53 protein-coding genes and 1 pseudogene (1 of these 54 running past the window's edge) are annotated in these 55,535 nt (G+C 71.8%); 26 read left to right on the top strand and 28 right to left on the bottom strand.

All coding sequences use genetic code 11. From position 1 onward, the window contains the following. The 6 genes and pseudogenes from araA to AC07F0_RS37335 form a co-directional block, all read left to right on the top strand. Positions 1-1,312: the 3' portion of an L-arabinose isomerase gene (araA, locus tag AC07F0_RS37360; protein ID WP_478984521.1), read on the top strand. 206 nt of this gene lie to the left of the window's left edge; only the last 1,312 of its 1,518 coding nucleotides appear in the window; the start codon falls outside the window, past its left edge; it ends in the stop codon at positions 1,310-1,312. 14 nt (positions 1,313-1,326) lie between these two features. Next, positions 1,327-2,052, top strand: a complete 726-nt coding sequence (gene araD / locus AC07F0_RS37355) for an L-ribulose-5-phosphate 4-epimerase AraD (protein ID WP_478984518.1) — start codon at positions 1,327-1,329, stop codon at positions 2,050-2,052. 5 nt (positions 2,053-2,057) lie between these two features. Next, positions 2,058-2,438: a VOC family protein gene (locus AC07F0_RS37350; protein ID WP_478984555.1), complete on the top strand. Its 381-nt coding sequence runs from the start codon at positions 2,058-2,060 to the stop codon at positions 2,436-2,438. 58 nt (positions 2,439-2,496) lie between these two features. Beyond that, a pseudogene (locus AC07F0_RS37345) lies at positions 2,497-2,658 on the top strand (tyrosine-type recombinase/integrase); the annotation flags it as partial. A 243-nt stretch (positions 2,659-2,901) separates the two neighbouring features. Next, positions 2,902-3,981, top strand: coding sequence for a PP2C family protein-serine/threonine phosphatase (locus AC07F0_RS37340; protein WP_478984554.1), 1,080 nt, complete (start codon positions 2,902-2,904; stop codon positions 3,979-3,981). A 312-nt stretch (positions 3,982-4,293) separates the two neighbouring features. Beyond that, complete coding sequence (locus AC07F0_RS37335) at positions 4,294-4,500, top strand: hypothetical protein (protein WP_436728826.1); 207 nt, start codon at positions 4,294-4,296, stop codon at positions 4,498-4,500. 14 nt (positions 4,501-4,514) lie between these two features. Here AC07F0_RS37335 and AC07F0_RS37330 read toward each other — a convergent pair whose 3' ends face one another. The 6 genes from AC07F0_RS37330 to AC07F0_RS37305 form a co-directional block, all read right to left on the bottom strand. Continuing rightward, on the bottom strand, positions 4,515-5,006 hold the full coding sequence (locus tag AC07F0_RS37330) for a DUF5709 domain-containing protein (protein ID WP_478984553.1): 492 nt from the start codon (positions 5,004-5,006) through the stop codon (positions 4,515-4,517). Positions 5,007-5,097: 91 nt separating this feature from the next. Next, positions 5,098-6,252: a Nickel transporter NicT gene (nicT, locus tag AC07F0_RS37325; protein WP_478984516.1), complete on the bottom strand. Its 1,155-nt coding sequence runs from the start codon at positions 6,250-6,252 to the stop codon at positions 5,098-5,100. A gap of 150 nt (positions 6,253-6,402) precedes the next feature. Next, positions 6,403-7,251, bottom strand: coding sequence for a proteasome subunit beta (gene prcB / locus AC07F0_RS37320; RefSeq protein WP_478984515.1), 849 nt, complete (start codon positions 7,249-7,251; stop codon positions 6,403-6,405). A 78-nt stretch (positions 7,252-7,329) separates the two neighbouring features. Further along, on the bottom strand, positions 7,330-8,826 hold the full coding sequence (locus AC07F0_RS37315; RefSeq protein WP_478984513.1) for a hypothetical protein: 1,497 nt from the start codon (positions 8,824-8,826) through the stop codon (positions 7,330-7,332). Positions 8,827-8,984: 158 nt separating this feature from the next. Next, a complete protein-coding gene (locus AC07F0_RS37310; protein ID WP_478984512.1) occupies positions 8,985-11,342 on the bottom strand; it encodes a glycoside hydrolase family 65 protein in 2,358 nt (785 codons plus the stop codon). Continuing rightward, positions 11,339-12,076 carry an HAD family hydrolase gene (locus tag AC07F0_RS37305; protein ID WP_478984510.1) on the bottom strand — a complete coding sequence of 246 codons (738 nt, stop codon included), beginning with the start codon at positions 12,074-12,076 and terminating at the stop codon, positions 11,339-11,341. Before AC07F0_RS37305 ends, AC07F0_RS37310 begins: the two co-directional genes overlap by 4 nt. A gap of 77 nt (positions 12,077-12,153) precedes the next feature. Here AC07F0_RS37305 and AC07F0_RS37300 point away from each other — a divergent pair, with 77 nt between their 5' ends. Both AC07F0_RS37300 and AC07F0_RS37295 read left to right on the top strand, forming a co-directional pair. Beyond that, entirely contained in the window at positions 12,154-12,807 is a 654-nt protein-coding gene (locus AC07F0_RS37300) for a nucleoside/nucleotide kinase family protein (protein WP_478984508.1), read from the top strand. Between the two features lie 112 nt (positions 12,808-12,919). After that, positions 12,920-13,429 (top strand): N-acetyltransferase family protein, encoded by a 510-nt coding sequence (locus AC07F0_RS37295; RefSeq protein WP_478984506.1) that lies wholly within the window; start codon positions 12,920-12,922, stop codon positions 13,427-13,429. A 44-nt stretch (positions 13,430-13,473) separates the two neighbouring features. On the opposite strand, the gene AC07F0_RS37290 is transcribed toward AC07F0_RS37295, so the two are convergent. From AC07F0_RS37290 to AC07F0_RS37270, 5 genes are all read right to left on the bottom strand, one after another. Next, a complete protein-coding gene (locus AC07F0_RS37290; protein WP_478984505.1) occupies positions 13,474-15,318 on the bottom strand; it encodes a hypothetical protein in 1,845 nt (614 codons plus the stop codon). Between the two features lie 7 nt (positions 15,319-15,325). Beyond that, the gene (locus AC07F0_RS37285) at positions 15,326-16,225 is read right to left on the bottom strand and encodes a carbohydrate ABC transporter permease (protein ID WP_478984503.1); all 900 of its coding nucleotides are present in this window, start codon (positions 16,223-16,225) and stop codon (positions 15,326-15,328) included. Beyond that, the gene (locus tag AC07F0_RS37280; RefSeq protein ID WP_478984501.1) at positions 16,222-17,133 is read right to left on the bottom strand and encodes a carbohydrate ABC transporter permease; all 912 of its coding nucleotides are present in this window, start codon (positions 17,131-17,133) and stop codon (positions 16,222-16,224) included. Before AC07F0_RS37280 ends, AC07F0_RS37285 begins: the two co-directional genes overlap by 4 nt. Positions 17,134-17,256: 123 nt before the next feature. After that, positions 17,257-18,579 carry an extracellular solute-binding protein gene (locus tag AC07F0_RS37275; protein ID WP_478984499.1) on the bottom strand — a complete coding sequence of 441 codons (1,323 nt, stop codon included), beginning with the start codon at positions 18,577-18,579 and terminating at the stop codon, positions 17,257-17,259. A 275-nt stretch (positions 18,580-18,854) separates the two neighbouring features. Continuing rightward, the gene (locus AC07F0_RS37270) at positions 18,855-19,970 is read right to left on the bottom strand and encodes an ROK family protein (RefSeq protein WP_478984498.1); all 1,116 of its coding nucleotides are present in this window, start codon (positions 19,968-19,970) and stop codon (positions 18,855-18,857) included. Positions 19,971-20,210: 240 nt separating this feature from the next. Here AC07F0_RS37270 and AC07F0_RS37265 point away from each other — a divergent pair, with 240 nt between their 5' ends. The 3 genes from AC07F0_RS37265 (at position 20,211) to AC07F0_RS37255 (ending at position 24,967) form a co-directional block, all read left to right on the top strand. Continuing rightward, the gene (locus tag AC07F0_RS37265) at positions 20,211-21,110 is read left to right on the top strand and encodes an N-acetylglucosamine kinase (RefSeq protein ID WP_478984497.1); all 900 of its coding nucleotides are present in this window, start codon (positions 20,211-20,213) and stop codon (positions 21,108-21,110) included. A gap of 233 nt (positions 21,111-21,343) precedes the next feature. Further along, positions 21,344-23,260, top strand: coding sequence for a phosphatase PAP2 family protein (locus AC07F0_RS37260; RefSeq protein ID WP_478984496.1), 1,917 nt, complete (start codon positions 21,344-21,346; stop codon positions 23,258-23,260). 168 nt (positions 23,261-23,428) lie between these two features. Then, complete coding sequence (locus AC07F0_RS37255) at positions 23,429-24,967, top strand: ArnT family glycosyltransferase (protein WP_478984551.1); 1,539 nt, start codon at positions 23,429-23,431, stop codon at positions 24,965-24,967. A gap of 52 nt (positions 24,968-25,019) precedes the next feature. Here the strand turns inward: AC07F0_RS37255 and AC07F0_RS37250 are convergent, their stop codons facing one another. Together AC07F0_RS37250 and AC07F0_RS37245 are read right to left on the bottom strand one after the other, a co-directional pair. Further along, complete coding sequence (locus AC07F0_RS37250) at positions 25,020-25,421, bottom strand: DUF3662 domain-containing protein (protein WP_356924884.1); 402 nt, start codon at positions 25,419-25,421, stop codon at positions 25,020-25,022. Between the two features lie 54 nt (positions 25,422-25,475). Beyond that, the gene (locus AC07F0_RS37245) at positions 25,476-25,637 is read right to left on the bottom strand and encodes a hypothetical protein (RefSeq protein WP_478984495.1); all 162 of its coding nucleotides are present in this window, start codon (positions 25,635-25,637) and stop codon (positions 25,476-25,478) included. Between the two features lie 167 nt (positions 25,638-25,804). Between AC07F0_RS37245 and AC07F0_RS37240 the strand changes: the two genes are divergently transcribed. From AC07F0_RS37240 to AC07F0_RS37225, 4 genes are all read left to right on the top strand, one after another. Further along, the gene (locus tag AC07F0_RS37240) at positions 25,805-26,725 is read left to right on the top strand and encodes a MurR/RpiR family transcriptional regulator (protein WP_478984494.1); all 921 of its coding nucleotides are present in this window, start codon (positions 25,805-25,807) and stop codon (positions 26,723-26,725) included. Between the two features lie 235 nt (positions 26,726-26,960). Beyond that, the gene (locus tag AC07F0_RS37235) at positions 26,961-27,341 is read left to right on the top strand and encodes a hypothetical protein (RefSeq protein WP_478984492.1); all 381 of its coding nucleotides are present in this window, start codon (positions 26,961-26,963) and stop codon (positions 27,339-27,341) included. Between the two features lie 74 nt (positions 27,342-27,415). Next, complete coding sequence (locus AC07F0_RS37230; protein WP_478984491.1) at positions 27,416-27,982, top strand: antibiotic biosynthesis monooxygenase; 567 nt, start codon at positions 27,416-27,418, stop codon at positions 27,980-27,982. A 102-nt stretch (positions 27,983-28,084) separates the two neighbouring features. Next, positions 28,085-30,481, top strand: coding sequence for a SpoIIE family protein phosphatase (locus tag AC07F0_RS37225; protein WP_478984489.1), 2,397 nt, complete (start codon positions 28,085-28,087; stop codon positions 30,479-30,481). Positions 30,482-30,505: 24 nt separating this feature from the next. Here AC07F0_RS37225 and AC07F0_RS37220 read toward each other — a convergent pair whose 3' ends face one another. Both AC07F0_RS37220 and AC07F0_RS37215 read right to left on the bottom strand, forming a co-directional pair. Continuing rightward, entirely contained in the window at positions 30,506-30,994 is a 489-nt protein-coding gene (locus AC07F0_RS37220; RefSeq protein WP_436728806.1) for a flavin reductase family protein, read from the bottom strand. A 107-nt stretch (positions 30,995-31,101) separates the two neighbouring features. Continuing rightward, positions 31,102-31,881, bottom strand: coding sequence for a peptidoglycan-binding domain-containing protein (locus AC07F0_RS37215; protein WP_478984487.1), 780 nt, complete (start codon positions 31,879-31,881; stop codon positions 31,102-31,104). 158 nt (positions 31,882-32,039) lie between these two features. Between AC07F0_RS37215 and AC07F0_RS37210 the strand changes: the two genes are divergently transcribed. Beyond that, positions 32,040-32,750, top strand: coding sequence for a TetR family transcriptional regulator (locus tag AC07F0_RS37210; protein ID WP_478984486.1), 711 nt, complete (start codon positions 32,040-32,042; stop codon positions 32,748-32,750). A 152-nt stretch (positions 32,751-32,902) separates the two neighbouring features. After that, entirely contained in the window at positions 32,903-33,316 is a 414-nt protein-coding gene (locus AC07F0_RS37205) for a Zn-ribbon domain-containing OB-fold protein (RefSeq protein ID WP_356924875.1), read from the top strand. A 12-nt stretch (positions 33,317-33,328) separates the two neighbouring features. Here AC07F0_RS37205 and AC07F0_RS37200 read toward each other — a convergent pair whose 3' ends face one another. The 3 genes from AC07F0_RS37200 to AC07F0_RS37190 all read right to left on the bottom strand — a co-directional run bounded on the left by AC07F0_RS37200 (position 33,329) and on the right by AC07F0_RS37190 (position 36,352). Continuing rightward, the gene (locus AC07F0_RS37200; protein ID WP_478984484.1) at positions 33,329-34,672 is read right to left on the bottom strand and encodes a Gfo/Idh/MocA family protein; all 1,344 of its coding nucleotides are present in this window, start codon (positions 34,670-34,672) and stop codon (positions 33,329-33,331) included. Positions 34,673-34,741: 69 nt separating this feature from the next. Continuing rightward, positions 34,742-35,128, bottom strand: coding sequence for a PPOX class F420-dependent oxidoreductase (locus AC07F0_RS37195; RefSeq protein WP_478984483.1), 387 nt, complete (start codon positions 35,126-35,128; stop codon positions 34,742-34,744). A gap of 45 nt (positions 35,129-35,173) precedes the next feature. Next, complete coding sequence (locus tag AC07F0_RS37190) at positions 35,174-36,352, bottom strand: MalY/PatB family protein (protein ID WP_478984482.1); 1,179 nt, start codon at positions 36,350-36,352, stop codon at positions 35,174-35,176. A 24-nt stretch (positions 36,353-36,376) separates the two neighbouring features. On the opposite strand from AC07F0_RS37190, the gene AC07F0_RS37185 reads away from it, so the two are divergent. The 3 genes from AC07F0_RS37185 (at position 36,377) to AC07F0_RS37175 (ending at position 39,880) form a co-directional block, all read left to right on the top strand. Continuing rightward, positions 36,377-37,405: a hypothetical protein gene (locus AC07F0_RS37185; RefSeq protein WP_478984480.1), complete on the top strand. Its 1,029-nt coding sequence runs from the start codon at positions 36,377-36,379 to the stop codon at positions 37,403-37,405. A gap of 116 nt (positions 37,406-37,521) precedes the next feature. Continuing rightward, positions 37,522-38,871, top strand: coding sequence for a S1 family peptidase (locus tag AC07F0_RS37180; RefSeq protein ID WP_478984479.1), 1,350 nt, complete (start codon positions 37,522-37,524; stop codon positions 38,869-38,871). Between the two features lie 28 nt (positions 38,872-38,899). Continuing rightward, positions 38,900-39,880: an ornithine cyclodeaminase family protein gene (locus AC07F0_RS37175; RefSeq protein WP_478984477.1), complete on the top strand. Its 981-nt coding sequence runs from the start codon at positions 38,900-38,902 to the stop codon at positions 39,878-39,880. A gap of 77 nt (positions 39,881-39,957) precedes the next feature. Here AC07F0_RS37175 and AC07F0_RS37170 read toward each other — a convergent pair whose 3' ends face one another. The 3 genes from AC07F0_RS37170 to AC07F0_RS37160 all read right to left on the bottom strand — a co-directional run bounded on the left by AC07F0_RS37170 (position 39,958) and on the right by AC07F0_RS37160 (position 42,280). Next, positions 39,958-40,782 carry an EamA family transporter gene (locus AC07F0_RS37170; protein WP_478984475.1) on the bottom strand — a complete coding sequence of 275 codons (825 nt, stop codon included), beginning with the start codon at positions 40,780-40,782 and terminating at the stop codon, positions 39,958-39,960. 51 nt (positions 40,783-40,833) lie between these two features. Then, positions 40,834-41,019, bottom strand: coding sequence for a hypothetical protein (locus AC07F0_RS37165; RefSeq protein ID WP_478984474.1), 186 nt, complete (start codon positions 41,017-41,019; stop codon positions 40,834-40,836). Positions 41,020-41,119: 100 nt separating this feature from the next. Then, positions 41,120-42,280, bottom strand: coding sequence for an ROK family protein (locus AC07F0_RS37160; protein ID WP_478984472.1), 1,161 nt, complete (start codon positions 42,278-42,280; stop codon positions 41,120-41,122). Between the two features lie 171 nt (positions 42,281-42,451). Between AC07F0_RS37160 and AC07F0_RS37155 the strand changes: the two genes are divergently transcribed. Genes AC07F0_RS37155 through AC07F0_RS37140 form a run of 4 tightly spaced genes read left to right on the top strand, consistent with a single transcriptional unit; the run spans position 42,452 to position 46,950 of the window. Further along, positions 42,452-43,417, top strand: coding sequence for a carbohydrate ABC transporter permease (locus tag AC07F0_RS37155; RefSeq protein ID WP_478984471.1), 966 nt, complete (start codon positions 42,452-42,454; stop codon positions 43,415-43,417). Positions 43,418-43,435: 18 nt separating this feature from the next. Beyond that, positions 43,436-44,359, top strand: coding sequence for a carbohydrate ABC transporter permease (locus tag AC07F0_RS37150; protein ID WP_436730184.1), 924 nt, complete (start codon positions 43,436-43,438; stop codon positions 44,357-44,359). 10 nt (positions 44,360-44,369) lie between these two features. Further along, positions 44,370-45,719 (top strand): ABC transporter substrate-binding protein, encoded by a 1,350-nt coding sequence (locus AC07F0_RS37145; RefSeq protein WP_478984469.1) that lies wholly within the window; start codon positions 44,370-44,372, stop codon positions 45,717-45,719. Between the two features lie 31 nt (positions 45,720-45,750). Beyond that, positions 45,751-46,950 carry a Gfo/Idh/MocA family protein gene (locus AC07F0_RS37140; protein WP_478984468.1) on the top strand — a complete coding sequence of 400 codons (1,200 nt, stop codon included), beginning with the start codon at positions 45,751-45,753 and terminating at the stop codon, positions 46,948-46,950. A 27-nt stretch (positions 46,951-46,977) separates the two neighbouring features. On the opposite strand, the gene AC07F0_RS37135 is transcribed toward AC07F0_RS37140, so the two are convergent. The 4 genes from AC07F0_RS37135 to AC07F0_RS37120 form a co-directional block, all read right to left on the bottom strand. Continuing rightward, positions 46,978-47,673 carry a L,D-transpeptidase family protein gene (locus tag AC07F0_RS37135; RefSeq protein WP_478984466.1) on the bottom strand — a complete coding sequence of 232 codons (696 nt, stop codon included), beginning with the start codon at positions 47,671-47,673 and terminating at the stop codon, positions 46,978-46,980. 173 nt (positions 47,674-47,846) lie between these two features. Continuing rightward, entirely contained in the window at positions 47,847-48,761 is a 915-nt protein-coding gene (locus tag AC07F0_RS37130) for an SDR family oxidoreductase (protein ID WP_478984465.1), read from the bottom strand. Between the two features lie 90 nt (positions 48,762-48,851). Beyond that, entirely contained in the window at positions 48,852-49,481 is a 630-nt protein-coding gene (locus tag AC07F0_RS37125; protein ID WP_478984464.1) for an MBL fold metallo-hydrolase, read from the bottom strand. Beyond that, positions 49,481-50,566: an S-(hydroxymethyl)mycothiol dehydrogenase gene (locus tag AC07F0_RS37120; protein WP_478984463.1), complete on the bottom strand. Its 1,086-nt coding sequence runs from the start codon at positions 50,564-50,566 to the stop codon at positions 49,481-49,483. Before AC07F0_RS37120 ends, AC07F0_RS37125 begins: the two co-directional genes overlap by 1 nt. 183 nt (positions 50,567-50,749) lie before the next feature. Between AC07F0_RS37120 and AC07F0_RS37115 the strand changes: the two genes are divergently transcribed. Continuing rightward, positions 50,750-52,504 carry an ABC transporter ATP-binding protein gene (locus AC07F0_RS37115; RefSeq protein ID WP_478984461.1) on the top strand — a complete coding sequence of 585 codons (1,755 nt, stop codon included), beginning with the start codon at positions 50,750-50,752 and terminating at the stop codon, positions 52,502-52,504. Here AC07F0_RS37115 and AC07F0_RS37110 read toward each other — a convergent pair. After that, complete coding sequence (locus AC07F0_RS37110) at positions 52,459-52,740, bottom strand: hypothetical protein (protein WP_478984459.1); 282 nt, start codon at positions 52,738-52,740, stop codon at positions 52,459-52,461. The two genes, AC07F0_RS37115 and AC07F0_RS37110, sit on opposite strands and share 46 nt — an antisense overlap. Positions 52,741-53,041: 301 nt before the next feature. Here AC07F0_RS37110 and AC07F0_RS37105 point away from each other — a divergent pair, with 301 nt between their 5' ends. Next, complete coding sequence (locus tag AC07F0_RS37105; RefSeq protein ID WP_478984458.1) at positions 53,042-53,404, top strand: nuclear transport factor 2 family protein; 363 nt, start codon at positions 53,042-53,044, stop codon at positions 53,402-53,404. Positions 53,405-53,543: 139 nt separating this feature from the next. On the opposite strand, the gene AC07F0_RS37100 is transcribed toward AC07F0_RS37105, so the two are convergent. Together AC07F0_RS37100 and AC07F0_RS37095 are read right to left on the bottom strand one after the other, a co-directional pair. Next, entirely contained in the window at positions 53,544-54,542 is a 999-nt protein-coding gene (locus AC07F0_RS37100) for a CU044_5270 family protein (RefSeq protein WP_478984456.1), read from the bottom strand. A 204-nt stretch (positions 54,543-54,746) separates the two neighbouring features. Further along, positions 54,747-55,307 (bottom strand): RNA polymerase sigma factor, encoded by a 561-nt coding sequence (locus tag AC07F0_RS37095; protein WP_478984455.1) that lies wholly within the window; start codon positions 55,305-55,307, stop codon positions 54,747-54,749. Positions 55,308-55,535 lie beyond the last annotated feature (228 nt).

Here is a 55,535-nt window from a genome sequence, read left to right as displayed (position 1 = left end):
GGAGGCGAGCGCCTCCGACACCTGCGTGGGCGTCATCGTGTGGATGCACACCTTCTCCCCGGCGAAGATGTGGATCGCCGGGCTCAGCGCCCTGGACCGGCCGCTGCTGCACCTGCACACCCAGTACAACCTGTCGCTGCCGTGGTCGATCATCGACATGGACTTCATGAACCTCAACCAGGCCGCCCACGGCGACCGGGAGTTCGGGCACATCGAGTCCCGCGTCGGCGTCGACCGCAAGATCGTCGCCGGTCACGCCACCGACCCCAGGGTGATCCGGCGCATCGCCGCCTGGACCCGGGCCGCCGCCGGCCGCCACACCTCCCGCACCCTGCGCCTGGCCCGCTTCGGCGACAACATGCGCGACGTCGCCGTGACCGAAGGCGACAAGGTGGAGGCACAGCTGCGGTTCGGCTTCTCCGTGAACACCTACGGCGTCAACGACCTGGTCGCCGTGGTCGACGCCATCGAGGACAAGGCGGCGGCCGAACTCGCCGACGAGTACGTGGAGTCGTACGACGTCGTCCCGGCCCTGCGCCCCGGCGGCATCCGCCACGACTCACTGCTGTACGCGGCCCGTCTCGAACTCGGCCTGCGCGCCTTCCTCGCCGACGGTGGCTTCACCGCCTTCACCACCAACTTCGAGGACCTGGGCGGGCTGCGCCAGCTGCCGGGCCTCGCGGTCCAGCGGCTGATGGCTGACGGCTACGGCTTCGGCGGCGAGGGCGACTGGAAGACCTCCGCGCTGCTGCGGGTCATGAAGGTCATGGGCGCCGGACGCCCCGGCGGCACCACCTTCATGGAGGACTACACCTACCACCTCGGCCCCGGCACCCCGCGGGTCCTGGGCGCCCACATGCTGGAGGTCTGCCCCTCGGTGGCGGCCGACCGGCCCCGCTGCGAGATCCACCCCCTGTCCATCGGCGGCCGCGAGGACCCCGTGCGCCTGGTCTTCAACGCCGCCGAGGGCCCCGCCGTCGTCGTGGGCCTCTCCGACCTCGGCGACCGCTTCCGCCTCACGGCCAACGCCGTCGACGTCGTCGCCCCCAGCGAGCCCCTGCGCCGCCTGCCGGTCGCCCGCGCCGTGTGGAAGCCGCGCCCCTCCCTCGCGGAGTCGGCGGAGAGCTGGCTGCTGGCCGGCGCCCCGCACCACACCGTGCTCAGCTCCGCCGTCGACGTCGAAACCCTCACCGACTACGCGGCCATGACCGGCGTCGAACTGCTCACCATCGACGAGAACACCACCACCGAGCAGTTCGCCAAGGAAATCCGCTGGAACGCCGCCTACCACCGCCTCGCCCAGGCCCTGTGACGAAGGAGACGACGATGACCACAGCTGTCCGGGACGGCCTGCGCCAAGAGGTACTGGACGCGAACCTCGCCATCCCCCAGGTCGGCCTGGCGACCCTGACCTGGGGCAACGTCAGCGGCGTCGACCGCGAGGCGGGCGTGTTCGTCATCAAGCCGTCCGGGGTCCCCTACGAGGCCCTGACCATCGACGACCTGGTGACGGTCCGCCTGTCCGACGGTGCGGTGGTCGAGGGCGACCTGCGCCCCTCCACCGACACCGAGACCCACCGCTGCCTGTACCTGGCGTTCCCGTCCGTCGGCGGCGTGACCCACACCCACTCCACCCACGCGGTCGCCTTCGCGCAGGCCCGCCGGGACATACCCGTCCTCGGCACCACCCACGCCGACACCTTCAACGGCCCCGTGCCGGTCACCCGCGACCTCACCCAGGAAGAGTGCGCGAAGGACTACGAGTACAACACCGGCCACGTCATCGTGGACCTCCTCGACGGCGACGACCAGCGGGCCGTCGAGGTCCCCGCCGCCCTCGTCGCGGGCCACGGCCCCTTCACCTGGGGTGCCACCGCCCGCACGTCCCTGGAACACGCGATCATCTGCGAGGCCGTAGCCGATATCGCCCTCCACACCCTGTCCCTCTCCCCGGCCGCCCCGCCCCCTCGTCACCTCCTGGAGCGCCACTACACCCGCAAGCACGGCCCCGACGCCTACTACGGCAATCCGGCCGCCCCGGCGACGCGGTGACGACGATGCACAGAAGCCGCGTATACGCCGTACTGATCGACACACCCGAAGCCGAGGCCGCCCGGGCAGCGGACTTCTGGTCGGCAGCTCTCGGTGTGACGGCCCGACCGTTTCCACCGGCAGCGCAGTTCACCACGCTCCACCAGGCCCTGCCAGGGCTGATCACCGCAGTCCAGGCGGTCGACGACGCACCTCGTATCCACCTCGACATCGAGACCGACGACGTCGAATCGGAAACCGCGCGCTTGATCGCCCTGGGCGCCGAGCAGGTTTCGCAGTGGCAGGAGTGCCGTGTGCTACGAGTACCTGGTGGTCATCTGCTGTGCGTACTACCTGTGGAGAGCGATCCCGGCACTTTCCGGGCACAGGCCAACGTTTGGCCATGACGAGTACTCGGGCGGTCTCGGCCGGCTGGCCCCATACCCCCAGGTTGGCCGAGATCGCATGGAAACGGCCGTGGACGACGAGCTGATCGCGCGCAATCCGTGCCGGATCAAGGGCGCCGATAAGGAGTATGCCGCTGAGCGGCGTATCGCCACCGTCGGCCAGGTGGACGCCCTCGCCCACGCGGTCGGCATGCGGTGGCGGCTCATGGTCTACCTCGGGTGCGTGTCCCTCAGGGACGCCCTTGTGCAGTGCAGGAACCGTCTGCGGGGGCATTGAGGTGCATGGGAGAGTGGCTCCGGCCGACGGGGCTGCGGCTGACGCTCACACCGTTCCAGCGGGACGCGGGCCGTTTCGGCGCGGGCCCGGAGTGCGGCGCCGGGTGAGGCGTAGCAGCGTGGTGGTGTGAGTGGTGCGCACTCCCGGCTGCCGCGCCGGGACAGGGTCCGAGGCCGGGACCGGGGCCTGGACCGGGACCGGCGGGGCTGGCTGCGGGGCGCGCCGCCGCCGGTCTGGGCACGGTTGCTGCCGTCCGTACTGCTGGCGGGCGTCTGCACGGCTGAGCTGATCAGTCCGGAGCCGCTCGACATCGGCTTCCTGCTGGGTGCGATCCCGCCGCTGGCCGTGCTGGCGCACGGGCCGGTCGTGACGGCGGTGCTCGGTGCGCTGGCAGTGGTCGTGCTGACGGTGCCGGTCTTCCGGCTGAACGATCCCGGCAGCACCGATCTGCTGACCGTGTGCTTCGTCGCGGTGCTGAGCGTGCTGCTGTCTTACGTGCGCAGCAGGCGTGACGCGCAGCTGGTCACCGAGCGGGCCGTCGCCGAGGCCGCGCAGCGGGCGGTGGTGCCGCCGCTGCCGGAGCGGGTCGGGCCGGTGCGGTGCGCGGGGCTGTACCGGGCCGCGCAGAGCGGGACGCTGGTCGGAGGCGACTTCTTCGACGTGCGCGCGGGCCCCTACGGCGTACGGGCGGTCATGGGCGATGTGCAGGGGCACGGGCTGTCGGCGGTGGCCACGGTCGCGTCGCTGCTGGGGGCTTTCCGGGAGGCGGTGCTGGACCAGCCGGACCCGGAGGCGGTGGCGGCCCGGCTCGACCGGAGGCTGGTGGTGGACTCCGCGACCGAGCCGCATGCCGAGCTGTTCGCGACCGTGGTGCTGCTGGACTTCTCCGCCGACGCGCGTGTGGTGCGGATCGTGGCGTGCGGGCAGTCCGGCCCGTTGCTGTTGCGGGACGGGCGGGTCGTCGAGCTGGACGTCGAACCGTGCACGCCGCTGGGACTGGGCCTGGCCGAGGCCACTGCGGCGAAGGTCGTCTCGGTGCGGCTGCGGCCCGGGGACCGGCTGTTCCTCGCGTCCGACGGTGTCACCGAGGCCAGGGACGCGGGCGGGGTCTTCTATCCCCTCGCCGAGCGGTTGCCGGGCCTCGCCGACGAGGACCCGGCAGCCCTGGCGGAGCGGGTGTGGACCGACCTCGCCCGGTACTGCCCGGATGTGCGGGACGACGTCACGATGCTCGTGCTCGCGCCCCGTCCGCGGGTCGGGCCCTGACGGCGGCCGGCGGCGGGGCCGTACGACCGGGCGGCGCCAGTCGGCTTCCTGCGGGCTTGCGGCCGGTTCGCGCGAGCTTCCTGCGAGCCGGCGGTACGCTTCCCGGCGAGGTTACGGTCGGCTCCCGGCAAGCTTCCTGCGGGCTCGCGGCAGGGCTCTCGGCGGTGCCTGCGGCCGGCTGTCCGCGGAGGTTCCGCGGTCGGGGCCCGGGCTCTCCGGATGCACTGTGGGCTCGCGCGTTGAATGGTGGTCCTGGGCCCGTTTTTCAGCACCGGGGCCGCACCAGCGAACCGGACCCTAGGAGCAGAGAACATGTCGACTTCACAGCCCGCCGCGTCCCGGCCGCCCGAGGACCGCACCACCCCGGACCGCCTGCTCCACGCCCGCACCGGCACCGACGTGACGCCGGAGGACCTCGTCCTTGCCTCAGGCAAGGACCTCACCCCGCACACCCTGGAATGGGCCAGGCGCAAGCTGGCGGCGGAGGGCCCGGCCGCGCTGGAGAAGCTGCTGCCGTAGCCCCCGGCCGGAGGTCACGCCCTGTCGTCGTCCTCCGGGAGGGCGCTGTCGTCCTCCACCACGTGGACCGCCGCCTCCTCCGCACCGGCCGCACCCCCGTCGATGCCGATGTCCGTCGCGACGGTCTCCTTCGTCGTGTCCGGGTGAGCGCCCTCGTCCGGGGCGACCAGGCGGCCCGCACGGGCGGTGCCCGCCTCGGGGTCGACCGGCTCGCCGTCGCTGTCGGGGGTGTCGCCCACGCCGTCGCCGACGGGCTCGGCGGACACGTCGGGGACCTCCTGGGAGAGCCGGTCGTCGAGGGTCTCGCCCTCGTGCTGCTCGGCGGCGGTCGTGCCGCGCTTGGTGACGCCGAGCGGCTTCTCCGGCGGGGAGTAGCCCTCGTCGAGGGTGTCGTCGTAGGTCCGTTCGTCGACGGCGTCCTGGAGGTCCAGAGGCGCGGCGTCCTCCTGCTCCTCGTTGCTCCCGGTGGGCTGGTACGCGTCGTCCGCCATCGGCTCGGGGCGCATCGGTTCCGTGCCCATCGCTTCTGCCTCCCTGTCGCGCTGCGTCGACTCGTCTGTCTCATGTGCCCGTTCCGCGTTTCCCGTTACGCGGGCTCTAACCTTCCCGCCCCGTCCGGGCCAGGCCACCCGTCCACTTCTCCTCGATGCGCCCGAGCCTCCACACCAGCAGCGCTACGACCCAGGTGGCGACGAACAGCGCCACGACGACGTACCCCAGGACGTTGAGGTCGAGGCCGGAGATCCAGTCCCAGAAAGGGCCGTGCAGGCCGAGCCGCGCCACGAGCAGACCGAGGAGTTCGACGGTCCCGATGAGCAGGGCCACGGCGACGGACAGGCCGGTGATCGTGAGGTTGTAGTAGACCTTGCGGACCGGCTTGGAGAAGGCCCAGCCGTAGGCGAAGTTCATGAACGAGCCGTCGATGGTGTCGAGGAGACACATCCCGGCGGCGAACAGGACGGGAAGGCAGAGGATCGCGTACCAGGGCAGACCGGACGCGGCACCGGAGCCGGCCAGCACGAGCAGGGCGACCTCGGTGGCGGTGTCGAAGCCGAGGCCGAAGAGGAGGCCCAGCGGGTACATCTGCCCGGGCTTGGAGACCGACTTCATGACGCGGCCCAGGAGCCGGTTCATGAAGCCGCGGTTGTTCAGCTGTTCCTCCAGGGCGGCCTCGTCGTAGTGGCCCGAGCGCATCCGGCGGAAGACCTTCCAGATGCCGGCGAGGATGACGAGGTTGACGGCCGCGATGAGGTAGAGGAACGTCCCGGAGACGGTCGTGCCGATCAGCCCGGTGACGTCGTGCAGCGAGGAGCCGCCGTCGCGGACCGGTCCGGCCAGGGTCTTCACGCCGAGGGTGAGCAGGAAGGCCAGGACGAAGACGACGCTGGAGTGGCCGAGGGAGAACCAGAAGCCGACCGACAGCGGCCGCTGCCCCTCGCCCATCAGCTTGCGGGTGGTGTTGTCGATGGCGGCGATGTGGTCGGCGTCGAAGGCGTGCCGCATGCCGAGCGTGTACGCGGTGACGCCGATGCCGACGCCGAAGGTCTGCGTGCCGATGGCGCGGTGCTCGGGAGCGACGATCGCGACGAGGGTGAACCAGCCGATCACGTGCAGGGCCACGATGACGCCGGCCATCCCCCCGGCCCTGGTCCACTCCTGCCGCGTCATGGAGGTACGGACGCGGCGCCGGACCGTGCGCTGGGCCGCAGCCGGGGCGGCAAGGGGTGGAGTGGACTCAGGGGCGGCCGTCATCGGAAGGGGGGCTTTCTGTCGGACCGACGGCTGCGGGGAACAGCCTCGCGCCATCCTCCAGTACCTGCAACACATGTGCGGTAAAGCCCGCGACAGGTCTTGTCCATGGAAGCGAAAACTCCGAAGCCGTGCGCCCCGCCGCCGGGGGTCTCACACCGCGGCGTTCGGTCCGTCCGGCCGGTCGCGGCGCTGCTCGACCATCTCGCGGCTGAGCTCCTCCGTCTCCGACTCCGGCAGCCGCTCGAAGCCGTCCTCGGTGATGACGGACACGACGGGATAGATGCGGCGGGTGAGGTCCGGGCCGCCGGTCGCGGAATCGTCGTCGGCCGCGTCATAGAGCGCCTGGAGCGCGGCCAGGGCGGCTTCGCGCCGGGTCAGGCCGGGGCGGAACAGCTTCTTCAACGCGCCCCGGGCGTACGGCGATCCGGAGCCCTCGGCGTGGAAGCCGAACTTCTCGTAGCGGCCGCCGGCGACGTCGAAGCCGAAGATGCGGCCGCGCCCGCCCTCGGGAGCCGTGGGATCGTAGCCGGCGAGCAGCGGGACGACGGCGAGGCCCTGCATGGCCTGGCCCAGATTGCCCCGGATCATCGTGGCCAGCCGGGTGGCCTTGGCGGCGAGGGTCATGGGGATGCCCTCGACCTTCTCGAAGTGCGTCAGCTCGACCTGATAGAGCTTCACCAGGTCGAGGGCGAGCCCGACGGAACCCGCGAAGGCCACCGCGGTGTGGTCGTCGGCGGGGTGCACCTTCTCCAGGTCCCGCTGGGCGATCAGGTTGCCCATCGTCGCCCGCCGGTCGCCCGCGATCAGCACGCCGTCGCCGAAGGCGAGGGCCAGCACGGTCGTGCCGTGCGGGGCGCCCTCGGCGTGGACGCCGTCCGGGAGGATCCGGCGGGTGCCCAGCAGTTCGGGGCGGTGGGCCGCCAGGAACTCGGTGAAGGACGAGGAGCCCGGTGTGAAGAACTCCTCCCCCAGCCGGCCCTCGTGGTCGATCCCCGTCATGGCGTTCCCCCCTCGTCCGTGACCGTCGTCTCCCGACTCCTACCTGGACCAGGCGGGCGGGAAACGCGAGTTGATGCCTCAGTGGCCGCTGCTCCGCGGCGCCGGCGGTGCGACGCGGACGTCCAGGTCCGAGATCCGGTGGACGGGCCAGGTGCGGGCGTAACGGGGCGGCGTGCCGCCGGCCGGTGCGATGTGGGCGACCGGCAGACGGTCCGCGGTGCGCAGGACGTCCGCCACCGTGGTGTTCTCGTTGTGGCCGGAGGTCGCGCCCGAGGAACAGCCGGTGTAGTAGCCGATCGGGATGGCCTCGTGGCCGGTGAGCAGGCAGGGCGGGCGGACGCCGAGGCGGTGCAGCGCACCGGCGGTGCGGTCCCAGTCGCGCCGGCTCTCGGTGTTGCGGGACACGGCGCCTTCCAGGACGGCGATCTGCACCGCCAGATGGCCGGCCAGGCCGAGCGCGACCAGGGTGGCCACCACCGGCCGCCACGTCCGGCCCGGGGTTCTGGCCAGGTGCCACAGGGCGTCGGCGACCGGGATCGCGAGCAGCGCGTAGGCCGGCTGGAGGAAGCGGGGCGCCGCGTAGCCGATCATGAACAGGTACGGCAGTGCGGCCGTGGCGGCGCAGGCCAGGGGGACCAGGGTCCGTCCCAGGCGCCGGGCCCGGGCCGCGACGAGCAGACCGACGCCGGCGAGGACAGGCAGGGCGAACCACCAGACGGTGACCACGGGGTGGGGCATCGACACGGTGCAGGGCCGGCACAGGGCACGCCCGCCCAGGCTGCGCAGCTGGTCGTCGACGGCGAACTGCCATCCCAGTCCGCCCTGGATGCGGGAGGCGTCGGACAGGCGCTGCCCGAGACCTCCGTGGCCGACGTAGGCCTCGATCACCCATTCGACGGCGCCGGCCGCGAGGCCTGCCACGAGCACGAGGAGGAGCCGCCAGTGGCGGCGCACCAGGGCGAGGACGAGCAGCGGCGCGGTCACCCAGACCGCGTCGGTGGGCCGCATCCACGCCATGAGGGCGGCGCCCGCCGCGATGCCCCACAGTGCCGCCCGGGCGGAAGGTTGCGCCCGGGCCCGCAGGAAGCAGCCCACGGTGATCAGGGCGCCGATCGCGACCCAGTAGTTGGGCATGGCCTGCGGACCGTAGAAGAGGGTCACCCACAGGGAGGCGAAGAGGGCGCCGCCGGCGGCCAGGACCCGGGTCGGGAACAGGCCGCGCCAGGCGCGCAGGGCCAGGTAGAGGGCGAGGCCGGACAGCAGGGCGAGGTAGACGCGCAGCAGCGGCGTGGACGACGACCAGGACGCGATCGGCGCCACGAGCAGGGAGACGCCCCGGGAGCGCGGGGCGCTGAAGAAGGCCGCCGGGGTGTGGGAGGTGACTTGACTGACGTAGACGATCTCGTCCCAGCCGAGGCCGAGGACCGGCCGGACGAGGACGAGTTGCGCGACGGTGAAGACGGCGGCCACCGCGGCGAGCGGTCCGTCGACGCGGCTCTTGCGGCTGGTGCCCGACGCGGCCGTCTGTGTACGTCTTCGTCTGCGAACGAGAAGGGCGCTCGCTCCGTCGGACATCGTCCACCCCTTACCCCTACGCGCGTAGGCCGGCTGCGACCTCCACGGCCCGCGGGCCGAAGGCGGAGGTTCGATGATCGGAAAACATGGCCAAGCTAACCCGCGGGGTGGGGACGTGCAGACCGGAATTCGGCCAAGTGCCTGACTCGATCCGGAGGTCAGCGGGTGTTCGGGGCACGGTGCGGCGGCTGGCTCGGGGCCGGACGCCGGGGCGCCGGCGGGACCGGGCGGGTGACGGGGGCGTCCTCACGCACCGTCACCTCGGTGCCGTGATGGCGGATCGTCAGGGGCGGACCCGAGCGCAGGGTGTACGTGGCCTGACCGGCGGTCAGTTCCACCCGCAGGCACCGGCCGAGGAACCCCACCGAGAAGGCCAGCCGGCTGTACCTCTCGGGCAGGCGCGGCGCGAACCGCAGGCCGCCATCGGTGCACCGCATACCGCCGAACCCGGCGACCAGCGCCATCCAGGTGCCGGCCAGCGACGCGATGTGCAGTCCGTCGCGGGTGTTGTGCTCCAGGTCCCCGAGGTCCATCAGCGCGGCCTCGGCCGTGTAGGCGCAGGCCAGGTCCAGGTGGCCGGTCCGGGCGGCCATGACGGCCTGGACGCAGGCCGACAGGGAGGAGTCCCGTACGGTCAGCGGCTCGTAGTAGGCGAAGTTGCGGGCGATCTGCTCCTCGTCGAAGTACTCCTCGAAGAAGCTGCCGCAGGTGTACATCGCCAGCACCAGGTCCGCCTGCTTGATCACCTGCTTGCGGTACAGGTCGAAGTACGGGAAGTGCAGCATCAGCGGGTACTGGTCGGGGCCGGTGCGGTCGAAGTCCCAGCGCTGGTAGCGGGTGAAGCCGGCGTGCTGTTCGTGCACGCCGAGCTCCTCGTCGTAGGGGACGTGCACGGCCTCGGCGGCGTCCCGCCATGCGGCCCGCTCCTCCTCGTCGGCGCCGAGCCGGGCCGCCTCGTCGGGGTGGCGTTTGCAGGCGTCGGCGGCGGCCAGCAGGTTCGCCCGGGCCATGAGATTGGTGTACGTGTTGTCGTCGGCGATCGCGCTGTACTCGTCCGGCCCGGTGACGCCGTCGATGTGGAAGACGCCCCGGTCGTCGTGGTGGCCGAGGGAGCGCCACAGGCGGGCGGTCTCCACCAGCAGCTCCACACCCACCTCGCGCTCGAACTCCTCGTCGCCGGTGGCCGCCACGTACCTCACGACGGCGTCCGCTATGTCGGCGCCGACGTGGAAGGCGGCGGTGCCGGCCGGCCAGTACGCGGAGCCTTCCGAGCCCTCGATGGTGCGCCAGGGGAACGCGGCGCCGCGCAGACCTAGCTGGGCCGCCCGCTCCCGGGCGGCGGGCAGGGTGTCCAGGCGCCAGCGCAGTGCCTCGGCGGCCGCGGCCGGCGCGGTGCAGGTCAGCAGCGGCAGCACGAACGCCTCGGTGTCCCAGAAGGCGTGGCCGTCGTAGCCGGAGCCGGTGAGGCCCTTGGCGGGGATGGCGCGCTGTTCGGCGCGGGCGCCGGCCTGCAGGACGTGGAAGAGGGCGAAGCGGACGGCCTGCTGGATCTCCTCGTCGCCGTCGACCTCGACGTCGGCGCGCGCCCAGAAGTCGTCGAGGTAGGCCCGCTGGTCCTTCAGGAGCCCCCACCAGCCGCTGTGCGCGGCCGCCGCGAGGGCCGCCTCGACCTGGTCGCTCATCGCGGGCCGGGAGCGCGCGCTGGACCAGCCGTGCGCGACGAGCTTCTCCACGCGCAGCCGCTCCCCCGGTTCCAGGACGGAGGTGACGGTCAGCCGGGCCACGTCCACGTTGCTCTCGCTGCTGGTGGTGGTCGTCCGTTCCGGGCCGGTGACCAGATGGTCGGCGGCCACGGCGACCCGCAGGCCGCTGCGCCGTGTGCGATGGACCAGGCGCAGCCTGCTGCCCGAGGCGAGATCCTCCTCCGGTTCCAGCGGGGACTTCAGCGCCCGTGCGGCGCGCGGGTCGCCGTCCGGCTCGGGCAGGCTCTCGTTGGCGACGAGCTCCGACTGGACGACCACTCGGGTACGGCTGTCGACGGGCTCCACCTCGTACGCCACGGCGGCGATCGCCCGCTGGGTCAGGGAGACCAGCCGCGTGGAGCGCACCCGGACCGTCGAGCCGGCCGGGGAGGTCCACTCGCAGATCCGTTCCAGCACGCCGCGCCGCAGGTCCAGGGTCCGCTCGTGGGTGACGAGCCGCCCGTAGCGCAGGTCGAACGGCTCGTCGTCGACCAGGAGGCGCAGCACCTTGCCGTTGGTGACGTTGATGGACGTCTGGCCGGACTCCGGGTAGCCGTATCCGGCCTCGGCGTACGGCAGCGGGTGCAGTTCGTGGACGCCGTTGAGGTAGGAGCCAGGCAGGCCGTGAGGTTCGCCCTCGTCGAGATTGCCGCGCCAGCCGACGTGGCCGTTGGACAGGGCGAACACCGACTCGCTCTGTGCCAGCAGGTCGAGGTTGAGCTCCGTCTCCCGCACCGTCCAGGGTTCGACGGTGTACGCCCGCTGTGTGATCACTGCGTGTCCCCCAGTTCGGCGAGGTCCTGCACCACGACGTCGGCGCCGTGTGCGTACAGCGCGTCGGTCTGTCCCACGCGGTCGACGCCGACGACGTATCCGAACCGGCCCGCCCGGCCCGCGTCCATGCCGGCCAGGGCGTCCTCGAAGACGGCGGCCTCGGCCGGTTCGATGCCGAGGTCCTCGGCGGCGGCCAGGAACGTGTCGGGGTGCGGTTTGCCGGGCAGGTTGCGCTCGGCGGCCACCACGCCGTCGATGCGGACGTCGAAGAAGTGCTCGGCGCCGATCGAGCGCAGCACGTCACGGCAGTTGGCGCTGGAGGAGACGATCGCGGTGCTCAGCCCATGGGCGCGGACCGCCTCCAGGTAGCGCAGGGTGCCGTCGTAGGCCTCGACGCCTTCGGTGCGGATCTTCTCCAGGACCAGCTCGTTCTTGCGGTTGCCGAGCCCGTGCACGGTCTGCGCGCCGGGTGGGTCGTCCGGGTCGCCGTCGGGCAGGTCGATGCCGCGGGACGCGAGGAAGGTGCGCACGCCGTCGGCACGTGGCCGGCCGTCGACGTACTCGTCGTAGTCGGACGCGTCGAACGGCCGGAAGTCCGCGCCGTCGCGCTCGCGCAGGAACGCGTCGAACATCTCCTTCCAGGCGGCCGCGTGCACGACTGCCGTCTTGGTGACGACACCGTCGAGGTCGAAGAGGCAGGCGTGGATGTCTTCGGGGAGACCGAGCTGCGTCATACAGGACCGGTTCCCCGGCCCGGCGATGTCCAGTGAGTGGCGCACGCCACACTCCGAGGGGTGACACACTCTGCTGTGTGCCGCTCACCTTCGACGACCTCGTCCGCCGCGCCCGGGCCCTGCCCCGGGAAGGCCGGCGCGCGATCCTCGGCATCGCCGGCAGTCCCGGCGCGGGCAAGTCGACGCTCGCCGAACGACTGGTGCGGGAACTGAACGGATCCGGCGATCCGTGGGTGGCGCACGTCCCCATGGACGGTTTCCATCTCGCCGACGCCGAACTGGAACGGCTCGGCCGCCGCGACCGCAAGGGCGCGCCCGACACGTTCGACGCGGCCGGGTACGCGGCGCTGTTGCGGCGGCTGCGGGTGGAGACGGACGACGTGGTGTACGCGCCCGGCTTCGAGCGCGTCCTGGAGCAGCCGGTCGCGGGGGCGATCCCGGTGCCGCCGACGGCCCGGCTCGTCGTGACCGAGGGCAACTACCTCCTGCTGGAGACCGGCGCCTGGGCCCGGGTCCGCCCCGAGCTCGACGACGTGTGGTTCTGCGAACTTCCCGAGCCGGAGCGGCTGCGGCGGCTGATCGCCCGGCACGAGGAGTTCGGCAAGGGCCATGAGGAGGCCGTGGCGTGGGTGCTGCGCTCGGACCAGCGCAACGCCGAACTGGTCGCGACGACCCGGGCGCGGGCCGACCTGGTGGTGCCGGAGTCGGCACTGCCGCGCGTGCGGGCGTGAACCCTGGCCATGACCTCCCCGGCGGCGTCCGAGAGGGCGAGCAGCGTCCCGGAGTTCACCTGTGCCCGGAATCCGATTCCCGGCCGCATCGCGATGAGGCATGATCGGTCGCATGATCAGGTCCGCCACCCTGAACGACGTCCCCGAGATCCGGGGCATGATCCGCGAACTCGCCGCGTACGAACGGGCCGCCGAGCAGGCCCGGGCCACCGAGGAGCAGTTGCGTGAGGCGCTGTTCGGTGAGCACCCGGCCGCCCACGCGCTGATCGCAGAGGACGACGGCACGGGTGAGGCCGTGGGCTACGCCCTGTGGTTCCCGCGCTTCTCGACCTGGACGGGCACGCGCGGCATGCACCTGGAAGACCTCTACGTACGGCCGCGGGCGCGCGGCGCGGGACACGGGAAGGCCCTCCTCGCCGCCCTCGCCGCGACCTGCCGGCGCAACGGCTACGACCGCTTCGAGTGGTGGGTCCTGGCCTGGAACACACCGACGATCGACTTCTACAAGTCGCTCGGGGTGGAACTTCTGGAGGAGTGGGAGGTGTGCCGGCTCAGCGGTGAGCCCCTCAGCGAACTCGCCGCTCAGGCACCGGACGTCGCGCATCCCGCCCTCGACGCGTAGGAGGCCCGCCTCGTCCGTCCGGTGACATTCCGGGTGAACCGCTCTCAGGCGTCCGTTCCGCAGGACAGCGTCAGCTCGGGTTCGGCGTTCGCGTCGCCCGCCACCTCGCCGATCACCGCCGTGAATACCTCGGTGCGGACCACGAGAGCCGTGCCCTCGCCCCCGAACGCCGGTGCGAACTCGTCGTCGCCCGGGCCGTAGCGGACCGCGAAGACGTGCAGGTCCTCAGGGGCGCCGGGGGCCGGTCCGGCCTCCAGGGCGGTCGAGGCGACCAGGTGGCGCCAGCCCTCGTCGGGGTTGCCGTAGCCGCGCGGGTCGGCGGCCAGGGCGAAGGCGGCCTGCTCCTGGGTGGTGTCCGCGCGGGCGTCGAAGTGGTGCGGGTCGTCCGGGCCCGGGTGGGTCAGCCGCAGTGTGCCCGCCGACGTCACCCGGGGGTCCGCCGTCCGCCGTACCCGGTCGCCGTCGTCGGCGGCGTACGGCAGGCCGGCGAGCAGGTACGGCGCGCCCGGGAGCCGTTCCACCGCGACCGTGGTCCACAGGCTCGTGCCGTCCGTGACGTACAGGGACCGCACGTGCCGCAGGACGTGGTCGCGGCCGACGACCGGCTTGGTGACCAGCTTCGCCCTCAGTCCGCCGACGCTCACGTCCCGGACGCGGACCTCGCCCATCGGGCGGCACAGCAGGAAGCCGTCGGCCACCGGCCCGAAGCCGTGCTGGCGCTTCACCACGGCCGGGAGGTAGTACGTGCCGGCCGCCTCGACCAGCGACGGGGTCATACGGTCGTCGAAGGCCACCGACACCGTGCCCGCGCGCAGTTGGTGCCGGGCCGGAGCCGTGGACGGGGCGCGGTGCCAGCGCGTGGTGTCCTGGATCTGCCAGACCAGCATCCACGCGAAGTGGCCGTCGACGCCGCCGTCCGCCTTGCGGGCGTGCCGCGCCCAGCGGCTGTCGCCCCGGTAGCGGCCCAGGTCGGAGCCGATGCGGGCGCTGAAGTAGCGCAGGCCCAGGACCGACTCGAAGGCGGAGTGCTGCTCGCTGTAGCGCGGGCCGCCGTTGTCGAAGCCGCCGTTCGTGAGGCGGGCGTCGATGTAGCGGGCGAGCGCGTCGCCGTCCTCGGCGAAGACCTCCTCGCCGCTGACCCGGTGGGCCTGGGCGAGGAAGGACAGGGAGATCGGGCCGTAGTTGTTGTCGTAGGCGCCGCCGTGCTCGGGCGGCAGGAACGCGCCGCGGTCGCGGACCCGGTGGGCGCGGATCTCGTCCTCGTACAGCCGCATGGCCCGCCGGCGCACCGACTCGCCGTCCGGGGAAGGCAGGTGCCGGGACAGCATCAGGCCGCCGACCACGCAGCCGATCGCCTGGTTGCCGGCCTCCTGCGGGTTGAAGAACGTCGCTTCCGTCAGCCAGCGCCAGTAGCCGTGCGCCACCTCGGCGAGCCGGGCGCGCTGTCCGTCGTCGACGAGGCCGTCCGCCGCGTCCAGCACGTTCACCGCCTGGAGCAGGGCCCACACCGTGCTCGGCCAGTCGCCGATGGGGTGCGCGCCGGCCGTCAGGGTGTAACGGGCGTACGGCAGGCCGGAGTTGCGCACCCGGAGGTTGGGGTAGCCCGGGTTGTCCTCGGTGTAGACCCGCTTCTCCAGGTGGAAGGCGAGGCTGCGGCGTACCGCCTCCGGCAGGCGGGGGTCCTTGGTGCGCTGCCAGGCGAGGGCCAGCAGCGAGGTGACGCCGAGGGACGTGTCGCCGATGTCGTCGACACAGTCCGGGTGTTCGAGGTTGCCCTCCGGCGTCATGCGGGCCAGGGCCTGCTCGGTGACGTCGGCGAGGACGGCGTCGTACGCCTCCGGGGTGTCGGGGAGGTCGTGCAACGGGCCGCGCTGGTGAGGGAGATGCACGGGTGGGTCAGTCCTTCAGTCCGGCGTTGATGTCGGCGTTCATGACGTAACGCTGGAACACCAGGAAGACGACGATCAGCGGGATCATGGAGATGACCGATCCGCCGAGCACCACCGACCAGTTGATGTTCTGCGCCCCGACGAGGCTCTGGATGCCGATCTGCACGGTGAACTTTCCGGGGTCGTTGAGCATCAGCAGCGGCCAGATGTAGTCGTTCCACCGCCACTGGAACGACAGGATGGCGAGTGTCAGCATGATGGGCCGGGAGATCGGCACCATGATCCTCAGAAAGATCGACAGCTCACGCGCCCCGTCGATGCGGGCGGCCTCGATGAGCTCGTCGGGGACCGTCAGGAAGAACTGGCGGAACATGAAGCACCCGGTCGCGGTGAGCACGGCCGGGAGGATGATGCCGGCGAGCGAGTTGTAGAGGCCGAGGTCGCGGACCACCAGGAACTGCGGGGCGAGCATGACTTCGGACGGCAGCATCGTGGTGGCCAGGATGCCGACGAAGAAGACCTTGAGCCACTTGTTGTCGTACTTGGCCAGCGCGTACCCGGTGCAGCAGCTGACTCCCACCGTGAGGATCGTCGAGATCACACACACGATGGTCGTGTTGATGAAGTACTGGGAGAAGTTGGCGCCGTCCCACGCTGCCTTGTAGCCCGACACGGTGGGGTCGTCCGGAAACAGTGTCAGCGAGGTGAACAAGTCTCCCGCCGGCTTGAAGGAGCTGAGGACGAACCACAGCACCGGAAACCCGTAGACGGCCGCCAGGGCCCACAGCAGTGTCGTCGCGGGCACCGCGCGCCGAAGCCCACCGCTCGCCGCGCCGCGCACCCGCTTCTTGGCAACCGCCCGTCCGGGCCCGGCGTCGACCTTGTGTGGCATGTCTGTGGTTGTCATCGGTTCTCCACCCGCCGGTTGACGACCAGCTGGATGATCGCGACGGCCATCAGGATGAGCATGAGCACGAACGACGCGGCGCTCGCGTAGCCGATCTGGCCCGATTTGAAGCCGGTCTGGTAGATGTACTGGACAAGCAGGTTGTTCGACGTCCCGGGTCCGCCGTTGTTGAGGGAGGCGAACAGCGGGTACTCCTTCATCGCGTGGATCGTGTTGAGCAGGATGACGATGAAGGACGTGGGCGCGATGCTCGGCAGTGTGATGCTGACGAACTGGCGCCACGGACCGGCGCCGTCGAGCGATGCCGCCTCGTAGTACGACACCGGCACGTTCTTGATCGCCGCGATGAACAGCAGCATCGAGAAGCCCGTCCAGGCCCAGGATGCCGCCACGACCACCACCAGCAGCGACAGGTCCGCGTTCGACTGCCACGGAACGGCACTTCCGCCGAACTTCTCGATGAGGTAGTTGACCAGTCCGAAGTTCTCACCGAACAGCCACCGCCACAGGACACCCACGACGATGGGCGACAGAAGCCACGGGATGAAGAAGAAGACGCGGGCGACCGACGCGCCCTTGGCGTGTTTGCTCACCAGCACGTTGGCGATGAGCAGCGAGAACACGAAGTTCAGCGGGACGAAGAGCACGGTGTACAGCAACGTCCGGGTCAGCGCGTCGAAGAAGGTGGAGTCCCCGAACAGGTTGCTGTAGTTGTCCAGTCCGACGAACTGGAACACTCCCACGCCCGTGTAGTTCGTGAAGGAGTAGACGAGCCCGATCACCGCCGGCCAGACGAAGAACAGCGCGAAGAGCACGGCGTTGGCCGCGATGAGGACGAGCGGCGCAAGGGTGTACTTACTGCGTCTCCTGGGCGGGCTCGCGGACACGTCCGGGGCGCGTTTGGTCATCTTCCTGACTCCGTGCTGGTGGAATGGGTTCCTGTGGGCTCAGGCCATGAGCCCGGCATCGCGTGGGCTCCGAGGCCGGGCGGCGGTGTCTCGACCCCGCCGCCCGGGCCTGCCGGCCTGCGCTCAGCCGCCGACCTGCTGGTTGTAGCCGGCCACGATGTTGTCCAGCGCCTTGTCGGCCGACTGCTGGCCGTTGATCGCCTTGCCGAGCTCCGTCTTGGTCGGGTCCTCGGTGAGGCTCTTGCCCTTCAGCACCCAGTTCGTCTGCGCGGTGTTGAAGTAGCCGGAGATCGGGGCGTACAGCGGGATCGACTCGTTGTACAGCTTGAACGCCGCCTGCGCCGCCTCGGACTTGAAGGGGTACTTGGGGTTCAGACCGGTCTCGACGGGCAGGAACCCGGACGCCTCGCACAGCGCCTGGTAGTGGGCCGGCTCGTACAGCCAGGTCAGGAACTTCGTCGCGGCGGCGGCCGCGTCGCCGTTGTTGTTGAAGCCCACCGTCATGCCGCCGCTGTTGACGTCGCTGGCCTGCACCGGCTCTGCGGGGGTCGGGACGCTCGCCCAGTCGAACTTCTTGATGCTCTCCGCGAAGGCGGGCACCTGCCACACGCCGGACCAGTAGGCGACCACGTCACCGCTCTGGAACATGGCCGACGGGTCGGCACCGCTGGTCCACACCGACTTCGGCATGGTCTTGTCGTCGTTCATCCCGACGAAGCGCTTCACGGCCTTCCTGGTCGCGGCGTCCACCGAGAACTTGCCGGAGGAGTCCGCGTGGACGTACTTCCCGCCGAGCTCGTACACCATGGCGCGGAGCCGGGACGGCGACTGGTCGAACGTCAGGGAGTACTTGGCGCCGGTCTTCTCCCGGACCTGGTCCGCCGCCTTGAGGAATTCGGTCCAGGTCCAGGTCTTCTGCGGCGAGGTCGGGAAGGAGACGCCGGCCTTCTTGAACAGCGTCTCGTTGATGAACAGGCCGGACGCGGTGATGTCCGAGGGGATGGACAGCACCTTCCCGGACGAGTCCTTGGCGACGAAGTTCTTGTTGATCTTGTTGTTCTTGTCGTTGGCGATGGGGCCGAGGTCGATCAGCTTGTTCGCCCAGATCGGGTCGAGCTTCGGCACGGCCGCCACGTCGGGCAGGGAGTTCGCCTGCGCGGCGTTGCGCAGCTTCGCGTCGTAGCCGTCGTAGGGGATGTTGACGAGGTTGACCTTGACGCCGGTTTCCTTCTTGTACTGCGCCACCATCTTCTTCCAGCCCGCGTCCTGTCCCGGAACCGTGGAGATCCAGAACGTCAGCGACTTGGAGGTCCCTCCCGAGCCGGATTCCGAGCCGCAGGCGGAGAGCAGAAGGGCACCTGCCGTGGCCACGGCAGCGAGGGGAACCACGCGGCGTATGCCGCCGCGGCCGAGTCGGCGGGAGCGCCGCACACCCACACTGGTCATCTTCGATCCCTTTTCGTCGTAGCGGAGGAAGCACGGCGCCAGCCGAGGCGGCACGGGTGCAGTTTGCGGGAAAAATTCGCTTTCCGGGGGCACGGCCTCGCCCGGCCGCGACGCCTTGACGGGTGGGGTCCCCGGCCATGACGGCCGGCGTCGCACAAGCACGCCCTCGTGCGGCTGCCGTACTTCTCGTACGGGCGGGAGGCTCACCCGGAGTCGGCGTCCCGGCCGACTCAGAAAGCGCTTGTCCGGACATTGGCAGACCGATGGCGCAGCCGTCAATGCTTCGCCCGCACAGCTCCGGTCACGGTTTGAATTCCATGGGCGACCGCGAGCCTGCTGGCGCCCGCCACCGTGCCGGTGTCGCCCACCACGCTGCTGACCACCTCGGTGGGCCAGCTCAGCCGGGCCAGCTCGGCCCGTACCCCGGGCAGGAGCTGCGGATCCGCGCCGGTGCCGCCGCCCAGGACGATCAGTCCGGGGTCCAGTACGGCGGCGACGGCGGCGGCGAGCCGGCCCACGTCGGCGGCGTGCGAGGCGACCACGGCGCCGGCCGTGGCATGGCCCTGCCCGGCGAGGGCGAGGAGCCGCTCGGCGGTGCGCGGACGGGGACCGTCACCGTCCTGCCAGGCCTCGGCCGCCCGGCGCAGCAGGGTGCGCGCGCCCATGCGCTGCTCCAGGCCCTCGTGGCGGGGGGCGCGGTCGTCGTCCCAGGGGTAGGGCAGCCGGGCCACCTCACCGGCGGCCCCGTTCGCGCCGCGCAGCACCCGGCCGCCGATGACGACGGCGAGACCGATGCCGACGCCGATGCGCAGGTAGCCGAAGGTGTCGCGGCCGACGGCGGCGCCCTCGTGGAGCTCGGCGAGGGCAGCGCAGTTGACGTTGTTCTCCAGGTGGACGGGGACGCCCTCGGGCAGGGCGACGGCCATGGCGTCGAAGACGGGTCCGGCCTTGGCGGTCGCGGGCCGCTCCCCGGCGCGGTCCCGTGTGGGGACGTCACCGACGGCGACGACGACGGCCCGCAGCGGCGCCCCGGCGGGCAGCGCGTCGAGGACCTTGCGGACGGTGTCGGCCGCGTCCCGGCGGGAACCGGTGCCCTCGGCGAGCAGGGTGCCGTCCAGGGCGCAGCCGCGCACCCGGGTCACGGCGGGCCCCAGGTCGACCGCGAGCACGGCGCCGGCGGCCGGTCCGAGCCGGTAGATCGCGGCGCTGCGGCCGGTGCCGCCGGAGGCCCTGCCGGAGTGGGCGGCGAGCTCGACGGCTTCGAGCTCGGCCACGGCGGAGGAGACGGTCGGCTTGGAAAGGCCCGCACCGGCCGCCAGCTGGGGGCGGGTGGCCGTGCCCGTCCCGGCCAGTACGTCGAACACCACACGGGCACTCTCACTCAGGCGCATGGTCTCCCCAGGTCGTGCTGCGGCCGTGCAGGGCGGCGGCAGAGGTCGCGCGGCACCGGGATTCCGTGCCTCTTGACGCGCACCCTACTTCGTTAGTTAACTTCCTAACGAACTCCACGGTACTCGCCTGCCGTGGCCCGCAGAAGCCCGTCCCGGGGCTTCCCTACCTCTTCAACTGCCGTGGTCCGACGTGCGGTTCGCCTGCCGTCGCCGTGACCACGCAACGACGAAAGAGGACCCGTGCAGGACTCCACGCCTTACGTGGTCGGTATCGACGTGGGCGGAACGAAGACGCATCTGCGGTCCCTCGCGGGCGGCGTGAAAGTCGTCGACCGTGTCCGCGACAGTGCCGGCTGGCGGCCGCACGACCCCGGGGCCGCGGCCGACCGGCTGGCCGCCCTGGTCCGCGACGCCCTGCCGACGGACGCGCGCCCGGCCGCCGTCGCCGTGGGCGGCCACGCCTGCGAGACACCACGCCAGTGCGACGCCATCCGGACCGCGCTCGAGGAGCGGCTCGGGGTGCCCGCGCTGGTCGTGGGCGACGCCGAACTGCTCGTTCCCGCCGCCGGTCTGGACAAGGGCGTCGGACTGGTCGCCGGCACCGGATCGGTCGCGGTGGGGCGGCTGCCCGACGGCGGTGCGGTCCAGGTCGGCGGCTGGGGCGCGGTGCTCGGCGACGAGGGCGGCGCGGCCGGACTCGTCCGCGAGGCCGCACGGGCCCTCTGGGCGGCGCACGACCGCGGCGAGGAGCCCGACGCACTCGCGACCGGTCTGGTCGCGGCCTTCGGCGTGGCCGAGGTGCCGGCGCTCGGCGCCGCGCTGGAGGCCGCCACGGACGTCTCCGCAGAATGGGGCCGGCACTCCCCCGCGGTGTTCGCCGCCGCCGAGGCGGGCTCAGCGCTCGCCCGGGCCGTGATCGCCGACGGCGGGCGGGCGCTCGCCGGGCTCGTCGTACGGCTCGCCGCGCGCGGGGTCCCGGTGGACGACGTGGTGGTGGCGGGTGGCACGGTCCTCGCCCAGCCCGCCCTGTACGAGGCGTTCACCTCCGCGCTCGCCGAGTCCCTGCCCGCGGCCCGGCCGCAGCCGCTGCGCGTGCCGCCGGTCGAGGGTGCGGTGGCGCTGGCCCGTTCGCTGCTGTGAGCGGGGCGGGTGCCGTTCACGCTCCGGACACCGGCTCGTGGCCGATCCCTCTCCGAAGGGTCACCACACGGCCGTAGATCTTCGCTGACCTCCCGGCCGCACGGCCGTAGGTCTTCGCTCGTCCCCCGGCCGCACGGCCGCAGATCTTCGCTCGTCCCCCGGCCGCACGGCCGGAGAGCACGCCGCAGAACCTTGGCGCAGACCCCCCTCGCAGAACTCAGGAGAGGCACAGCATGCCGTCACCAGCCGGGCAGTCCACCACCGCGTCCGTCGACCGGCGCGGTTTCCTCAAGATTTCCCTCGGCGCCTCGGCCGGTCTGCTGGCCGCGCCCACCTTCGCCACGTGGCTCGCCGCCGCCGACGCGAAGGCCGCCACGGGCCCCGCCGCGTTCGTCGACGACTACAAGTCGAACGTCCTGACGAACCAGACCCCCGAGACCAACGCGGTCCTCCGGATCCTGGGCGGCATGTCCCAGGTGTGGAAGACCGGCGACGCCTGGGACACCGGCCGCGTTCTGGACCGCGAGGTGCTGCGCGCCAACATGCGCTACTGCGCCCGGGTCACGACATCCCGCACCGAGGCGCAGGCGAAGGAGGCCTTCCTCTACGACCGCCAGCACCAGAGTTACGCCATGATCGGCGGACTGGGTCCGCTCGCCGGGCTGTACCGGACCGGTGCCAGGGCGGTCACGTCGATCACCAGCGCCCCGGACGGCACGCCCCCGGGGAAGATCAGCGACACCCTGCCCGCCGACGCCCCGGCCGGCTCCGCGCTCGGCGCGGGCTCCTACGACTCGGAGCTCGGCAAGGTGGCCAAGCTGGTCGACACCGTGCGCGGGCCGTTCGCCTCGGGCAACCCGGCCAAGTTCGCCTTCCAGTACCCGCGTCCGTGGCGGATGAACGAGGACAGCGAGGTCGTCGACACCGGGAAGAAGGACGCCCTCGGCTACCCGGTGTACGACTCGGACGTGATCGTGGCCCCGCAGCTGCTGCGCCAGCGTTCCGAGGCCCCGGAGGAGGACGGCGGGTTCCCGAGCGGCCACACCAACGCCTTCCATCTGGCCGGTCTGGCCTACGCGTACGCGGTGCCCGAGCGTTTCCAGGAGCTGGTGACGCGGGCGTTCGAGCTGAGCCACACCCGGATCATGTCGGGCATGCACTCCACCGTCGACGTCATCGGCGGCCGCATCATGGCGACCGCCCTGACCGCGGCCACGCTGGCCGACCCGGCGAACGCGGAGCTCAAGGCGGCGGCACGCGCCCAGGCCCTCGCCTACTTCACCGAGAAGACCGGCACGACGGCGGACACGCTGTACGCCTACGCCCACGCGGACGCCGACGACGCCTACGCCGACCGCGAGGCCAACGCCCGCGCGGTCGGGCACCGGTTGACGTACGTCCTGCCCCGCCGCGGCCGCAAGGACCCGCTCACCGTGCCGAAGGGCGCGGAGGTCCTGCTGGAGACACGGCAGCCGTACCTGAACGCGGCCCAGCGCCGCGAGGTGCTGCGCACGACCGCCCTGCCCTCCGGGTACGTCCTGCTGGACGGCTTCGAGCAGTGGGGCCGGCTGAACCTGTTCGCGGCGGCGGACGGGTACGGCGCCTTCGACACCGACGTCACGGTGACGCTGGACGCGGCGGCCGGTGGCTTCCACGCGGCCGACAGCTGGCGCAACGACATCGAGGGCGACGGCGGTCTGACCAAGCGCGGCACGGGCACGCTCACCCTGACCGGCCACAACCGGTACCACGGCGGGACCGTCGTCGAGGACGGCACGCTGGTCGCCGCGTCCCCGAACGCCCTGGGGCAGGGTGACGTCCGGGTCACGGGCGGCACGCTGCGCGCGGACCAGGTCCTGCGGGTGCGCGGCTCGTACGTCCAGGAGGGCGAGTCGGCACTGGAGCTGCCGCTGCGCGAGAACCACGGCCCGGCGCTCACGGTGAGCCGGCGTGTGCTGCTGGGCCGGGGCGGCGTGCTGTCGCTGCGGCTCGACGCCGAGCGGCCGCCGGTCGCGGGGACCACCCTCCCGGTCCTGTCGGCTCCGGCGCTGCGCGGCCGGTTCGACCGTGTCGAGCTGGACTCGACGACGCTGCGGGCCGTGCCCGTCCACACCGCTGACGGTCTGTCGGTGCGACTCGTGAAGCGGTGACACGCCGAGCGGCGGGGGCTGGTGCAGAGTGGGGCCATGAGGGACCTCTGGACCGCTCCCGCCGTCCCCCGGCCGCTGTCGCTCCCCCCGCCGTCGCCGGTGGGGGGAGCCCGGTGGTCCGGCAGACGGTGGGCGCTGCCGCTGCTCGTGTCCGTGTCGCTCGCGGCGATGGCGTTCGCCATGGTCAGCACCGCAGTGCGGCAGACCCCGACGATCGACGAACCGGTGTACGTGGGCGCCGCCGCCGAGTACACGCACGAGCACCGGCTGCGCCACAACCCCGAGCACCCGCCGCTCGGCAAGCTCCTCATCGGCTCCGGTGTGGCCCTCGCGGATCCGCGTGTCGACCTCTCCTTCACCGGTGACCAGGGCGCGGTGGGGCGGCACTTGCTCTACGAGACGGGCAACGACCCCTGGCGGCTGATGCTGTGGGCCCGCCTCCCCGTGACAGCGCTGACGCTGCTGTTCGGGCTGGTCGTCTTCGCCTTCGCCCGTGAACTGGCCGGCACGGCCGCGGCGTTGGCCGCGCTCTCCCTGTACTGCTTCTCCCCCGACGTCGTCGCGCACGGCTCCCTCGCCACGCTCGACGTGCCGGCCGCCGGGTTCGTGCTGACGTCGGCGTGGCTGCTGTGGCGGGCGCGCCGCCGGCCCCGGCTGTACGTGCCGCTCACGGGGGTGGCCCTGGGGGCGGCCCTGGCCACGAAGATGAGCACGCTCCCGGCCGTGCCGGTGCTCATGGCTCTGGCCGCCGTGTCGGTGGGGCACGCGTCCGCGGGAGGCCGGCGCCTCGTGCGTGCGGCCGCCGGGGCGGGCGTGGTGGCTCTGGCGGCGATCGCGGTCGTGTGGGCCGCGTATCTGATGGTCGATCCGCGGCTGCGCTGGACTCCGGAGCAGCATGTCCCGGTGGTGCACGGGCTGCGGGGGCTGCTGGTCCGGCTCCTGCCGGTCCCGGAGGCGTACCGGGACGGGATGCGGGTCCAGTTCGGGCTGGAGAACCGGCCGTGGCAGGGCTTTCTGTTCGGCCGGCTGTACTCGGGCTCGCTCTGGTACTACCTGCCGGCCGCGCTGCTGGTGAAGACGCCGCTCGGGATGCTCGCGCTGTGGGCCGCCGGGGCGGTCGTCCTGGTCACGGTGCGCCGCCTGCGGCCGGCCGCACCCTATGTGCTGGCCCCGCCTCTGGTACTGCTGGCGGCGGCCATGCAGGGGGCGCGGGACTTCGGCACCCGGTACGCCGTCTTCCTGCCGCTGTTTCTCGCGGTGGCGGCCGGGTGCGTTCTCGTGGCGCGGCGGCGGTGGGTCTGGGTCGGGGCGGGGATGCTGGTGGCGCTCGTCGCCGTCAGTTCGCTGCGTACGTACCCCTATTACCTGCCGTACTCCAACGAGGCGTTCGGCGGGACGGGCAGGACGCGGGAGTTCCTGCACGACTCCAACGTGGACTGGGGGCAGGATCTGGGGCGGCTGGCGGAGCGGCTGCGCGAGCGGTACCGCGGTGAGCGGGTGTGGCTGGTGTACAAGGGCAGCGGGGTGCCGTCCTATTACGGTATCCGGGCCGGTGATCCTCGCGAGGTGCAAGTCGGTGACGTGCGGGGGCTGCTGGTGGTGTCGGACTCCGCGGCTGCGAAAGCCACCGGGCGGCTGGCCGAGTTGATCGGCAGCAGCCGCCCGGTCGACGACGTCGGTCATTCGATCACGATCTACCGCCGGTGATTCTTCGACCAGTGTGTCGTGTGTGGGTCAAGACCAGTGCGTCGTGTGTGGGTCAGTGGGTCGCGTGGAAGAAGCCGTCCGTGCTCACGTGCTGCATCACGCGACTGGCCACGCGGTAGCGGCCGTTGGGCACGTCCGGGCACCTCGCGACGTGTACCGCGAGCGGGCCCGCGAACTCGTAGCCCTTGCGTTCCGCGTGGCGGGACAGGCTGTCGGTGAGCGCCTGTCCCACGTTGGTGCCGTGGCGCGTCAGCTGGTCGTGCACCTCGTCGGCCAGTTCCACGTCGTAGGCGTTGGGGACCATGACCCGGCCCGCCCGGCACACCACGGCGTTGTCGTCGCACTCGTGCCGCAGGGCGTCGAGGACCTCGACCGGCTCCTTGTCGAGGACCCGGGCCCACAGGGCCTCCCATCGGTTTTCCAGTGTCTCCTCCAGCGCACTCAGTGCGCCCATGCCGTCTCACCTGCCGGAAGCGTCGTCGGTGCGGTTGCGGTGGCCTGCAGAGCGCTAGCGCTCGTCGTAGTCGTCGGGCCGTACCTCGGCCTCCTCCAGGGCCTCGCGCATCGTTCGGCCGCTCGCGCCCGGCGGCCGGGACCGGTTCTCGTCCTGCTGTTCCAGGACGTCGTCCGTGGTCTCCGTCTTGGGCCGGTTCTCCTCGGGGACGGTCATGACATCGGCTCCTCGTCCGTCGTGTCGGGATCTTCTGCCGCGGCGGGTTCCCGCCCGGCGCCCGGGTATCCCACCTGCCTGGCACCTCATTGCTGTGCGAAGAAGCCCTGGTCACCACGGTGCGTGAGCTATGTTGAACGTCCCTGAGAGACTAAGGAGGCGAACCGGTGCCATCGCCGCAGCAGGCACGCGCACAGGCATCCGCGATCACCTCGGGGAAGGCCGCCCCGGAAGCGGAGGTCTCCCCGTCCGCCCAGCTCAGAGCGCTCTTCGACCGGCCCCGGCTGTCGCCGGGCCAGCGGCGCATCGCCCAGTACCTGATCGAGAACATCACCGAGGCGGCGTTCCTGTCCATCACGGATCTCGCCGACCGGGTCGGCGTGAGCCAGCCCTCGGTGACGAGGTTCGCCTCTGCGGTCGGCTTCAGCGGCTACCCGGCACTGCGGGAGAAGCTCCAGTCGATCGCGCTCGGCACCCTCGCGGGCGGCGGCCCGGCCGAGGAGAACCGGGGCAACGAGTTGCAGGCGGCGATCGACGCCGAGATCGAGAACCTGGAGAACCTGCGGCGGGACTTCGCCGACCCGAGCCTGGTCATCGACATCGGCCGCGAACTGTCGTCCTCGACCCCGCTGACGGTCCTCGGCCTGCGCATCTCCGTCTCACTGGCCGAGTACTTCGCCTACGCCGCCCGCCGGATCCACCCGGACGTACGGCTCGTGACGCGGGGCGGCAGCGTCGCCTACGACGCACTGCTCCAGTCGCGCGAGGCGGGCGGCACCTGGGTGCTGGCGTTCTCCATGCCCCGGCACGCCCAGGAGACCCTGACGGCCGTCCGGGTCGCCCGGGGCGCCGGGCTCAAGGTCGCCCTGATCACCGACCTGGCGCTCGGACCGCTCGCGGACGAGGCCGACGCCGTCTTCGCCATCGGGACCGGATCACGTCTGGTCTTCGACTCCTACGCAGCCCCGGGCGTGATGTGCTCGGCCCTGCTCCAGGCCATGACGGACGCGGACCCGGAACGGACCCAGGCCCGGCTCGAGGAGTACGAACAGGTCGCCGACCAGCACCACTTCTTCCTCCGGGACTGAGCGGCGGTCCGCAACAAAGCGAGCATGAATGTTTTCATGCGGCTTGAAAACCGGATGGCATATATAAATACTGCACACGGATCGCGACCCGGCCCTTCCGGATCCGTTCCGCACCCGAGGGGCCGGCTCCTACCCGCTTCGGCGTCCCGGGTGTCCGTGGCGGCCCCGGTCATCCCCTAGGCCGGGGCCGCCCCGACCCGTCGTCCACCCTCACGACGCCGCACACCCGGAAGCGATGATCATGCCCCTGACGACCACGCGCATCAGCCCGGACTGGCCCTGCCAGGTCAAGACCCCCGGGAGCTACGACTGGGAGCGCTCGGCGGCCAAGTGGCTGCGCGAGCTGGTGCCCGCGCGCTACGCCGGCTACCCCGTGTTCATCCGCCACCCCGTCCTGCTCGCCCGGCACGCCCAGATCCAGGTCCAGCAGGAACTCAGGGTGGCCCGCACCGCCCTCCAGACCGCCCGCGCCGACCTGCCGGGCCTCGGCCTGCACGAGGGCGTCATCGAGCACACGATCAAGCTGTACGCGGCCGAGGTCATGCAGTTGCAGCACATCGCGCGCAGCGTGCGGGCGGTCACCACGGCGCTGGTGGAGGCCAACCGACAGCCGTGAGCCTCGGGGGCGCGACCCCCTGTGCGTGACCCGTCGGGGGCATGACCCGCGTCGTGCGTGGCACACGGGAGGGGATGAGCACCACCGAAACCCGGCGCGCCGAGCCGGTGACGACGGTTCTGACCTGGCAGGTGCGTCCCGGCCGGGAGCGCCAGTTCGAGGAGTGGACTCGCGGCATCACCCGCTGCGCCAGACAGTTCCCGGGCAACGAGGGCGTCTCCTGGCTGACGCCCGAGGACGGCCACCGCTATCACGCGGTGCTGCGCTGGTCCGACCAGCACCGGCTCGCCGCCTGGCTGGAGTCCGAGGAGCGCGCGCAGTGGCACCGGCGGATCGAGGACATCGCCACCGAGGTCAGCAGCGAACGCCAGTCGACCACCGGGATGGAGACCTGGTTCAGCCTGCCCGGCACCACCGTGCAGGCCCCGCCCCGGTGGAAGATGGTCCTCACGACGTTCCTCGGCGCGTATCCCTTCACCCTGCTCATCCAGTGGCTGGTGACGCCGCACACCACCGGCTGGCCGCTGCCGCTGCGGGCGGCCGTGTTCCCGCTGGTACTGCTGCCGGTGCTGACCTATCTGGTGATGCCGAGGCTGAGCCGGCTGCTGCGGCTGTGGCTGTATCCGCGCGACGGCGGCTGAGGGCCCCGGGGCTGCTGTGACCGCAGTGGCCCCTGGGAAGTGGGAGCTGCACGTGCGCACAAGGCAGTCTTCGAACGGGCCCGGGTATGCGATGCTCAACGCGTGACGAGCGAGCCCGTGACACCGGCGGAGCCCGGTGCCGCACCGGACCTGGTCGAACTGGCCAAGATCGTCGCCCGGCAGCGCGCCGAACTGGACCGGCTGCGCGACCAGGCGGCGACGTCGGCTGTCGTCGAACGGGCCAAGGGTGCCGTGATGGCGCTGACCGGGTGCTCCGCGGCCGCGGCGGACGAGCAGCTGCTCCAGCGGGCCAAGGCGGCGCGCCACACCCTGCTGGAGGAGTGCTGGATCACCCTCGGTTGCCTGGCGCCCACGGCACCCGGCCCCGGCGAGGCGACCGAGCCCTTCGGCGCCGACACCCCCGGCTCCGGCTCCGCCGCCCTGGTGGAGACAGCCGCGCCGGACGACGTCGCCGCCGCCCTGGCCCGCCTCGGACAGGCCCTCGTCCGGGTGATGACACCGCCCGACCTCGCCCGCTGTCTGCTGGAGCATCTCGCGCCCGACATGGCGGCCGACGCCGTCATGATCTACGCCCGCAGGCCCGACGGCGGACTCGAACTGATCGGGCACGCGGGCATCGACGACCAGCTGGCCGCCCAGTGGAGCCAGGTTCCGCCGCTGAGCGGAATCCCGGCTCTGGAGGCGCTGCAGGCGGGCGAACCGCGCTGGCTGGAGGACATCGCCTCGCACGAGCGGCGGGACCTGCTGATCGGGGACCCGCCCGAGCGGTGGCGGTCGCGCGCCTGGCTGCCCGTGCTCACGGCGGGCTCGGCCAGGGTATGCATCGGCGTGCTGCGCACCCACGCGGCGTCGTTCACGCCCCGTGACCGCGCCCATCTGCGGGGCGTCACCGGGCTGTGCGCCGGCCGGCTGCGCGCCTTCGACGCACCGCCCGAGCGGGCCGTTGACGCCGCCACGGACGCGGTGCAGACACTGTTCGACGCGCTGCCGATCGCGGCGATGCTGCTCAGCCCCCTGCGAGCCGCGTCGGGCGAGGCCGAGGACTTCCGGGTGGAGGCGGCGACCGCGCGGGCGGGTGACCTGCTGGGACGCCCCGGTGAGGAGCTGGCCGGCCGGCAGCTGCTGGAGTTCCGGCCCGCCCTGACGGCGGAGCCGCTGTGGCGGGGCTGCCTGCACACCCTGACCACCGGGGAGCCGTACGAGAGCGAACCGTTCGCGCACGAGGAGGTCGTGGCTGGCATCGCGGCGCTGTCCACGTACTCGGCGCGGGTGGCGCGGCTGGACGACGCGCTGGTCGTCACGTGGATCCGGCACGGCTCCTCCGACCGGCAGGAGCAGCGGCTGGCGGATCTCCAGCGGCTGGGCAACCTCGGCTGGGCGAACTGGAACCTGGCCACGCAGGAGGCCTCCTGGTCGACCCAGGTGTTCGCCATCTTCGGCCGGGACCCCGCGCAGGGCCCGGTGGGGCTCGCCGGGATGCCGGAACTCGCGCTCCCCGAGGACGCGCCCGCGCTGACCCGCGCCGTCCGCGACCTCGTCCAGCGGGGGCGGGCGTTCGACCTGCCCTTCCGCATCAGGACGAGCGGCGGCATCCGGCATCTGCGGCTCGTGGCCGAGGCCGTGGCCGACACGCACGGCACGCCCGTCGAGGTGCACGGTGTCGTCCAGGACATGACGGCCCGGCGGCGGGCGGAGCTGGCCCTGGTCGAGAGCGAGCAGGCGATCCTCACGCAGCACGACGTGCTCCAGGCCGAGCGGACCCTGGCGTCCCGGCTCCAGCACGCGCTGCTGCCGCTGGCCAACCGGCCCGTCCACCTGGCGGGGCTGCGCGTCGAGGTCGCGTATCTGCCCGCCCAGTCGGGTGTGCACGTCGGCGGTGACTGGTTCAGCGCCGTGGAACTGCCCGACCGGGACGCGCTGCTGGTGGTGGGCGACGTCGCCGGGCACGGCGTCGACGCCGTCGCCACGATGGCCCAGCTCCGCTTCACCGCGAAGGGCATGGTCATCACGGGTTCCTCGCTGACCGGCGCGCTGACCCGCCTGAACACGCTGCTGCTGCACTCCCGCGATTCCCACGCGACGGCCACCATGGTGCTGGCCCGGTACGACCCCGGGCAGCGCCGTCTGGTCTGGGCCCAGGCGGGGCATCCCCCGCCCCTGCTGCTGCGGGACGGCGAGGCACGGTATCTGAGCCGCCCCAAGGGCATGCTGCTCGGCGCGACCACGGCTCCGGTCTTCGAGGAGGCGGAGTGCCGTCTCGAACCGGGCGACCGGCTCATCCTGTTCACCGACGGTCTGGTCGAGCACCCTCCGGAGAGCATCGACCGGGGTCTGGAACGTCTCGCCGAGGCGGTGGCGTCCCCGCACGGGGACGGGCCCGCGGCCCTGGGGCCGTTGCTCGCGCGGATGCTGCCGGACGAGCGACGGGACGACGTGTGCGTCGTGGACGTCCGGGTGCCGGGAGTTCTGGAGGCATAGCGGCTTCGGGAGGCGGGATGGGGCTCAGTCGACCGGGTGACCGGGCTTGATGGTGTGGGCTCCGGAGAGGCGCAGCAGCGGCCCGTCGTACGCCTCGTCCCCGCCCCACTCGACGGGCTCGAGGACGAAACCGATGTGGTCGCCGCCGCCCGCGCGCGTCACGGTCCGGCCGACGAACCAGGCCGGCGCGTCCTCCAGCACGGCGGCCCCGCCGTAGGCCTCCCGCAGCGGGATGCCCTCGAACTTGTCCGTCAGGTCGCCGGTCCGGCCGCCGAACCGCTCGGCGAGGCCGTGCTGGTCACGGGCGAGCAGGTGCACCGCGAGCACCTCGGCCTCCCGGGCCACCCGGAAGGTGTGGTTCACCTCGGACAGCCACACGACGAACCGCACGGGACGGATCGAGCACTGTGAGGCGAATCCGACCAGGCAGCCCGCCCGTTCACCGCCCGCGACGGCCGTGACGACGCACATGTCGGGGTCCAGCCGCCCGATGAACGCGTCCATGCCCGCCATGCCCACACCACTCCCTCGACCCGCGCGGCCACTGTCTCCTCACCACCCATCACCTCACCATGCCGGGGGTGCGGTTGCCATCCCGGGTGCCGTCCCGAGGGGGCCGGTCAGCCGGTGGCCGTGGCCGTGCGGGACTCCAGGGCGAGGCGGGTGTCGTCGCCGTAGACGCCGGTCTCGTCGCCCCGGATGCCGTACCAGAGCTGGAAGCGGGCGACCGCCGCGGTCAGTGTCGGGTCGTAGCGGCCGTCGGTGGCGCCGTCCCGGTAGACGTCCGGGATGCGCAGGAGGCGTTCCTGGAGCTCGGTCACCTCGGGGCCGGTGGCTCCCTCGCGGAGGGTGCCGGGGCCGTCGGGATCGGCGGCGGGGGGTGGGGTGGGTGTGGGGGTCTGAGCAGCGGCGGGGGCGGACGCGGTGGGGCGGGGCGCGGGGGCCGCCTCGTCGTCGGTGTTCCCGCCGGGGAGCAGGAGGGCGGCACCGCCGAAGCCGAGCACCGCCGCGGCGACGACGGCCAGCGCGACGGCTGCCCGGCGCAGCCCTGATCCGGGCCCGGCACCGCCGTAGCCCTTCTCGCGGGTGAGCGGCGGGAGTTCCTGCGTCAGGTCCTCGGAGCCGGCCGGCCGGGGCAGCTCGACGGGCTCGTAGCCGCCGGGCGCGTGACGGCCGCGTGTGAAGCCGCTGGATCCGTAGCTGCCGGATTCATGGCCGTCATGTTCGTGGCCGCCGGATTCATGGCCGCCGGGCTCGTCGCCGTCCCGTGCGGAGCCGAGCTCCTCGCGGTACTCCCGCATCAGTTCCGCGAGAGCGTCGGTGCGGCGGGGCCGCAGGACGCGGATGGGTTCGAGGGCCGGGCCGTCGTGCGGTTGCCGGGGCTCGGACGGTGTCGACACGCTGCTCTCCTTCCGTCCGGGCTCGGGGCGCCCGTCTTCGGGGATCGTCCTGCCGCTAGATACGCGGCTGCCGCGCCCCGGGTTCAGAGGGAACTCGGTTCCTCCCTTTGAGTGCACTGAGTGCCACGCGTTCCCTTCCGGGTGCTACGTTCCCGCTCATGAGCTCCGAGAAAGCCGACGCCGGGACCGGAAAGCCGCCCATGCGGGACGCCCTGGTGGCGGCAGCCTTCCACCTGTTCCTCGAACGGGGTTACGAGCAGACCACCATCGACGACATCGTGACGCTGGCCGGGGTGGGACGGCGCTCCTTCTTCCGCTACTTCCCCTCCAAGGAGGACGTGGTCTTCCCCGACCACGAGCGGTGCCTGGCCGACATGACGGCCTTCCTGGCGGCGGGCACCGGCGACGAGGAACCTGTGCGACGGGCCTGCGACGCGGCCCGGCTCGTGCTGCGGATGTACGCCGAGAACCCGACGTTCTCCGTGCAGCGCTACCGCCTCACCAAGCAGGTTCCGGGGCTGCGCGCCTACGAGCTGTCGGTGGTGTGGCGCTACGAGCGCGCCCTCGCCGAGTATCTGCGCCGGCGTTTCGCGGCCCGCCGGGACGGGACTCTGCAGGCCGATGTGATCGCGGCGGCGGTGGTCGCGGCGCACAACAACGCGCTGCGCTCCTGGCTGCGTTCGGACGGGCAGGGCGAGGCGAGCGCCACGGTGGACCACGCGCTGGCGTACGTGCAGTCCGCGTTCGGCGGCACGCCGGTGCCCCCGGCCGGGGAGCAGCCCGAGGACGTGGTGGTCGTGGTCTCGCGGCGCGATGCGCCGTTGTGGCGGGTCGTGCAGGAGATCGAGTCGACGCTGGGGCGCGGCTGAAGCTCCGCACATTGAGGGAACGGAGTGCCTTTACGAGTGGCACTGAGTGCCATACTCTGTGCTGCGTGCGCGGTGGCACGGCGAACCGGGCACACGTGTGCGCGGGTGACCCCGCACACGGGATTCCGGCCGAGTGCAGGGAGTTGACCAGCGTGTACCACCACTCAGGAACCGTCACTCAGCAGGCAGCCGGCTCCCCGACGGGTCTGCTCGACCCGAAGGGCCCGGACACCGAGGCCATCCTCTATCAGCGCTGCACCTGGTGCGGCACCGCGATGTACCACCGGGTGCTGTGTCCGGTCTGCCGCGGCAGCGAGCTGCGGACGGAGCGCAGCGAGGGCACGGGAACGGTGCGCCACTCGACGGTGGTACACCGCAACACTCCCGCGGCGCGCAATGTGTCCCTGATCGAGATGTCCGAAGGGTTCATCGTGCGCGGCCGGGTGATGGGTCCGCCCATCGGCATCCACAGCGGGGACCGGGTGCGGCTGTCCACGGCCAAGGACCCGGTACGTGGCGAGCCGGTCTTCCAGCTGCTGGACGAGCCGTACCGGGCCTGGCGCTGACAGGCGGTCCGGTCACCGGATCCCGGGGAGCAGTTCGCCGGTGCGCACGGGCCGTCCCGTCTCGAAGCTGCGGTTGGCCGCGAGACCGACCGCCAGGGCGAGTGCCCCGTCCCGTTCGGTGGCGGTCGGGTGGGCCGTCGCCGCGGAGTCGGCCGGGCGGGTGGGGTCCGCGGGGCCGAACAGCGCGTCGAGCATGCGCGGGTCGCCGCCGCCGTGGGCCTCGTGGGCGACCGCAAGCGGCACATCCAACGGGGGCTGCCACAGCGGGCGCAGGGTGAGGCGGGCGCCGCCCGCGTGCTCCGCCGCCGTGTCCCCGTGCAGGGCACCCGCGGCCGAGGTGATCCGGGTCAGGGGCGGCTGCCAGCGGCTCTCCTCGACCTCCAGCTCCAGCCGGCCCGCGCTGCCGTTGAACATCACCCGGTAGCCCTCCCACGGGGAGTAGGCGGTCAGGTGGTACGTCATCGTCGCGCCGCGCGCGTAGCGCACGAGGACGGACATGTCGTCCTCGATGGTGATCGGCCCGTCGAAGACGTTCCGGTCGCGCAGGTAGCCGTCGTCGGGCTCGGCGTCCAGGTAGAGGGCGCGCAGAGTGTCGTCGGCCGCGAGGTCCAGGGCGAAGGGGTCGCCGGCGGCCCGGTCGGCGCCGTGGGCGCGGTCGTAGTCCCGGCGCAGCCCGTGCCGCTCCCCCGCCTCGCGGCCGTAGAAGCCGAGCCGCCCGTAGCCGAAGACCTCCCGGGGCCCGTCGGCGAGCCACCAGTTCACCAGGTCGAAGTGGTGCGAGGACTTGTGCACCATCAGGCCGCCGCTGTTGTGCTTCTCGCGGTGCCAGCGGCGGAAGTAGTCGGCGCCGTGCCGTACGTCGAGCAGCCACTCGAAGTGGACGGAGAGCACCTCGCCGATCGCGCCGCCGGCGAGCAGGGCGCGGACCTTCTCGTGCACGGGATTGAAGCGGTAGTTGAAGGCGACGGTCAGACAGTTGCCGGTCTCGCGGACGGTGCCGAGGATGCGGGCACAGCGCTCGGCGTCGACGGTCATCGGTTTCTCGGTGACGACACGGCAGCCCGCCTTCAGGGCCGGGACGATGTAGCGGTCGTGCTCGGCGTCGACGGTGGTGACGACGACCTCGTCGATGCCTTCCCCGGCGAGCAGGTCGGTGAAGCGGTCGGGCTCCCACTCGGTGGCCGCCGGAGCGCCGGCTTCGGCGAGCAGCCGGTTGTGGAAGGCCATCCGGGTCGGGCTGGGGTCGCACAGCGCGGCCACCAGGTGGCCGGGGCGTTCGGCGAGGCCCCGGGTGAACAGCTGGGCCCGGTGGCCCGTGCCGACGACGGCTGCGCGCAGGACGGGATTTCGGCTCATGACAGGTGGTCTGTCCCGGGGACGGGCCGTCCACTCCCCTGCCGCCGAAAGCGCTTGCCGAGGAGGGGATCAGCCCGTGAGAGTGACGCGGATGCCCACGGTGCCGTCGAGACGCCGGCGCAGCCGGCTGCCGAGCAGAGTGAGTCGGCCGGTGATGCCGTACTTGCGGGCGATCAGCTGCCGGTAGCGGGCGGTGGTCGCCGCGTCGCAGATCTCCGCCGTCGCGGGCAGCTGCTCGCCGGTGGGACGGCCGCGCAGGTCGCAGGGGCCGACCAGGACGTCGGCGCGGTTGCGGATCCGCTTCACCTTCCAGGAGTCGGCCGACGTCCAGGCGCCGAGCGCGTCCCCGTCGCGCACCACCCAGACCGGGGTGGCGACCGGCGTACCGTTCCTGCGGTAGCTGGTGATCAGCAGGTACTTGCCCGCGCCCAGTTCGTCCAGCGCACTGTCGTCCATGGCGGGCAGTCTACGAGCGCGTCCCGCGCGGCGTGCCCCCGGTTCTCAGTACAGCGCGGCCGCCATTCTCCGTACCGCCTCCCCGATCACCTCGGGCGAGGTCGCCAGGTTGAAGCGGACGTGCCCGGCGCCGCCCGTGCCGAAGGGGAGGCCGGAGTTGAGGGCCACCCGGCCGCGGTGCAGGAAGGTGTCCGCCGGGTCGTCGCCGAGGCCGAGGGCACGGCAGTCGAGCCAGGCGAGGTAGGTGGCGTCGCCCGGGCGGTAGCGGATCGCGGGCAGGTGCTCGGCCAGCAGGTCCGCGAGCAACCGCCGGTTGGCGTCGAGGCCGGACAGCAGGGCGTCCAGCCAGGTGACGCCGTCGCGCAGGGCGGCGGTGTGGGCGATGACGCCGATGTGGCTCGGGCCGTGCCCGACCTCCTCGGGCATCCGGGCCAGGTCGGCACCGGCCCCCGGCCCGGCGATGGCGAGGGCGGCCTTGAGCCCGGCCAGGTTCCACGCCTTCGAGGCGGACATCAGCGACAGTCCGCGCTCGGCGCCGGGCACGCTGAGGTACGGCACGAATTCGGTGCGGCCGACCACGAGCGGCGCGTGGATCTCGTCGGCGACGACGCGGACGCCGTACCGCTCGGCGAGGGCGGCGACGGCGGACAGTTCCTCGGCGGTGTGAACCGTGCCGGTCGGGTTGTGGGGGCTGCACAGCAGGTAGGCGGCCCGTGCTCCGCCCGCGACCACCTGGCGGAAGGTCTCCTCCAGGACACCGAGGTCGATGCGCCCGTCCGCGCCGAGCGGGGCCTGGACCACGCGCCGGTCCATGTGCTCGACGAACTGGTAGAACGGCGGGTACACCGGCGGGTTCACGACCACCGCGTCCCCGTGCCCGGTGACCAGCTTGAGCATCTCGACGACGCCCAGCATGACGTCGGGCACGATCGCGGTGCGCTCCACGGCGAGCCCGTCCCAGTTCCACCGCTTCCCGGCGAAGGCGGCCAGCGCCTCCGCATACGCCGTGCCGACGGGGTAGCCGGTGTCGCCGAGGCGGAGCGCGTCGGTGACGGCGCGTACGACGGGTTCGGCCAGCGGCACGTCCATCTCGGCCACCCAGACCGGCAGCACGTCCTCCGGGTAGGTGCGCCACTTCATGCTCGTACGGCGGCGGAGATGGTCGAGAGTGAGAGCCTGCAGGGGATTCGGTTCACCGGACGTCTCGTGCGGGATCCTGGTCATGGGCACACGATAGGGGGCTGTGCAGTGAGCGGGAATCGTCAGGACGGGGAGCGGGGAGGGGCCGAAGGCCCGTTCCTGGAGATCGCCTGCGACGAGTCGGGGTCGGACGGCGAGAACCTCACCGGCGGGAACACGGACGTGTTCGCGCACGCCAGCATGTCGCTGTCCATGGCGACCGCAGCGGCGGCCGTGCGGGAGATCCGGGACCGGATCCGCTCGCCGGCCCAGGAGTACAAGGCGAACCACCTGCTGCGGGAGAAGCACCGCGCGGTGCTGGAGTGGCTGCTCGCGCCGGACGGCCCGATCCACGGGCGGGCGCGGGTGCATCTGATGGAGAAGTCCTTCTTCGTGGTGGACCGGGCCGTCGGTCTGCTGCTGGGCGACCCGGGCGCGGTCGCCGCCCTGTTCCGCGAGGGCCGCGGGGCCTTCGGGGAGGACGGCTGGCGGGCGTTCCTGGAGGCGGCCAACCAGCTGCTGCGGGTCCGTAACAACGGCGAGCCGGGCGCTCCCGTGGATGCCTTCTACGACACGGTCGACGTCCTGCGGCGGGCCCGTCCGGATTCGGGGGCGACAGCGATCCTGGAGCGGCTGGCCGCGACCCGGGCCCGCGCGGTGTCCTATCGGGCGGCGTTCCTGGACGGGCCGCCCCTGATCCCGGTGCTCAACCCGCTGCTTCCGGCGATCGTCCGGACGGCCGCGCTGTGGAGCGGCGGCGGGCGGCCGGTCCGTCTGGTGCACGACCGGCAGAACATGCTGACGCCGGACCGCATCGCCTGGATCGAGGAGACGGCCCGGCAGGCGGGGGTCGGCCTGGCCGGGCTGCGGCTGGTCGTCGCGCGCGAGGACGCGCGCGTGCAGGTGGCGGACTTCCTCGCCGGGATCGCCCGCAAGATCGCCTCCGACGAGCTGAACGGCCGCGGGGACCCCGCCCTCACCGCCCTGCTGCGGCCCTACGTCGATCCGGCCTCGGTCTGGGGCGACGTGCGCAGTCGGGCCCTGCTCGCCGCCCCGGCGGACCTGGGTCCGGCCGTTCCCGCCGCCGGCCGGCGGTGAAGAGATCACGCGTGCGCTGAACACGGCAGGGTTGCGCCCCGTATGGGAAGAGGGCACCCAACTCAAGGAGTGCCCCGTGGTGTTCACATCGTGATGTTCGGGTTCGGGAGCCATGCATGAGGCACGCACGACGACGGGTCGTCCGGCGAGTGACACGGCTGGCGGCCGTCGGCGGACTCCTCCTCGGAGGAACGATGGTCACACGCGCCGTGGCGAGCGAGCCCCCCGACCCGTCGATCGGCGTCCCGTACTCCGCACGGCCGGCCACGAGCATGGGCACCGACCTCGTGTCCCGGCTCGGCACCTCCCGCACGGCGGGCAGCTGGGTCGACTCCGCGGGCCGGCCGGTCGTCGCGGTCACGGACGAGAAGGCGGCCGACGAGGTCGAGCGCGCCGGTGCGCGGGCGAAGATGGTGCGCCACAGCATGAGCGACCTCAAGGCCGCCACGAAGACGTTGCGTTCGGCGCCCCGGGTGCCCGGTACCGCCTGGGCCCTGGACTACAAGAGCAACGAGGTGGTGGTCCGGGGTGACAGCACCGTCTCCGCCTCCGACTGGTCGCGGCTGACCGATGTCGCGGAGGGCATCGGCGGCTTCGTGCGCATGGAGCGCACCGAGGGCACGTTCACGACGCGGGTCAACGGCGCGCAGCCGATCCTGTCGACCGCCGGGCGCTGTTCGGCGGGCTTCAACGTGACCGACGGGACGACCGACTACATCCTCACGGCCGGGCACTGCGGGCCCGACGGTTCCGTCTGGTTCGCCGACGACCGGGGCCGGGAGCAGGTCGGCTCGTCACTCAAGGGAAGCTTCCCCGGTGACGACTACTCCCTGGTGAAGTACGACAGCGGGCGCGCGGGCGAGGGTGCGGACGTCGTCGCGGTCGGTGACGGCAAGGGTGTGCGGATCACGGGCGTGGCCGATGCCGAGGTCGGTCAGAAGATCTTCCGCAGCGGCAGCACCAGCGGGCTGCGCCAGGGGGAGGTGACCGCGCTGAACGCGACGGTCAACTACCCCGAGGGCACGGTCACCGGCCTCATCGAGACGAACGTGTGCGCCGAACCCGGTGACAGCGGCGGCCCGATGTTCGCCGACGGCGTCGCGCTCGGTGTGACGTCGGGCGGCAGCGGGGACTGCACGGCGGGCGGTACGACGTTCTTCCAGCCGGTGACGAAGGCGCTGACCGAGCTGGGCGTCAAGCTGATCGTGGCCAAGCAGTCCGGTGCCGGAACCGGCGCCTCCCCCGCGCCGTCGGCCTCACAGGGCGCCGCCTCGCCAGGCTCGTCGGCGCCGGTGTCGGGCGAGGACGTGTCGGGCCTGCTGACCCGCCTCACCGACCCGCGCAACGTGGGCCCCGGCCTGCTCGTCATCGCGGGCAGCCTCGTCGCCCTGGTGGCGACCCGGTGGATCCGCGCGGAGCAGGACCGCAAGGCGTATCGGCAGTACTACTCGGCCACCTGGGGATGACGCGGCCCGGTTCGGGTGAGGACGCCCCATGACCGTACTGCTCGGCGCCACCGAACTTCAGCGGGTGGTCACACCACAGGACCTGCTCCCGGCGCTGCGTCAGGGCTTTGTCGCGGCCCTCGGTGTCCGGACGGCCCCGCAGCGCGTGCGCCAGAACCTGCCGGCGTCCGCCGGGAGCATCGCCGTGCTGCTGCCGGGGCTGCTGCCGGACATCCCCGCCTACACGGTCAAGGTGAACGCCAAGTTCCCGGGCTCCGACCCGGCGATCTCCGGCATCGTCTGTCTCCACGACCTGGAGACCGGGGAGTTGCTCGCGCTGCTGGACTCCGCCTTCGTGACCGCGTGGCGGACCGGGCTGTCGGCGGCATTGGCCACCGACCTGCTCAGCCCGGCGGGAGCACGCACCGTGGGGATCATCGGAGCGGGGGCCCAGGCGGACATGACGCTGCGGGGGCTGACCCGGTTGCGCACGGTCGAGCGGCTCGTCATCCACGACGCCGACGACGGACGGGCCCATCGGATGGCCGAGGTCTGGCAACGGGCCGGACTCGCATGCCAGGTGGTCGGCAGTGCGCCGGAGGTCGCCCGCACCTGCGACAGCGTCGTCACAGCGACCTGGTCCCGCAGCCCACTGCTGGGAATTCCGGACGTCCGGCCGGGCGCGCACATCACCTCGCTGGGAGCGGACGAACCGGGCAAGGTGGAGCTGGACGCCGGGTTGCTCCGGCATGCGCGAGTCATCGTGGACGACCTCGACCTGGCCATGACGTCCGGTGCGCTGGGCAGTGCGGGCCTGGGCCGGGAGGATGCCGCGGCCGTACTGGGCCGGGTCGTCGACGGGACCGTCCCGGCACGCACCGATGACGGGCAGATGACCGTCTACACTCCGGTCGGTCTGCCCTGGCAGGATCTCGCACTCTCCTGGGCCGCCTATGAGGCAGCGCTGCGGGACGGGATCGGCGTCGGCTTCCGGTTCCACTCGCGGCCGCGGGACGGGGGCGACGCGTGAGCACACCTGTCGCGGCCGCGGGACGGGGCCGACGCGTGAGCACCCCTACGCGCCTACTACGCCGGGGCGGCTCTGCCTCACCCCAGCGTGAGCAGTACGGTCGCCGCCCCCGCTCCCAGCAGTCCCAGCGCCTGGCGCCGGCTGATCCGCTCATGCAGCAGGGCGAGGCCAAGGATGACGGGCAGGGCGGGGTAGAGGGACGCGAGGACGACGGCGATGGCGAGCAACTGGCGCTGCGCGGCCAGCAGATACAGCACGAGGCCGAGGGCCGCGCCGGCCCCGATGAGGAGGGCCTGGACGCAGCGGCCCGGCGGCAGCTTCAGCCGGCGGGCGTGACGGGCGGCGTCCGGCAGGAGGACGAGGACCGCGGCGACACGGCCCGCGGCGACGGGCCACAGTCCGCTCGCGGAGGCTGCCTGCCCGAGGGCGAGGTACTGCACGGCCACGCCCGCGCTGGCGAGCAGTCCGTCCGCCGTCCCCTTGCCCGCGCCGCCCCCGCCTCCGGAGACGAACCACAGTGCGGGCACCGTGACGGCGATGCCCAGCCAGGCCATGGCCCCGGGGCGGTCGCCGAGGACGAGCACCCCGCACAGCACCGACAGCGCGACACCGGTGACGGCACTCACGGGCACCACGACGCTCATCGCGCCGCGGCTCAGCCCGCGGTTGAGGAACCGCATGGCGACGCCGCTGCCGACGCCGGACAGCGCGCCCCACAGCAGGTCGGCGGTGTGGACGGCGTCGACGGGCAGGAGGAGCGCGGCGGCGCAGGCGAGCAGCAGCCCGCCGAGCTGACCGAGGAAGGTGACGGCGGCGTGATGGATGTGCCGGGACAGCAGGCCGCCTGCGAAGTCGACGATGCCGTAGACGACGGCCGAGGAAAGTGCGAGAAGGGCACCCATTGGATCAGGGGTGCCCCGGGACGAGGGTCCGATGCGTCAGCGGCCTGATGCTCAGGCCGCGGGCGCGGGCTGCGGGGCCGCGGCGGCCCACTCCAGGACGAGCCGCTGGTATTCCTCGCGCTGCTCGACGCTCAGTGTCCCGCCCGACCGGCGCCACAGGGCTCGGATCTCCTCGTTGACCTCGTCAGCCGTTCGCTGGGAAGAGGATTCAACAGTGGTGGACATGCTGTGAAGCATACGTCGCCGCAGGTGAAGACGATGTGAGTAATCGTGAGGTAAATGGTCATTCCGGACAGTGTTGCTGATCACGTCCATCTCCCGGTAAACGTGAGCCTGTTCACGCTTCGGCCGATCCCAGCACCAGCACCTTGATGGCCAGGACGGCCGCGCCGCGCGCCCAGTCGTGAAAATCGGACACCTTCGTCTCCAGTTCGACCGGGGCGGCCAGGGGGTGCCGGTTGTCGCCGACCGTGTCCTCGACCGTCTTGCCGGCCACGTCCATGAGTCCGACCCCCTCCCCCGCGAGCAGGATCTTCTGCGGCATCACGAAGTTGGAGATCTGCGCGACGAGCGTGCCCAGCGCCCGGGCCGCCTCGTCGACGACCCGGGCGGGCATCGGGTCCCCGGCGGCGGCGGCCGCGAGGATCTCCTCGTAGGTCCGGTCGCGGCCGGTGGCGGCCTGGACCTGGTAGCGGATGTTGGGGATGGTCAGCAGCGAGACCGCGCTGCCACGCCGGCCGTCCGGGGTGAGCGGGCCGTTGGGGTCGACGATCCAGTGCCGGCCGAATCCGCGGTCCTCCTCGGCGTAGGCCACCCGCTTGCCGCCCAGGACGAGCCCGTAGCCGATACCGGCGCCGATGGTGAGGACGACGAAGCGGTCCAGGCCGCGTCCGGCGCCGAACCAGGTCTCGGCCTCGACCAGGGCGGCGACGTCGTTCTCGACGACCACGGGCAGCCCGGTGCGCTCCTCGACGAGATCGGCCAGGGGCACGTCCCGCCACAGCAGGAAGGGCGACTCCCCGACGACGGCGCGGTCCTGGACGAAACCGCCGACTCCGATGCCGATCCCGGCGAGCCGGGGGTGGTCGCGGACCAGCTCGGCGGTCATCTCCCCGAGCACATCGGCGACTTCGGCGGGGTCGTGAGTGGTGAGCGGGCGGTCGTGGCGGGCGACGATGTCACTTCTGAGCGTGGTGACGACACCGTAGACCATGTCCTCGGTGATCTTGAAGCCGAGGAAGGACCAGGAGCCGGCGACGACGTCCAGCGGTGTGGAGGGGCGGCCCTGCCGCGTCTCCGCCGGCACGCCCGCCTCGGCCACCTCGACCAGCAGGCCGGACTCGATCAGCGGCTTGGTCAGCCGGGTGAGGCTGCCGGCCGACAGCCCCAGCCTGCGGGCGAGCTCGGTGCGCGACAGCGGTCCGTGCACGAGCACCTCGATGGCCACCGAGCGCTCTCCCGGGCTCAGCGGCGGCCAGCTGGCGATGCCTGCGGTCATGTCCGTGCGACTCCCCTCGCCCTTTTCTTTCGCACTGAAACCAACATGCCCACTCTAAGGCGATGATGGTTCCTGCGAAAAGATGTTTGCACCCCTCTTGACGCGGCAATTGTTTCGCGCCAAAAGTAAGTCCCGCCAGAGGACGAGCCGCCGCAGCGAGGGAGTCTCCCGATGACCATCGCCTCCAGCAGCCCTCCGTCACGTCTGCCCGTGGGCGGCGCGGCGGAGGCCCACAGCAAGCCCAGGACACGACGGACCGAGATGGGCGAGAACCGGGGTGACGGACGGCTGGCCGCGCTCTTCATCGCGCCGGCGCTGCTCGGCTTCGTGGTCTTCCTGCTCTGGCCGACGCTCCGGGGCATCTACCTGAGCTTCACCCGCTTCAACCTGCTGACGCCGGCCGAGTGGGTGGGCCTGGACAACTACGTCCGCATGGTCAACGACCCCATCTTCTGGGACTCGTTGACGGTCACCGTCGAGTACGTCGTCATCAACATCGGTGTGCAGACGGTCGCGGCGCTCGCCATCGCCGTTCTCCTCCAGCGGCTGACCCAGTCGGCGATGCTGCGCGGCATCGTGCTCACGCCGTACCTGATGTCGAACGTCGTCGCCGGCCTGGTCTGGCTCTGGATCCTCGACACCCAGCTCGGCATCGGCAACGAGATCATCAGCGCCGTCGGCGTCGACCGCATCCCGTTCCTCGCCGACGAGACCTGGGCGATCCCGACGATCGCGCTCATCAACGTGTGGCGGCACGTCGGGTACACGGCGCTGCTGCTGTTCGCCGGTCTCCAGGCGATCCCGGGCGACATGTACGAGGCGGCCCGGGTGGACGGCGCGAGCGAGTGGCGGATGTTCTGGCGGATCACCATGCCGCTGCTGCGGCCGGTGCTCGCGGTCGTGCTGATCATGACGGTGATCGGGTCGTTCCAGGTGTTCGACACCGTGGCCGTCACCACCGCGGGCGGTCCGGCGAACGCGACCAACGTGCTCCAGTACTACATCTACGGCTCCGCCTTCGGGCGCTTCCAGTTCGGCTACGCCTCGGCCATGTCCGTCGCCCTGCTGGTCGTGCTGAGCGCGATCACCGTCCTCCAGTACCGGCTCACCCGGGCCGGCCGGACCGACCTCGGCTGAGGAAAGGGAGATACCGGTATGGCTGCCGTGACGACAACGACGTCGACGACCCTGCGACCGGTCCGGCGCAGGTTCCCCTTCGGGCGGGCCGCCGCCTGGACCGTGATGGGGCTGATCGTCCTCATCACCCTGCTGCCGTTCTACTGGATCCTGCGCACCGCGCTGTCCACCAACGCGGGGCTCAACGCGGATCCGACCAACCCCCTGCCCGTGGACCTCACCACGAGCGGCTTCGCACGCGCCCTGGGCATGCAGTCGGCCGAGGAGGCCGTCAGACAGGGCGGTGCCGGCGGCGGGCTCGACTTCTGGCGCTATCTGCTCAACTCGGTGCTGGTCTCCACCCTGATCACCGGCTGTCAGCTCTTCTTCTCCGCGATGGCGGCGTACGCCTTCTCACGGCTGCGCTGGCGCGGCAGGGACAAGGTGTTCGGCCTGTTCCTGGCCGGGATGATGGTGCCCACCATCTTCACGCTGCTGCCGAACTTCGTGCTCATCAAGCAGCTCCACCTGGTGGACACGCTCCTCGGCATCGCGCTGCCCACCATGTTCATGGCCCCGTTCGCGGTGTTCTTCCTGCGGCAGTTCTTCATGAACATCCCCAAGGAGGTGGAGGAAGCCGCGCTGCTGGACGGCGCCGGGAAGGTCAAGATCTTCTTCCGGGTGGTGCTGCCGATGGCGTCCACGCCGATCGTCACGCTGGGCGTGCTGACGTACATCACCTCCTGGAACGACTACTTCTGGCCGCTGATGGTCTCCTACAGCGACAGCTCGCGGGTGCTGACCGTGGCGCTGGCGATCTTCCGGGCCCAGACCCCGGCGACCGGCGTCGACTGGTCCGGGCTCATGGCGGCGACGCTGATCGCCGCGCTGCCGATGCTGGTGCTGTTCGCCTGCTTCGCGCGCCGCATCGTCAGCTCCATCGGCTTCACCGGGATCAAGTAAGGGGACTGTGATGCGAATTCGTCTGCGTACGCTCGTCGCGGCGACCGGAGCGCTGGCGCTGTCCCTGGTCAGCGGATGCGCGCAGGGCGGTGCCGCCGGATCCTCCGCGCACACGGTCACCTACTGGCTGTGGGACGCCAACCAGCTGCCCGCCTACCAGGCCTGCGCCAAGGGGTTCGAGAAGGAGAACCCCGGACTGAACGTCAAGATCACCCAGTTGGGCTGGAGCGACTACTGGACCAAGCTCACCGCCGGGTTCATCGCCGGCACCCAGCCGGACGTGTTCACCGACCACATCCAGAACTTCGGCCAGTACGCCGACCTGAAGGTCCTCGAACCGCTCGACGACCTCGGCATCGAGAACTCCGACTACCAGCCAGGCCTCGCCGCCAACTGGATCGGGAAGGACGGCCACCGCTACGGCGCACCCAAGGACTGGGACACCGTCGCGCTGTTCTACAACTCGAAGATGACGAAGGAAGCAGGCCTCACCGCCGCGCAGCTGAACAACCTCGCCTGGAACCCGGAGGACGGCGGCACCTTCGAGAAGGCCATCGCCCACCTCACGATCGACAGGAACGGCAAGCGGGGCGACGAGCCGGGCTTCGACAAGAACAACGTCAAGGTCTACGGCATGGCCAGCAACGGCGGCGGCTTCGGCGACGGCCAGACCCAGTGGAGCAACTTCGCGGCCTCCGCCGGGTGGAGCTACCTGGACAAGCCCCGCTGGGGCACGAAGTACCAGTACGACAGCAAGACCTTCCAGTCGGTCGTCAAGTGGTACTTCGGCCTGGCGAAGAAGGGCTACATGCCGCCGCTGTCCGACTACAACGTCCAGTCCAACCAGGCGAACACGCAGGTCGCGGCGGGCAAGGCCGCCACCGCGTTCGACGGGGCCTGGATGATCTCCACGTACGCGGGCTTCAAGGGCCGGGACATCAAGACCGCCCTGACGCCGGTCGGCCCGACCGGCAAGCGCGCCACCATGATGAACGGGCTCGCCGACTCCGTCACCAAGGCCTCAGCGAACAAGGCGGGCGCCAAGAAGTGGGTGGCGTATCTGGCCTCGGACAAGTGCCAGAAGGTCGTCGGCGGTTACGGCGTCGTCTTCCCCGCGACGAAGGCCGGGACCGAGGCCGCGGTCGCCGCGTACCGGAAGAAGGGCATCGACGTCTCGTCGTTCACGAAGCCCGTGGCCGACAAGAAGAACTTCCGGACCTTCTCCTACCCGATCGCCAGCTACTCGGCGGACATGACGGCGCTCATGTCACCGGCGATGGAGGACATCTACGGCAACGGCAAGCCGGTCAGCAGCCTCGACGAGACCAACGAACAGATCAACCTGATCCTCTCGCAGTGATCCCCAACGACCAGTGAAGGGCACGCCTTACATGACGTTCTCCATCGGCATCGTCGGCGCCGGACAGTTCTCGGGCCAGTTCGCCACGCTGTTCCAGGCCCACCCCGGCGTCAGCGACGTCTACGTCACCGACCTGCTGCCCGAGAGGGCCGAACAACTCGCCGCCGCGCAGGGCCTCGCCGGCACCTTCCCGTCGTACCAGGCCATGCTGGAATCGGAGGACGTCGACGCCGTCGCGATCTTCACCCAGCGCTGGACGCACGGTCCGCTGGTGCTCCAGGGCCTGAACGCCGGCAAGCACGTGTACTCCGCGGTCCCCATGGCGATCAGCACAGAGGAGATCGCCGCGATCATCGACACGGTCAAGGCCACCGGGCTGACCTACATGATGGGCGAGACCAGCGAGTACAACCCGGCGACGGTCCACGCCCGCAACCAGATCGCCGAGGGCGCCTTCGGGCGGCTGTTCTACGCCGAGGGCGACTACGTCCACGACATGGACCTCGGGTTCTACGAGGCGTACCAGTACAGCGGCGGCGAGAACTGGAAGGCCACCGCCAGCTATCCCCCGCTGCTGTACCCGACGCACGCGGTCGGCGGGGTGCTGGGCGCCTGGCGGACGCACGCGGTCAGCGTGTCGGCGATCGGTGTCGTCGACGACCGGGGCGACGGTGTCTTCGACAAGGAGGTCAGCCAGTTCGACAACGACTTCTCCAACGCCACGGCGCTGTTCGAGGTGGCGGGCGGGGGCTCGTTCCGTACGAACGAGTTCCGGCGGGTCGGCTACCCCTCGCACATACGGGAGTCGCGTTTCCGCTTCTTCGGCACCGAGGCGAGCATGGAGCAGCTCGCCACGGTCGCCCTGTGGCAGGACAAGCAGGGCGTGAAGGACATCAGCGAACTGCTGGAGCCCAAGCCCACCACGGCGCCCGACGACCCGTCGCTCCAGCACATCGCGCCCGAGCTGCGGGCCGCGTTCACCTCCGGGTCGGCTCCCGTGCACGACCGTGCGCGGCTGCCGAGGGAGTTCGACCATCTCCACAACGGCCACGAGGGCAGCCACCACTTCCTGGTGGATGACTTCGTGACCGCCGTCAACACGCGCACCCTGCCGTCGGTGAACGCGTGGGTGGCCGCCCGCTACACCCTGCCGGGCATCATCGCGCACGAGTCCGCGCGGCAGGGCGGGGTACGGCTGGAGATCCCGGACTTCGGGGACGCGCCACAGTAAGGGGCGGGTCCGAGCCGGGTGCCTGGATCAGGTGCCCGGCTTGCGGCCGTAGACGAAGACGTCGTCGTTCTTCTTCAGCAGCGACCAGTACTTCTTCGCGTCGGTCTTGGTCATGTTGACGCAGCCGTGCGAGCCCGGCGGGTTCCACATGCTGACGCCGACCGAGTGGAAGGCCTGGCCGCCGTCGAAGAACTGGGCGTAGGGCATCGGCACGTCGTAGATGGACGAGACGTGGTCGATGTTGCGCCAGTAGATCTTCTTCAGGCCGGTGCGGGTCTCGTAGCCGTTGCGGCCGGTGCGGACCGGGACGGGGCCGTAGACGAGCTTCTTGCCGTCCTGGATCCAGCTCAGCTGGAGGCTCAGGTTCACGCAGGCGATCCGGCCCTTGTTCACCGGGCACTTGCCGTCCTTGTTCGGGTTCTTCCCGACGGCCTTCTGCTTCAGCATCAGGTCCATCACTCCCCAGGTGACGGGCCCGGCGTAGCCGGCGTTCGGGGAGATGCCGTGCTTGGTCTGGAAGGCCTTGATCGCCTTGCAGTCGGCGGCGGACTGCTTGCCGTCGACCGGGCGGCCGAGGAACTTCTCCACCTGCTTCTGGTACGGGCCGGTCTTGGTGGTGCAGCTCGCGGCCGCGGCCGGCGTGGCGCCGAGCGCGAGCGTGAGCGGTGCCACCAGTGCGGTGATCCCGAGTGCGACGGCGCCCCGTCTGCGTACGTCCCCCATGGTTGGTCCTGCCCCTTCGCGGAAGTGGTCACATCGTCTGCGATCCCTGCCTGCTAGACGGGCGCACGGGGGGTTCGGTTGTACGGGCTGACTGCCTGCGACGAAACGGTGACATACCCCACCCGCCCAACCGGTCGGAGCGACCAGGCGGATGCGGTGGGTCCGGCGGTGTCTCAGCGGTAGCCGGTCGTGTCGGCCGGCTTGCCCGCGGCCTGCACCTCGACGAGGTAGCGCCAGGCGTCCGGGCGGCTGCCGTCGAGGTCGGTGAAGCCGTACTCCCGGGCCAGGCCGCCGCTGGAGAGGGACCGGCCGTTCCAGCGCGCCACGTCGGGGTCGGCGGCGAGCGCGACCACGGCCCGGCCCACGTAGCGCGGGGTCTCCGAGATGGCGAAGTGGGGCACGCGCTCCAGGGCGTCGCGCCAGTTGTCCTCCCGTACCCCGAAGGCGTCCAGCATCATCTCCGAGCGCAGCCAGCCGGGGGTGAGGGCGACGGCGGTGGCGCCGCGCGGGCCGAGTTCGTGGCCGAGGGAGAAGGCCATGCGCAGGACGGACGTCTTCGCCAGGTCGTAGAAGAAACTGTTGCGGTAGGTGTCGCGGTTGTAGTCGGCGGTTCCGTCGGTGACCTCGACGACCAGGCCGCCGGGGTGGCGCAGCATCAGGGGCAGGGCGTGATGGCTGGTGATCGCGTGTGTCTCGACCGCGAGTCTGAGCAGGCGCAGGCCGTTGTCGAGGTCGTGCTCCCAGACCGGGGTCTCCCACTCGAAGAGTTTCTCGCCGCCCCAGATGTCGTTGACCAGAACGTCGAGGCGGCCCTGTTCGTCGGCGATGCGGTCGACGAGGGCGCGGACCTGTGCCGGGTCGAGGTGGTCGGTGGGTACGGCGACGCCCTGCCCGCCTGCCTCGGTGACGAGGTCGGCGGTGTCCTCGATGGTCTCGGGCCGGTCGTACTCCGAGCGGCGGGTGCGGGTGCTGCGTCCGGTGACGTAGACGGTGGCGCCTGCCGCGCCGAGTTCCACCGCCATGCCCCGTCCGGCGCCCCGGGTCGCACCGGCGACCAGTGCGACCTTGCCCTTCAGCGGAGCTGACATATCCGACCTCCCGTGACCGTGGCTGCTTGTCGCCTCCAGGGTGACGGGTAAGCCGGACATCCTCTGTCGCCTTTTGCGAGCGACACGCGATCAGTGGCCGCGGGCGATCCACTCCTGGAGGTGCGGGGCCTCCGCCCCAATGGTCGTGGCGTCTCCGTGGCCGGTGAGGACCTTCGTCCCGGGCGGCAGCGTGAGGAGGCGGTCGCGGATCGAGTCGATGATCGTCGGGAAGTGCGAGAAGGACCGGCCGGTGGCGCCGGGGCCGCCCTGGAAGAGGGTGTCCCCGGTGAAGACGGTGGCGAGCCCGGGGTCGTACAGGCACACCGCCCCGGGCGCGTGCCCCGGGGTGTGCAGGACCCGCAGGCCGGCGCCGCCGGCCTCGATCACCTGGCCGTCGACCAGCCAGGCGTCGGGCTCGCGGTCCGGGTGGGTCTGCTTCCACAGCGGCAGGTCGTCGTGGTGCAGCCAGATGCCGGCGCCCGTGCGCTCGGCGAGGGCGGGGGCGGCGTCGATGTGGTCGTTGTGGGCGTGGGTGCACACGATGGCCGTGAGCCGGCGGTCTCCCACGGCCTCGGCGATGGCCTCGGCGTCATGCGCGGCGTCGATGACGATCGCCTCGTGGTCGTCGCCGACGATCCAGACGTTGTTGTCGACGTCCCAGGTGCCCCCGTCGAGGCTGAACTGGCCCGAGGTGACGAGGTGTTCGACGCGCGGGGCCATCACAGCACCACCACCGAGCGCAGCACGTCGCCGTGGTGCATCCGCTCGAACGCCTTCTCCACCTCGTCGAGCTGGATGGTCTCGGTGACGAACGCCCCAAGGTCCAGGCGCCCCTGCAGGTGCAGGTCGATCAGCATGGGGAAGTCGCGGGAGGGCAGGCAGTCGCCGTACCACGACGATTTCAGCGCGCCGCCCCGCCCGAACACGTCCAGCAGCGGCAGTTCGAGCTTCATCTCGGGGGTGGGCACGCCGACCAGGACGACCGTGCCGGCGAGGTCGCGGGCGTAGAAGGCCTGCTTGTACGTCTCCGGGCGGCCGACGGCCTCGATGACGACGTCGGCGCCGAAGCCGCCGGTGAGCTCGCGGATCGCCTCGACCGGGTCGGTCTCGCGCGAGTTGACGGTGTGGGTGGCGCCCATGGTCCGGGCGGTCTCCAGCTTGCGGTCGTCGATGTCGACGGCGATGATCTTCGCCGCTCCGGCGAGGTGCGAGCCGGCGACGGCGGCGTCACCGACGCCTCCGCAGCCGATGACGGCGACCGTGTCGCCCCGGCCGACGTTTCCGGTGTTGATCGCGGCGCCGATGCCGGCCATGACGCCACAGCCGAGCAGCCCGGCCACCTGCGGGGCGACCGCCGGGTCGACCTTGGTGCACTGCCCGGCCGCGACGAGGGTCTTCTCGGCGAAGGCGCCGATGCCGAGGGCCGGGGACAGCTCCGTGCCGTCGGTGAGGGTCATCTTCTGCCCGGCGTTGTGGGTGTCGAAGCAGTACCAGGGCCGCCCGCGCAGACAGGCGCGGCATTTCCCGCACACCGCACGCCAGTTGAGGATCACGAAGTCACCGGGTTCGACGTCGGTGACGCCGTCGCCGACCGCCTCGACCACGCCCGCGGCCTCGTGCCCGAGCAGGAAGGGGAAGTCGTCGCTGATGCCGCCCTGCTTGTAGTGCAGGTCGGTGTGGCACACCCCGCAGGCCTGGACGCGCACGACCGCCTCCCCCGGGCCGGGATCGGGCACGACGATGGTCTCGATCCGTACCGGCTCGTCCTTGCCCGGTGCGATCACACCGCGTACTTCCTGCGCCATTGCTGACTCCTTCGTCGGCCCGGATGCCTTCCTCTCCGACCCTACGCGCGACTGATCGGTAAGGGATGCGGATCGGTCACCCGCGGCGCCGTATCACCAGCTCACGCGCTGCCCGAAAAGGCGGGGCACCTCACCCGGCGGGCCCCGTAACCTGACAGCTCCGCCCGACGCCGAAGGAGCGACGTGAGCATCGCAGAGACCGAGACCGGTACGCCCGCCTGGCGGCTGCTCCTCGGATACGTACGGCCGCACCGCCGCTCCCTGTTCGCCGGCGCCGTGCTCTCGCTGGTCACCGGGGCGACCGGGCTGATGCTGCCGCTCGTGGCGCGGGGCCTGATCGACGATCTGGCGCACGACCGGGCGATCACCGGGGCGCTGCTGGCGATGTCGGCCCTGGTCGTGACCAACGCGGCGGTCGGCGCGCTGGGTTCGTACGTGTTGCAGCGCACCGCCGAGTCGGTGGTGCTCGGTGCGCGGCGCGCCCTGTCGTCGTATCTGCTGCGGCTGCGGATCCCGGCCGTGGACCGCAGCGAGCCCGGCGACCTGATGGCCCGCATCACCTCGGACACCACCCTGCTGCGCGCGGTCACCACCGACTCGCTGGTCGGGCTGGGCACGGGCGGACTCACGCTCGTCGCGACGGTGGTGATGATGGGCCTGGTGGAGCCCGTGCTGCTGGGCGTCACGCTGGCCGTGATCGTGGGCGCGGGCGTGGTCCTCGGCGTGATCGTGCCGCGCATCAACAAGGCGAGCCGGCAGGCGCAGGACGCGGTGGGTGTCATGGGTGCCTCGCTGGAGCGGATCCTCGGCGCCCTGCGCACCGTGAAGGCATCCGGTGCCGAACACCGGGAGGAACGCACGCTGCACGAGGCGGCTCAGGAGTCGTGGCGGCAGAGCGTGCGCGCGGCCAAGTGGTCGGCGGCCGCGGGCAACACGGCGGGGCTCGCCATGCAGATCGCCTTCATCACGGTGCTCGCGGTGGGCGGCGCGCGCGTGGCGACCGGCGCGATCGGCGTGGGCACGCTGGTCGCGTTCCTGCTGTTCGTCTTCTATCTGATGTCGCCGATACAGCAGGTCGTCGGCGCCGTCACGCAGTACCAGACGGGCGCCGCGGCCCTCACCCGCATTCAGGAGGCGCTACGGCTGCCCGCCGAGCCGACGGCCGCTGCCGCCCCGCTCCCCTTCCCCGGTGCGCGGCCCGCCGCCCTCGCCTTCGACGACGTCCGCTTCCGCTACGCCGACGACCTGCCGTACGTCCACCACGGCGTGACGTTCGCCGTGCCCGCGCAGGGCATGACGGCGTTCGTGGGCCCGTCCGGCGCCGGCAAGACCACCGTCTTCTCGCTGATCGAGCGGTTCTACGAGCCGGAATCCGGGACGATCACGTTCGACGGGCGCGACCTCGCCGACTGGGAGCTGACGCAGCTGCGCGCCGCGATCGGCTATGTGGAGCAGGACGCGCCGGTCCTGTCGGGCTCCCTGCGGGACAACCTGCTGCTGGGCAATCCGGAGGCGGACGACGACGCCGTCGCGCGGGTGCTGAAGACGACCCGTCTCGACGGTCTGGTCGCCCGGCTGCCCGCCGGCCTCGACACGCTCGTCGGGCATCGTGGCACCAAGCTGTCGGGCGGTGAGCGGCAGCGGGTCGCCATCGCCCGGGCTCTGCTGCGCCGCCCCCGGCTGCTGCTCCTCGACGAGGCGACCTCGCAGCTGGACGCGGTGAACGAGGCGGCGCTGCGCGACACCGTCGCGGACGTGGCCCGTACGACGACGGTCCTGGTCGTGGCGCACCGGCTGTCCACGGTGACGATGGCCGACCGGATCGTGGTGATGGATGCCGGGCGTGTCCGGGCGGTCGGCACGCACCGCGAGCTCGTGACCGCCGACCCGCTCTACGCGGAGCTGGCGGCGACCCAGTTCCTGGCCACGGCTGACTGAGCCACCGGGCACGCGTGAGGGCCGCCCGAGCCGGGCGGCCCTCGTCGCACGCGCTGCCGCCAGGGCCGGACGTGCGGCACGAAACCGGAGACCGGGGAGACCAGGCCGACGACCTGGTCCAGCTGGTTGAGGTCATCGAGGCGCTTGAGCCCGGCCGGCTGGCAGGAGGGCTGCGGGATCTCGTCCTTGTGCTCGGCGGGGATGTCGCTGACGGTCAGCGAGTCCAGCGTGGACACCGGGCTGAGCGGGCTCCGGGATTTCCGCGTCGGCCGCGTCCGCCATCGGCGCGGCGAGGCAGGCCGGTGACACCCGCGGCGAGACCAACGGCGGCGACGATACGTCGTGTTGAGCCCATGCCGATCGCAACGCCTGCGGGTCCCGGGCGGACACGGGCGGACGGTTCCGCTCCACCGTCAGGCACCGCGGCCCGGCTGTGCCTGTCTGCGTTTGCCGAGCACGCCGGACGGGAGGAGGCTCGACAGGAGAGGCCCCTCGCGGCCCTCCCGACCGGGTCGCGGCCCTTCGAAGGAGGTCATCATGGGAACCGCGGCAGAGCCCGCCTTCGACAGAGAGACACTGCGCCAGGGTGTGGAACAGAGCCCGGACGTTCTGCTCTCGCTCTACGCGGACGACGCGGAGTTCCGCATCGTCGACCACACGACCCAGCCCAGCCACCCCAAGGTCCTGCACGGCCGGGACGAGATCAGCCGGATGCTGGAGGACGTCTACAGCCGCGACATGACGCACAAGCTGGAGCGGTGCGTCATCCAGGGCGACGAGGCCGCCTACAGCGAGAGCTGCCAGTACGCGGACGGTGTGCGCGTCCTGTCCGAGTCCATGCTCTCGCTGCGGGACGGCAAGATCGCCGAACAGACCCTGGTCCAGGCCTGGGACGAGTAGGAGAGCCACGCCGACGAGCCCGGTCCGCTGCCGGGACGTCAAGCGCGGCGCCGTCGTGTTCGACGCCGGGTACAGCCCCGGCACCATCGGCGACGTCGACTCCGGCTCCGCCGTGGAGCGGGCCTCGCCCGGCGTGTGATCAGCGCATCCAGGCGCTGTACGACATGACGTCGCCCTTCTTGACGCCGTACTCGGGTTCGGCGGTGGAGAAGGTGGTCTCCAGGCCGAGGACGGCGCCGGTGACCGGGTCCATGATCAGCATGTGATGGGCGCCGGGGCCGTCGTACACGTACGCCTGACCGCGTCGCCCGAGGCGGTCGGTCACCTGCCCGACGGGCCGCAGCCCCTCGGTGCCGGCCAGCAAGCGGGCGAGCCCCGCGGTCTCCCGGGCACCCAGGGTCCAGGTGTCGAGCAGCACCTCGACGGCGTCCAACAGTTGGGGCGTGGTCAGCGGAGTGTCCGAGTACTGAGCCTCCGTCAGGTAGGCCCGCAGCCGGGCGGGGTCGCGCGGCGGCGGAGACTGGGGCGGGGCATCGCTCCAGCTCGGCGGATAGGTCTGGTCGCTCAGGACGTGCCCGTCCTCGACGAGGTGCGGCTCGCCGCCCGCGCCGGAGAGGACCGGGCGGCCCGGGTGCCTCGGGTCGGTCGCCACGACGAGCTCCGAGTGACTGCCGTCGGCCTGCCAGCGCACGATGCGCTCCTCGGGCACGGTGATCGGAGGCTTGTCGTCCGACATGCCCATGCTCCAGGACTGCACGTGCGTGCCCTTGCGCAGCCGGGGCGAGCCGTCGGCGGCGGCCTGTTCGGCGCGCTCGGCCAGCCGGTCCAGGGGCAGGGGTGTGGAGCCGGTCTGCACCACCAGTGGACGGGGTGCGGCGACCGCCGGTGTGGTGTTCGGGCCGCTCAGTACGAGGGTCAGCGCCAGGGCGGCGACGACGGCCGTGGCGACGAGCCCCCAGGCGAGCCGGGGCCGGCCCGCGCCGGGCAACAGCCGCTCCCGCAGACGGCCCGGCGGCCGCTCACGCAGCAGCCGCTCCAGCCGCCGCTCGGCACCGTGGTCCAGGGGACCGTCGCCGAAGTGGGGACCGTCGGACGGCACCGGATTGGCACCACGCAGCAGTTCGAGTTCGTCAGCCATGGCCGTGTTCCTTGGGTGCGGTCAGGTGGGCGGCGGGCAGGGGGCGCGGGGCACGGGCGCGGCCACCGGTCGGGGGTGTGGTCAGGCCGCGTGCGGCACAATTCGCCCCGGCCCCGGACAGAGCGCGCGCGTTCGCTGCGCCGGAGGGGCGCTGCGGTTGTGGACCGTCGGCCGGGGCGGGCGCCCGCGCGAAGAGGACGCCGGTCATCGCCGGTCCCCCTCGCGCAGTGAGTGTCCCGTGTCCGCCAGGTCCGCGGTGCCCGACGGCCGCATCCCGTCGATCTCGGCTCTGAGGCGGCGGCGGGCCCGGTGCAGCCGCATCGCGGCGGCCCGCTTGCCGCAGCCGAGGGCGATCGCGACCTCGTCGATGCCGAGTTCCTCCCAGGCGGTCAGGCGCAGCACCTCCTGGTCGGCCGCGGAGAGCCGGGCGAGTGCCTCGTGCACCCAAGCGCCGGGGGTCTCGGTCTCGGGGCCTTCCGCGATGTGCCGTCCGTGCGCGGTGTCGTCGTTGCCGAGCCGGTCGACGAGCCGCCGGCGGCGTCCGTGGCCGCGCACCGCGTTGGCCAGGCAGTTGCGTGCCACGCCGTACAGCCAGGGCAGCGGGGAGGAGGGCAGGTCGGCCCGGCGCCGCCAGGCGACCGTGAACACCTCCGCCACCACTTCCTCCACCTCGCCGGCCCGCCCGTCCAGTCGCCGCGCGACATAGCGGCTGACCGCCCAGTAGTGCTCGCGATAGGCAGCGGCGAAGATCTCGTCGTTGCTCATGTCCCGTTCGTGTCCGGCACCTTCCCGATCGTCACACCCGTTTGTCGTGATTCTCGTCGCGTCAGGAAAGTGTGACGTCCGGGCGGGGCGCGGACACAGGCGGGGCATGAGGCACCTGAAGTGGCTGACGACCACGGATCACAAGACGATCGGCACGCTGTATCTGGTGACGTCGTTCGCGTTCTTCGTCATCGGTGGCGTGATGGCGCTGTTCATGCGCGCCGAGCT

The organism is Streptomyces sp. NPDC045955 (genome assembly GCF_056430805.1).
The sequence above is the reverse complement of the archived record's forward strand: the minus strand, read 5'-3'. Positions and strand labels throughout refer to the sequence as shown.

What these genes read in the sequence shown, in the direction of transcription:
- AC07F0_RS37145 (WP_478984469.1), top strand. Translation starts at nt 44,370, where the DNA reads ATGCGAATTCGTCTGCGTACGCTCGTCGCGGCGACCGGAGCGCTGGCG.
- AC07F0_RS37250 (WP_356924884.1), bottom strand. Translation starts at nt 25,421, where the DNA reads ATGGGCGCACTGAGTGCGCTGGAGGAGACACTGGAAAACCGATGGGAG.
- AC07F0_RS37235 (WP_478984492.1), top strand. Translation starts at nt 26,961, where the DNA reads ATGATCATGCCCCTGACGACCACGCGCATCAGCCCGGACTGGCCCTGC.
- AC07F0_RS37175 (WP_478984477.1), top strand. Translation starts at nt 38,900, where the DNA reads ATGACCGTACTGCTCGGCGCCACCGAACTTCAGCGGGTGGTCACACCA.
- AC07F0_RS37170 (WP_478984475.1), bottom strand. Translation starts at nt 40,782, where the DNA reads ATGGGTGCCCTTCTCGCACTTTCCTCGGCCGTCGTCTACGGCATCGTC.
- AC07F0_RS37135 (WP_478984466.1), bottom strand. Translation starts at nt 47,673, where the DNA reads ATGGGGGACGTACGCAGACGGGGCGCCGTCGCACTCGGGATCACCGCA.
- AC07F0_RS37180 (WP_478984479.1), top strand. Translation starts at nt 37,522, where the DNA reads ATGAGGCACGCACGACGACGGGTCGTCCGGCGAGTGACACGGCTGGCG.
- AC07F0_RS37275 (WP_478984499.1), bottom strand. Translation starts at nt 18,579, where the DNA reads ATGACCAGTGTGGGTGTGCGGCGCTCCCGCCGACTCGGCCGCGGCGGC.
- AC07F0_RS37095 (WP_478984455.1), bottom strand. Translation starts at nt 55,307, where the DNA reads ATGAGCAACGACGAGATCTTCGCCGCTGCCTATCGCGAGCACTACTGG.
- AC07F0_RS37295 (WP_478984506.1), top strand. Translation starts at nt 12,920, where the DNA reads ATGATCAGGTCCGCCACCCTGAACGACGTCCCCGAGATCCGGGGCATG.
- AC07F0_RS37160 (WP_478984472.1), bottom strand. Translation starts at nt 42,280, where the DNA reads ATGACCGCAGGCATCGCCAGCTGGCCGCCGCTGAGCCCGGGAGAGCGC.
- AC07F0_RS37270 (WP_478984498.1), bottom strand. Translation starts at nt 19,970, where the DNA reads ATGCGCCTGAGTGAGAGTGCCCGTGTGGTGTTCGACGTACTGGCCGGG.
- AC07F0_RS37285 (WP_478984503.1), bottom strand. Translation starts at nt 16,225, where the DNA reads ATGACAACCACAGACATGCCACACAAGGTCGACGCCGGGCCCGGACGG.
- AC07F0_RS37120 (WP_478984463.1), bottom strand. Translation starts at nt 50,566, where the DNA reads ATGGCGCAGGAAGTACGCGGTGTGATCGCACCGGGCAAGGACGAGCCG.
- AC07F0_RS37330 (WP_478984553.1), bottom strand. Translation starts at nt 5,006, where the DNA reads ATGCGCCCCGAGCCGATGGCGGACGACGCGTACCAGCCCACCGGGAGC.
- AC07F0_RS37100 (WP_478984456.1), bottom strand. Translation starts at nt 54,542, where the DNA reads ATGGCTGACGAACTCGAACTGCTGCGTGGTGCCAATCCGGTGCCGTCC.
- AC07F0_RS37190 (WP_478984482.1), bottom strand. Translation starts at nt 36,352, where the DNA reads ATGACCAGGATCCCGCACGAGACGTCCGGTGAACCGAATCCCCTGCAG.
- AC07F0_RS37230 (WP_478984491.1), top strand. Translation starts at nt 27,416, where the DNA reads ATGAGCACCACCGAAACCCGGCGCGCCGAGCCGGTGACGACGGTTCTG.
- AC07F0_RS37200 (WP_478984484.1), bottom strand. Translation starts at nt 34,672, where the DNA reads ATGAGCCGAAATCCCGTCCTGCGCGCAGCCGTCGTCGGCACGGGCCAC.
- AC07F0_RS37210 (WP_478984486.1), top strand. Translation starts at nt 32,040, where the DNA reads ATGAGCTCCGAGAAAGCCGACGCCGGGACCGGAAAGCCGCCCATGCGG.
- AC07F0_RS37335 (WP_436728826.1), top strand. Translation starts at nt 4,294, where the DNA reads ATGTCGACTTCACAGCCCGCCGCGTCCCGGCCGCCCGAGGACCGCACC.
- AC07F0_RS37260 (WP_478984496.1), top strand. Translation starts at nt 21,344, where the DNA reads ATGCCGTCACCAGCCGGGCAGTCCACCACCGCGTCCGTCGACCGGCGC.
- AC07F0_RS37165 (WP_478984474.1), bottom strand. Translation starts at nt 41,019, where the DNA reads ATGCTTCACAGCATGTCCACCACTGTTGAATCCTCTTCCCAGCGAACG.
- AC07F0_RS37220 (WP_436728806.1), bottom strand. Translation starts at nt 30,994, where the DNA reads ATGGCGGGCATGGACGCGTTCATCGGGCGGCTGGACCCCGACATGTGC.
- nicT (WP_478984516.1), bottom strand. Translation starts at nt 6,252, where the DNA reads ATGACGGCCGCCCCTGAGTCCACTCCACCCCTTGCCGCCCCGGCTGCG.
- AC07F0_RS37125 (WP_478984464.1), bottom strand. Translation starts at nt 49,481, where the DNA reads ATGGCCCCGCGCGTCGAACACCTCGTCACCTCGGGCCAGTTCAGCCTC.
- AC07F0_RS37155 (WP_478984471.1), top strand. Translation starts at nt 42,452, where the DNA reads ATGACCATCGCCTCCAGCAGCCCTCCGTCACGTCTGCCCGTGGGCGGC.
- AC07F0_RS37130 (WP_478984465.1), bottom strand. Translation starts at nt 48,761, where the DNA reads ATGTCAGCTCCGCTGAAGGGCAAGGTCGCACTGGTCGCCGGTGCGACC.
- AC07F0_RS37315 (WP_478984513.1), bottom strand. Translation starts at nt 8,826, where the DNA reads ATGTCCGACGGAGCGAGCGCCCTTCTCGTTCGCAGACGAAGACGTACA.
- AC07F0_RS37195 (WP_478984483.1), bottom strand. Translation starts at nt 35,128, where the DNA reads ATGGACGACAGTGCGCTGGACGAACTGGGCGCGGGCAAGTACCTGCTG.
- prcB (WP_478984515.1), bottom strand. Translation starts at nt 7,251, where the DNA reads ATGACGGGGATCGACCACGAGGGCCGGCTGGGGGAGGAGTTCTTCACA.
- AC07F0_RS37305 (WP_478984510.1), bottom strand. Translation starts at nt 12,076, where the DNA reads ATGACGCAGCTCGGTCTCCCCGAAGACATCCACGCCTGCCTCTTCGAC.
- AC07F0_RS37280 (WP_478984501.1), bottom strand. Translation starts at nt 17,133, where the DNA reads ATGACCAAACGCGCCCCGGACGTGTCCGCGAGCCCGCCCAGGAGACGC.
- AC07F0_RS37350 (WP_478984555.1), top strand. Translation starts at nt 2,058, where the DNA reads ATGCACAGAAGCCGCGTATACGCCGTACTGATCGACACACCCGAAGCC.
- AC07F0_RS37255 (WP_478984551.1), top strand. Translation starts at nt 23,429, where the DNA reads ATGGCGTTCGCCATGGTCAGCACCGCAGTGCGGCAGACCCCGACGATC.
- AC07F0_RS37140 (WP_478984468.1), top strand. Translation starts at nt 45,751, where the DNA reads ATGACGTTCTCCATCGGCATCGTCGGCGCCGGACAGTTCTCGGGCCAG.
- AC07F0_RS37245 (WP_478984495.1), bottom strand. Translation starts at nt 25,637, where the DNA reads ATGACCGTCCCCGAGGAGAACCGGCCCAAGACGGAGACCACGGACGAC.
- AC07F0_RS37105 (WP_478984458.1), top strand. Translation starts at nt 53,042, where the DNA reads ATGGGAACCGCGGCAGAGCCCGCCTTCGACAGAGAGACACTGCGCCAG.
- AC07F0_RS37150 (WP_436730184.1), top strand. Translation starts at nt 43,436, where the DNA reads ATGGCTGCCGTGACGACAACGACGTCGACGACCCTGCGACCGGTCCGG.
- araD (WP_478984518.1), top strand. Translation starts at nt 1,327, where the DNA reads ATGACCACAGCTGTCCGGGACGGCCTGCGCCAAGAGGTACTGGACGCG.